This is a genomic window from Streptomyces sp. NPDC001020 (assembly GCF_053599115.1).
On record NZ_JBSFLQ010000009.1, the window covers coordinates 1 to 54238 of the forward strand.

Genomic DNA, 54238 nt, shown 5'->3' on the forward strand with positions numbered 1-54238 from the left:
GCGGGCGATCCCGACAACGCGGCGTGGGGGTCCCCCCTGCTCGAAGAGCTTGGGGGAGTGCCGTGCCAGGCGTCGCGGGGCAGGCGGGACTTTCGTAACACGCCCTAGCCCAGTGCCGACTTCACCGCGTCCGCCAGTCGTCCGGCCACCGACCGCGCCTGATCGATGTCGGCGGCCTCGACCATGACCCGCACCAGGGGTTCCGTTCCCGACGGCCGCAGCAGTACCCGGCCGGTCGACCCCAGTTCACGCTCCGCCTCGCCGACGGCGGACACCAGCTCCACGGACGTGCCCACCCGGGACTTGTCCACGTCCGGGACGTTCACCAGCACCTGCGGCAGTCGCTCCATCACGGACGCGAGGTCCCTGAGCGTACGGCCGGTCTCGGCGATCCGTGCCGCCAGCATCAGGCCGGTCAGTGTGCCGTCGCCGGTGGTGGCGTGGTCGAGGATGATGACGTGGCCGGACTGCTCGCCGCCCAGCGCGTAGCCCTTCTCCTTCATCTCCTCCAGCACGTACCGGTCACCGACCGCGGTCTGCACGAGCTTGAGCCCCTCGCGCTCCAGGGCGAGCTTGAAGCCGAGGTTGGACATGACGGTCGCGACGACGGTGTCGGAGCGCAGTGTGGAACGCTCTCGCATCGCCAGCGCGAGCACGGCCAGGATCTGGTCGCCGTCCACCTCGTCGCCGGTGTGGTCCACCGCCAGGCAGCGGTCCGCGTCGCCGTCGTGCGCGATGCCGAGGTCGGCGCCGTGCTCGAGGACGGCGGCGCGCAGCCGGTCCAGGTGGGTGGAGCCGCAGCCGTCGTTGATGTTGAGTCCGTCCGGCTCGGCGCCGATCGTGACGATCTCCGCTCCCGCGCGGGAGAACGCCTCGGGCGAGACACGGGAGGCGGCACCGTGCGCCTCGTCGAGGACGATCTTGAGCCCGTCGAGCCGGTTCGGGAGGGCGCCGAGGAGGTGGGCCACGTACTGGTCGAAGCCCTCGTCGTACGTCCTCACCCGGCCGACTCCGGCTCCCGTGGGCCGGTCCCAGGGGGCACCGGTGCGGTGTTCCTCGTAGACGGCCTCGATCCGGCCCTCCAGCTCGTCGGCGAGCTTGTGACCACCACGGGCGAAGAACTTGATGCCGTTGTCGGGCATGGCGTTGTGGCTGGCGGAGAGCATCACGCCCAGATCGGCGCCGAGCGCACCCGTCAGGTGGGCGACAGCGGGGGTGGGCAGCACGCCGACGCGGAGGACGTCCACGCCCGCGCTGGCGAGACCGGCGACCACGGCGGCTTCCAGGAACTCCCCGGACGCACGAGGATCCCGCCCGACGACCGCCGTCGGCCGGTGGCCCTCGAAAGTGCCCGCCTCGGCCAGTACGTGCGCCGCCGCCACGGAGAGGCCGAGCGCCATCTCGGCCGTCAGATCCGCGTTGGCGACACCGCGCACGCCGTCCGTGCCGAAGAGTCGTCCCACTGTGGTGTCCTCCGAACTTGCTGCGAATGTGCGGCTCATGCCAAGGGTGCGGACAGCGACCGGGCACGAACATCGCCCGGGCCCCTGCCTTGAGGCTTATCCCACGGGGCTCTCCCCGGCCTGTCGGGGTGGCTCCATAAGCCTGTGACACGCAACCGTCCCAGGTAAACGTACGCCCCGGCGGCACGGAGTGTGCTGCCGGGGCGATACTCGCGCGCAGCAGGCGGTAGGACGCCTGCTGCGCGCAGCGAACGCGATTAGCGCTTGCTGTACTGCGGAGCCTTGCGGGCCTTCTTCAGACCGGCCTTCTTCCGCTCGACCGCACGGTCGTCGCGGCGGAGGAAGCCGGCCTTCTTCAGCGCGCCGCGGTTGTTGTCGACGTCCGCCTCGTTCAGCGCACGGGCGACACCGAGACGGAGCGCACCGGCCTGACCGGAGACACCGCCACCCGCGATGCGGGCGATGACGTCGTAGCGGCCCTCGAGCTCGAGCACCTTGAAGGGCTCGTTCACTTCCTGCTGGTGCACCTTGTTGGGGAAGTAGTCCTCAAGGGTGCGACCGTTGATCTTCCACTTGCCGGTGCCCGGAACGATCCGGACGCGGGCAATGGCGTTCTTGCGGCGGCCCAGGCCTGCGGCGGGCTGGGGCTCACCGAAGCGCGAGGCCATGGACTCGGAGGTGTACTCACCCTCGAGCGGAACCTCGGTCTCGCTGGTGTAGCTGTCGATGTCAAGCTCTTCGAGCGGCTGCTCGGCAGTGGTCTCGGCCACGATTCTCCTCAGATTCTCTTCAGCTTTAGGGGGTGGCCGGAATTACTGCGCGACCTGGGTGATCTCGAACGGCACCGGCTGCTGGGCAGCGTGCGGGTGCTGGTCGCCCGAGTAGACCTTCAGCTTCGAGAGCATCTGACGACCGAGGGAGTTCTTGGGGAGCATGCCCTTGACGGCCTTCTCGACGGCCTTCTCCGGGTTGTTCGCCAGCAGGTCGTCGTAGCGGACGGAGCGCAGACCACCCGGGTAGCCGGAGTGGCGGTACGCCATCTTCTGGGTCCGCTTGTTGCCGGACAGGTGCACCTTGTCCGCGTTGATGATGATGACGAAGTCACCGGTGTCAACGTGGGGCGCGTAGATCGGCTTGTGCTTGCCGCGCAGGATGCTGGCGGCAGTCGTGGCGAGACGACCCAGGACGACGTCCTGAGCGTCAATGACGTGCCACTGGCGCGTCACATCGCCGGGCTTGGGGCTGTACGTACGCACGGTTCGTAGCCTTCGCTTCTTCAGTGAGGTTCCTGACAAGGTCACCGAAAACGATCACGACAGCCCTGACCGCACCACGGTGACGCAAACCGCGTGCTGATCGCTGGTCATCGGCCCGGCGGACCGGTGTAAGGGCCTCTCACGTGAGAATGAGCAAGCCAATACACACAACGAACAGCCAGGATAACGGGGCCGCCCATGCGGGTCAAAACACGGCCGCCGCCGCATGCCCGGCCGCGGCCGGGCCGTATCACCCGCCCCGAGCCGGGGTGCCGGACCGCGACGCGACGGAAAAGACAGGCTCTAAGATGCGCCGCATGAGTTACGGGCAGGGGGAGCCCCAATGGGATCCCTGGAAAACGAGTTCCCAGCAAGCGCAGCGAGACACCGGGAGTACCCCGGACTGGGCCGCCCTCGCCGAGGCCTCCGAGGCGCGCACCAAGCGCCGTCGGCTCCTGCTGATCCTCGGCTGTGCCCTGGCCACGATCGCGGTGGGCACCGCGGTGGCCGTGGCGATCATTTCCACGAACGGCAGCTCCCAGGCCTCCGGCAAGCCCACCCCTGATCTGCCCGGCGCCACCCACATACCCAGCGAGAGCGCGGACACCGCTCCCTCGTTCGCACCGACCTCGGCCCCTCCCCCGCTGGACCCGGCGGACTTCATCGCCAGTTCGAAGAAGGACACGGCGCCGATCAGCGCGGACACGCTCTTCCCCGGCACCCGGCTGACCGTGGGCTCGAACGTCTACAAGAAGGGCCCCACGGCCTCCACGACGAACTGCGCCTCCGCCGCGCAGGGCACGCTTCCCGCACTGCTCACCAAGAACGGCTGCACCCGCGTCATTCGCGCCACCTACACAACGAACGGCGTCGCGGTGACGGTCGGCGTGGCCCTCTTCGACACCACGGCCCAGGCGACCAAGGTCAAGCAGGAGGTCGACTCCAAGGGCATCGTCACCTCGCTCGCCGGCGACGGCGTGCCCGCGTTCTGCCGTACGACGGTCTGCCGCAACACCAGCAACTCCGTCGGCCGCTACGCGTACTTCACACTCGCCGGCTTCACCAACGGCAAGAACGTGACGACCAAGGACGCGAAGGTGTTCGCGGCCGGCGACGACGTGGCCGAGTTCGCGTTCCGCCAGATCCACCGCCGCGGTGAGGCACAGGCCTCCGCAGCCACCGGCCAGTGACCTGCCACAGGAAGGTCCGCGCCCTTTCCGGGAAACGCCGGGACGTCGTGCGGCTGATCATGGAATCGGTGTGACGTCATGCGTTTGCGGGGGCGGGTCGGGCTGATCGGGGCCGCACTCGGCGCGGCACTCACGGCGCCTCTGGCGGTGTGGGCCTGGCCCGACGAGGCCGAGCAGGAGGCCGGTGCGGTCCCGACCGATCTACGCGAACGGGACCCGCAGGCGACCCCGGCCGCACGCCGGGTGTAAGCGATGCTGGCCGGCCTGGAGAACGACGCGCGACACGGCCGCCCGAGCCGCACGGTGATCGGCCAGCACGTGGAACTGCACAACGAGCGGTACAACCCGGGGTACGCGACCCCAGACGGCGAGGGCGAGATCCACGGTGTCGTCGACGTACCCGCACCGTGGGCGGCAGCTCGGCCAGACCCCGTGCAACCGCAAGCAGTGGCAGGCGCTGGAGTACCCGGAGTTCCGCACCATGGAGCGGGAAGTGGCCAAGAAGTACGGCGCGGACATCATCGACACGACGCCCGCGTTCTGCACCGCGGATGTGTGCCCGGCGGTCATCGGCGACCAGGTCGTCTACTTCGACAACAGCCACATCACGTCGTCGTACTCGAAGACCCTGAAGCCCTTCCTCCAGCCGGCCCTGCAGGAGATCCTGGACAAGGCGTAGCCGTCTCCCGGGCCCGGGGCTCTACAACCGCCGCGCAGCCCCCTTTCAGTGCACCGCGCCCCGCACCCGCCGCGCCTGCCGCTGGCGGTCGGCGAGCTGGTCGTCCGCCGGGTACGCGACCTCCTCCAGCGTCAGCCCCAGCGGGCGGACGACATGGACGGCGCTGTCGCGGACGCCGGCGTCGAGGACCTTCCGCGGCCACTCCACTCCACGGTGGCCGTCACCCACGAACAGCAGGGCGCCGACCATGGAGCGCACCTGGTTGTGGCAGAAGGCGTCGGCGCGGACCTCGATCTCGATGATGCCGTCCGCCCCCCGGCGTACCCCGAAGTCGAAGATCTCGCGGATCGTCGTCGCCCCCTCGCGTTTCTTCGCGTACGCCGCGAAGTCGTGCTCCCCGATCAGGGACTTGGCGGCGGCGTCCATGGCGACGACGTCCAGCGGCCAGTCGTGCCACAGGACGTGGTTGCGCAGCAGTGGATCCGCACCGCCGGGGTTGTCCGTGACGCGATAGGTGTAGCGCCGCCAGATCGCGGCGAACCGGGCGTTGAAGCCGCTGGGTGCCTCCCTGAGCGCCCACACCCGCACATCCCTGGGCAGCCGCCCGGCGAGCCGTTTGAGCAGCTTTCCGCTCTGCTCGGCCCAGACCTCCCGGGGCAGATCGACATGGGCGACCTGTCCGCGGGCGTGCACACCGGCGTCGGTGCGCCCGGCGACGGTCAGTTCGTACCCCGCGTGATGAGACCGGGTGACGGTACGCAGCGCGTCCTCGATCTCCGCCTGCACGGTCCGCCGGCCGCCGGCCTGCTTGGCCCAGCCGTGGAAGTCGGTGCCGTCGTAGGACAGGTCGAGGCGGATACGGACGTGTCCCGGCTGTACTTCGTCACTCACTCCTGGATCCTCTCAGGTACGCGAAAGCGGGCCCGCCCCAAGGGGCGGACCCGCTCACTGCGAGGGCTTGCCTCAGGCGTCCTTCGACTCCTCGGCGGCGTCCTCGACCTTGGTCTCCTCGACCTTGGCCTCGTCGGCCTCCTTGACCGCACGCTTGGTGGCGGCCTCGGCCTCACCCACGGCCTTCTGCTGCACCGTCAGCGCCTCGACCAGCTCGATCACGGCCATGGGCGCGTTGTCGCCACGGCGGTTACCGATCTTGGTGATGCGGGTGTAGCCACCCGGACGGTTCTCGTAGCGCGGGCCGATCTCGGTGAAGAGCGTGTGGACGATGCTCTTGTCCGTGATGACCTGGAGCACCTGACGGCGGTTGTGAAGGTCGCCCTTCTTCGCCTTGGTGACCAGACGCTCGGCGTAGGGACGCAGCTTGCGCGCCTTCGCCTCGGTGGTGGTGATACGACCGTGCTCGAACAGCGCCTTCGCGAGGTTCGCGAGGATCAGCTTCTCGTGCGCGGCGCTGCCGCCCATGCGGGCACCCTTGGTGGGCTTCGGCATTCTGTCTCTCCTTGGTATCTGCCCCGGCCGTGTCAGGTACCGGGGTCAGTATCTGAGCAGGCGGTTGCCTGTCAGAGATCCAGACCCCCCGAAGGGGGCCTGGAAGGGCGTGGGACCAGTCACAACCGGCCCGCAGCCGCAGTACTGGACTCCTCGCGGAGTGCTCAGTACTGCTCGGTCTCGACGAACCCGGCGTCCGCGTCGTCGTCGGCGCCGAAGGCGTCGGCAGCGGCGGTCGGGTCGAATCCGGGCGGGCTGTCCTTCAGGGCCAGGCCCATGCCGGCCAGCTTCGCCTTGACCTCGTCGATGGACTTCGCACCGAAGTTGCGGATGTCCAGCAGGTCGGCCTCGGAGCGGGCGACGAGCTCACCCACGGAGTGGATGCCCTCACGCTTGAGGCAGTTGTAGGAGCGAACCGTGAGCTCCAGCTCCTCGATCGGCAGCGCGAGGTCGGCGGCAAGGGCGGCGTCCGTCGGGGACGGGCCCATGTCGATGCCCTCGGCGTCGATGTTGAGCTCGCGAGCCAGACCGAACAGCTCCACCAGAGTCTTACCGGCGGACGCCATGGCGTCACGGGGACGCATGGCCTGCTTGGTCTCGACGTCGACGATCAGCTTGTCGAAGTCGGTGCGCTGCTCGACACGGGTCGCCTCGACCTTGTAGGTGACCTTGAGTACCGGGCTGTAGATGGAGTCGACCGGGATCCGGCCGATCTCCTGGCCCGCCTGCTTGTTCTGCACGGCGGAGACGTAGCCGCGACCGCGCTCGACGGTCAGCTCCATCTCCAGCTTGCCCTTGCCGTTGAGCGTGGCGAGGACCAGGTCGGGGTTGTGCACCTCGACACCGGCCGGGGGCGCGATGTCGGCGGCGGTGACCAGGCCCGGACCCTGCTTGCGCAGGTACATCACGACCGGCTCGTCGTGCTCGGAGGAGACGACCAGCTGCTTGATGTTGAGGATCAGGTCGGTGACGTCCTCCTTGACGCCCGGCACGGTGGTGAACTCGTGCAGAACGCCGTCGATGCGGATGGACGTGACCGCCGCACCCGGGATCGAGGAGAGGAGCGTACGACGCAGGGAGTTGCCGAGGGTGTAGCCGAAGCCCGGCTCCAGCGGCTCGATCACGAACCGGGAGCGGAACTCGTCGACGACCTCTTCGGTCAACGAGGGTCGCTGAGCGATCAGCATGTGTGGATCAGATCCTTCAGTCGTGGGCGCCCGCTATATGACGCCCGACAGGGCCCGTACCTCAATGGCACGGGATACTGCAAGGGTACGGGCGGCACGGCCCGAAGAGGACCGTACCGCCCGGAAAACCGCGGCCGTGAAGCGGCGAAGGCGTCAGACGCGACGACGCTTCGGCGGGCGGCAGCCGTTGTGCGGGGTCGGGGTGACGTCCTGGATGGAGCCGACCTCGAGGCCCGTGGCCTGCAGGGAGCGGATCGCGGTCTCACGACCGGAACCCGGGCCCTTCACGAACACGTCGACCTTGCGCATGCCGTGCTCCTGGGCGCGGCGGGCAGCCGACTCGGCGGCCATCTGCGCGGCGAACGGCGTGGACTTCCGGGAGCCCTTGAAGCCGACGTGGCCGGCCGAGGCCCAGGAGATCACGTTGCCGGACGGGTCCGTGATCGAGACGATCGTGTTGTTGAACGTGCTCTTGATGTGCGCGTGGCCGTGAGCGACGTTCTTCTTTTCCTTGCGGCGCACCTTCTTGGCAGCGCCCTGACGACCCTTGGGGGGCATCTACTAACTCCTACGGGAGGTGGTCGGTCCTACAGCGAAGACCGTGGACAGGTGTCCGCTGCGGACTACTTCTTGCCCGGCTTCTTCTTGCCGGCGATGGCGCGACGCGGGCCCTTGCGGGTGCGGGCGTTGGTGCTGGTGCGCTGACCGCGGACGGGCAGACCGCGGCGGTGCCGCAGACCCTGGTAGCAGCCGATCTCGACCTTGCGGCGGATGTCGGCCTGGATCTCGCGACGGAGGTCACCCTCGGTCTTGATGTTGTTGTCGACGTACTCGCGGATCGCGACGAGCTGCTCCTCGGAGAGGTCGCGAACGCGGGTGTTCGGGTCAACGCCGGTCGCAGCCAGCGTCGCCTGCGAGAGGGTCCGGCCGATGCCGAACACGTAGGTGAGGGCGACCTCCACGCGCTTTTCGCGCGGGATGTCAACACCGGAAACGCGTGCCATTCAATGGCTCCTGGTGATCTTCGGAGGTCTTCCACAGAACCGGTTCCCAGCCGCCGTATGAGGTACGAACTGGGTCCCCGGCCTCCGAACCGGGGGTGTCAGGCCTGATGTTTCAGGTCTGGGCCCTGCGTATGAACATGTTGCTCGCGTCGCGCGAAGCTCTGCGGATGCAGAGAGTGGGTCGTGCGTCAGCCCTGGCGCTGCTTGTGGCGCGGGTTGTCGCAGATGACCATGACCCGGCCGTGACGGCGGATCACCCTGCACTTGTCGCAGATCTTCTTGACGCTCGGCTTGACCTTCATGGGTGAGGTTCTCCGGGTCAGTGCCACCACCCCGCGGAGGCGGGGCAAGGGCAAGATCTACTTGTAGCGGTAGACGATCCGGCCACGCGTCAGGTCGTACGGAGACAGCTCCACCACGACCCGGTCGTCAGGGAGGATGCGGATGTAGTGCATGCGCATCTTGCCGCTGATGTGTGCCAGGACCTGGTGGCCGTTCTGGAGCTCGACCTTGAACATGGCGTTCGGCAGAGACTCGACGACAGTGCCCTCGATCTCGATGGCACCTTGCTTCTTGGCCACGCTTCGCCCTTCGAATCGACTACCTTGATCGACTCCGCACCCCGCACGCAGACATGCAGATGCACGAGAGCCGACGAGTCAGTCTACGTCAGCGTCCCAGGAAACACGAATCGAGGCAGTCTGCCCCACAACCGAGATCATCATGCGAGGGGGTCGGGGGCGGCCGTGATGCCGTACTCCGCGAGCTTGGCCTTGCCGCCGTCCACAGCCGTCAGCACCAGCGGGCCCTGCTCGGTGAGGGCGACGGAGTGCTCCCAGTGGGACGACCACGTACCGTCCGTCGTGATCACCGTCCAGTCGTCCGACAGGACCTCGGTCTTCGGCGTCCCCAGCGACACCATCGGCTCGATGGCCAGGCAGAAGCCGGGCACCAGCTTCGGGCCCTTGCCGCGCCGCCGCTCGACGTAGTTCAGCAGGTGCGGGTCCATGTGCATCTCCGTGCCGATGCCGTGCCCGCCGTAGTCCTCGATGATCCCGTAGCGCCCGCCGCCCGGCTTCGGCTGCCGGCGGATGTACGTCTCGATGGCGCGGGAGACGTCGACGAGCCGGTTGCCCAGCTTCATCGCGGCGATCCCGGCCCACATCGACTCCTCGGTCACCCGGGAGAGCTCGACGAGTTCCGGCGCATGGCCCGATCCCACGAACGCGGTGAAGGCGGCGTCCCCGTGCCAGCCGTCCACGATCGCGCCCGCGTCGATGGAGATGACGTCGCCGTCCTTGAGTACGACCTCGTCGGACGGGATGCCGTGCACCACGACCTCGTTGACCGAGGTGCAGATGGTCGCGGGGAAGCCGCCGTACCCCAGGAAGTTCGACTTCGCGCCGTGCTCCGCGAGAACCTTGCGCGCGGCCTCGTCCAGGTCCTTCGTCGTGGCGCCCGGCACGGCCGCCTCGCGTGTGGCCGCGTGCACGGCTGCGACGACCAACCCCGCCTCACGCATCTTGGCGATCTGCTCGGGGGTCTTGATCTGCACCATGGCGGCTACGGCCTTTCTGGACCGGAGAGAGACGGACACCATCAAAGATACGGGGACGGCCCGCCCAGCCCGTCCGGTGATGGAGGACGAGGCCGGTCAGGCCGACCGGGGGGTGGGGGCTCAGCCCTTGGTGGGAGTCGCCGCACCTACGGCGTCCCACACATCGGCCGCGGCCCCCACAAGGGAACCGCGGCCGTGGAGCGGCAGTGGCGGGAAGGAGCGACTACTTGTCGTCGGCCTTCTGGAGCGCCTGCATCGCGCGGGCGGTCACCTCGTCCACCTTGCCGAGCGCCGAGATCGTGACCACCAGGCCCTGGGCCTTGTAGTAGTCGATGATCGGCTCGGTCTGCGTGTGGTAGACCTCCAGGCGCTTGCGGACGGTCTCCTCCGAGTCGTCGTCCCGCTGGTACAGCTCACCGCCGCAGGCGTCGCAGACGCCCTCCTGCTTCGCGGGCTTGTAGGAGACGTGGAAGACGTGCGCCGAGTCGTTACGGCACACGCGACGGCCCGCGATGCGCTTGACGACCTCCTCCTCGGGGACCTCCAGGTCGAGGACGCCGTCCAGCTTCATACTCTCGGACTTGAGCATCTCGTCCAGCGCCACGGCCTGCTGCACGTTCCGCGGGAAGCCGTCCAGCAGGAAGCCGCCCTGTGCGTCCGGCTGCTCCATGCGGTCCTTGGCCATCGCAATGGTGACCTCGTCCGGCACCAGGTTGCCCGCGTCCATGTAGGACTTCGCGAGTTTGCCCAGGTCCGTCTGCTGGCTGATGTTGGCGCGGAACAGGTCGCCCGTGGAGATGTGCGGGATCGACAGGTTCTTGGCGAGGAACGCGGCCTGCGTTCCCTTGCCTGCACCGGGCGGCCCGACGAGGACGATACGCATCAGCGGAGGAACCCTTCGTAATTGCGCTGCTGGAGCTGGCTCTCGATCTGCTTCACCGTCTCAAGACCGACACCCACGATGATCAGGATGCTGGTACCACCGAACGGGAAGTTCTGATTCGCATTGAAGCCCACCAACGCCATTGTCGGCACGAGAGCGATCAGACCCAGATACAGCGAACCCGGCCAGGTGATCCGGTTGAGTACGTAGCTCAGGTACTCAGCGGTCGGTCGGCCAGCCCGGATGCCCGGGATGAAGCCACCATACTTCTTCATGTTGTCCGCGACTTCTTCGGGGTTGAAGGAGATCGCCACGTAGAAGAACGCGAAGAACACGATGAGCAGGAAGTAGGCGGTGATGTAGATCGGGTGGTCGCCCTTGGTGAGGTTCTGGTTGATCCACGTCTTCCAACCGGAGTTGCCTCCGGCGAACTGCGCGATCAGAGCCGGGATGTACAGCAGCGACGACGCGAAGATCACGGGGATCACGCCCGCCTGGTTGACCTTCAGCGGGATGTACGTGGAGGTACCGCCGTAGGCGCGACGGCCGATCATGCGCTTCGCGTACTGGACCGGGATGCGCCGCTGGGCCTGCTCTACGAAGACCACCAGGGCGACCATGACCAGGCCGACCGCGATGACGGTGCCGAACTCGATCCAGCCACCGGCCAGGCTGCCCTGCTGCTTGATGGCCCACAGGGCGGACGGGAAGGTCGCCGCGATGGAGATGAACATCAGGATGGACATGCCGTTGCCGATACCGCGGTCGGTGACCAGTTCGCCGAGCCACATGACGACGGCCGTACCGGCGGTCATCGTGATGACCATCGTGATGGTGGTGAAGATCGACTGGTTCGGGACGATCTGGTTCGCCACCGGGCAGCCGGAGAACAGGGCGCCGCTGCGGGCGGTGGCCACCAGGCCGGTGCCCTGGAGGATCGCGAGCGCCACCGTCAGGTAACGGGTGTACTGCGTGATCTTCGCAGTACCCGCCTGGCCCTCCTTCTTCAGGGCTTCCAGACGCGGGATGACCACGGTCAACAGCTGGAGGATGATGCTCGCCGTGATGTACGGCATGATGCCCAGCGCAAAGATGGTGATCTGCAGCAGCGCGCCGCCGCTGAACATGTTTACCAGGCCGAAGATTCCCTGCTGGCCCTTGGCCACGTCCATACAGGTCTGGACGTTCTTGTAGTCGACACCCGGAATCGGGATGTGTGTACCGACCCGGTACACCACGATGATGCCGAGCGTGAAGAGCAGCTTCTTGCGCAGGTCGGGCGTCTTGAACGCCCGGGCGAACGCGGTGAGCACGGTGCCTCCTGCGACCCCCGCGCAACTGCGTCAAGGGTGACGTCTTGAGTTTCCGACTGAACAACGACAGGTGTAACGGCCAACCGCCGCCCTGAGTGCCCGTACCGCGACACCCTGCGAAAGTTGACAGTGCAGGCCACCTTACCGGCGAGACCGCTTCCCTAGGAACGACCAACCGGGGATACCCCAATTGTGGGGTATCCCCGGTCGGGATCGTTCAGGTCATCGAGACGCCCGAAAGGGTCAGACGAGCTCGGTGACCGTACCGCCGGCGGCGGTGATCTTCTCCTTGGCGGAGCCGGAGACGGCGTCGACCGTCACCTGCAGCGCCACGGAGATCTCGCCCTGGCCCAGGACCTTGACGAGGCTGTTCTTGCGAACGGCGCCCTTGGCCACCAGGTCCTCGACCGTGACCTCGCCACCCTGCGGGTAGAGCGCGGCCAGCTTGTCGAGGTTCACGACCTGGAACTCGGTCTTGAACGGGTTCTTGAAGCCCTTCAGCTTCGGGAGGCGCATGTGCAGCGGCATCTGGCCACCCTCGAAGCGCTCCGGAACCTGGTAGCGGGCCTTGGTGCCCTTGGTACCACGACCGGCCGTCTTACCCTTCGACGCCTCACCACGACCCACACGGGTCTTGGCGGTCTTGGCGCCCGGGGCGGGACGGAGGTTGTGGATCTTGAGCGGGTTCTGCTCCGCCATGATCAGTCGACCTCCTCGACCGTCACGAGGTGGCGGACGGTGTGCACCATGCCGCGGAACTCGGGGCGGTCCTCCTTGACGACCTGCGTGTTGATGCCCTTGAGGCCAAGGGAGCGCAGGGTGTCACGGTGGTTCTGCTTGCTGCCGATGTAGGACTTGACCTGCGTGATCTTGAGCTGTGCCATCACGCACCCGCCCCGGCACGCGCACGCAGCAGGGCCGCGGGGGCGACGTCCTCGAGCGGCAGACCACGGCGGGCCGCGATCTCCTCGGGACGCTGCAGGCCCTTCAGGGCCTCCACGGTCGCGTGCACGATGTTGATCGCGTTGTCGGAGCCGAGCGACTTCGACAGCACGTCGTGGATACCGGCGCACTCGAGCACGGCACGCACCGGACCACCGGCGATAACACCGGTACCCGGCGACGCCGGCTTGAGCAGCACGACGCCGGCAGCCTTCTCACCCTGGATCGGGTGCGGGATGGTGCCCTGGATCCGGGGGACCTTGAAGAAGTGCTTCTTGGCCTCCTCAACACCCTTGGCGATGGCGGCCGGCACCTCCTTGGCCTTGCCGTAACCGACACCCACGGTGCCGTCACCGTCGCCCACCACGACCAGCGCGGTGAAGCTGAAGCGACGACCACCCTTCACAACCTTGGCGACGCGGTTGATCGCGACGACGCGCTCAACGTAAGCGGTCTTCTCGGCGGCAGCTGCGCCGCCGTCACGGCCCTTCCGGTCCCGCCGCTCGCCGCCACCGGCACCGCCACCGCGGCGCTGGGGTCCAGCCATTGGAATTACCTCTCTCTTTTTCCGCTAGCTACGGCAGGCTCAGAACTTGAGCCCGGCTTCGCGGGCGGCGTCCGCCAGGGCGGCAATGCGCCCGGCGTACTGGTTGCCACCACGGTCGAACACGACAGCCTCGACGCCGGCGGCCTTGGCACGCTCGGCGACCAGGGCGCCGACCTGCTTGGCCTGCGCGGACTTGTCGCCCTCGCCACCACGGATCGAGGTGTCCAGGGTGGACGCCGACGCCAGGGTGTGGCCCTTCAGGTCGTCGATCACCTGCGCCACGATGTGGCGGTTCGAGCGGGTCACGACGAGACGGGGACGCTCCGCCGTACCGTTGATCCGCTTGCGGATCCGGATGTGACGGCGCTTGATAGAGGCGCGCTTGTAGGCGTCGCCCTTGAGAATCTTCTGCCCGTATGCCATGGCTTACTTACCCGCCTTTCCGACCTTGCGGCGGATGACTTCGCCCTCGTACTTGACGCCCTTGGCCTTGTACGGGTCGGGCTTGCGCAGCTTGCGGATGTTGGCCGCAACCTCGCCGACCTTCTGCTTGTCGATGCCCTCGACCGAGAAGCGGGTCGGGGCCTCCACCTTGAAGGTGATGCCCTCGGGGGCCTCGACGGTGATCGGGTGGCTGTAGCCGAGCGCGAACTCGAGGTTCGAGCCCTTGGCGGTCACGCGGTAACCGACACCACTGATCTCGAGCTTCTTCACGTAACCCTGGGTCACGCCGGTGATCATGTTCGCCACCAGCGTGCGGGACAGGCCGTGCAGGGCCTTGTTCTGACGCTCGTCGTTGGGGCGGGTCACCTGAAGGGTGCCGTCCTCGTTCTTGACGATCTCGATCGGCGAGGCGACGGTGTGGGTCAGCGTGCCCTTGGGGCCCTTGACCGAAACCGTGCTGCCGTCGATGGTGACGTCCACGCCGGCGGGAACCGCGATGGGGAGCTTGCCGATGCGCGACATAGCTGTTTCCTCCGTTCCCTTCCGTTACCAGACGTAGGCGAGAACTTCTCCGCCTACGCCCTTCTTGCCGGCCTGCTTGTCGGTGAGGAGCCCGTGAGACGTGGAGATGATCGCCACGCCGAGGCCGCCGAGCACCTTCGGCAGGTTGGTGGACTTCGCGTAAACCCGCAGACCGGGCTTGGAAATCCGCTTGATGCCCGCGATGGAGCGCTCACGGTTCGGCCCGAACTTCAGCTCGAGGACGAGGTTCTTGCCAACCTCGGCGTCCTCGACGCGCCAGCCCGTGATGAAGCCCTCCTGCTGGAGGATCTCCGCGATGTGCGACTTGATCTTCGATGCCGGCATCGTCACGGAGTCGTGGTATGCCGAGTTCGCGTTCCGCAGACGCGTAAGCATGTCTGCGATCGGATCAGTCATGGTCATGAATTGGCCTTCGGCCTCTCTCGCCGGGGTTTCCTGGTGCGCCATCCCTCTCCCCGATCCGAGACGGGACGGGTGCGGCGCGGTGGACCTACGGCGTAGTAAGTCGTACGGGCACGGCAGGCGCCCAACCCCACAAGCCTAAGGCATGGGTGCTGGGCGTCCCGCCGCCCCCAGATGCTTACCGAGAGCCTTGGGAATCCCGAATTAGGGGATTACCAGGAGCTCTTGGTCACGCCCGGCAGCTCGCCACGGTGAGCCATCTCACGAAGGCACACGCGGCACAGGCCGAACTTGCGGTACACGGAGTGCGGACGGCCGCAGCGCTGGCAGCGCGTGTAGCCACGCACACCGAACTTGGGCTTGCGAGCAGCCTTAGCGATCAGAGCCTTCTTCGCCATCTCGCTCACGCCTCCTTGAACGGGAAGCCGAGGTGACGAAGGAGCGCGCGGCCCTCAGCGTCGTTGGTCGCCGTGGTGACCACGGTGATGTCCATACCCCGGACGCGGTCGATCTTGTCCTGGTCGATCTCGTGGAACATGACCTGCTCCGTGAGACCGAAGGTGTAGTTGCCACGGCCGTCGAACTGCTTGGGGGACAGACCACGGAAGTCGCGGATGCGCGGAAGCGCGAGCGACAGGGTGCGGTCCAGGAACTCCCACATGCGGTCGCCACGGAGCGTGACGTGGGCACCGATCGGCTGACCCTCACGCAGCTTGAACTGCGCGATGGACTTGCGGGCCTTGGTGACGGCCGGCTTCTGACCGGTGATCGTGGTGAGGTCGCGGATGGCGCCCTCGATCAGCTTGGAGTCGCGGGCGGCGTCGCCCACACCCATGTTGACCACGATCTTGACGAGGCCCGGGGTCTGCATGACGTTCTCGTACTTGAACTCGTCACGCAGCTTGCCCGCGATCTCCTCGCGGTACTTCGTCTTCAGACGCGGAGTGGTGGTAGCCATCAGATGTCCTCACCCGTCCGCTTGGCAACGCGGATCTTGTTGCCGTTCTCGTCGAAGCGGTAGCCGACACGCGTGACGACCTTGTTGCCGTCCTTCTCCACGACCAGCTGAACGTTGGACACGTGGATCGGGGCCTCGGTGGTCACGATGCCGCCGGCCTGGGAACCGCTGGCGGTCGGGCCGGCCTTGGTGTGCTTCTTGACCCGGTTGACACCCTCGACCAGGACGCGCTCCTCGCGCGGGTAAGCGGCAACGACCTTGCCCTGCTTGCCCTTGTCCTTGCCGGTGATGACCTGAACCAGGTCGCCCTTCTTGATCTTCATGCTTACAGCACCTCCGGCGCGAGCGAGATGATCTTCATGAACTTCTTCTCGCGCAGCTCACGGCCGACCGGGCCGAAGATACGGGTGCCGCGAGGGTCGCCGTCGTTCTTCAGAATGACGGCGGCGTTCTCGTCGAAGCGGATGTACGAGCCGTCCGGACGGCGGCGCTCCTTGACGGTGCGAACGATGACCGCCTTGACGACGTCACCCTTCTTCACGTTGCCACCGGGGATCGCGTCCTTGACGGTGGCGACGATGACGTCACCGATGCCCGCGTAGCGGCGACCGGAGCCACCGAGCACACGGATGCAAAGGATTTCCTTCGCACCAGTGTTGTCGGCGACGCGCAGTCGCGACTCCTGCTGGATCACGTCTATCTCCTGATCGTCTGCCGGTTCCCGCAGGGTCCTTGCGGACTGACCTGCGAGCCTGGCGGAACTGTCCTGCGGGGAATCCGCAGGAATTACTTGCGCCTCTACAGGCGGGTTCCCAGCCGGGGGCCGGCACCTCGCGGTGCTGCCCCCGGCGGGGGGTCAGCGGGGGCGAACCCCCGCTTCCTTACTTCGCCTTCTCGAGGATCTCGACGACGCGCCAGCGCTTGGTCGCGGACAGCGGCCGGGTCTCCATCAGGAGGACGCGGTCGCCGACACCCGCGGCGTTCTGCTCGTCGTGCGCCTTGAGCTTGTTCGTACGGCGGATGACCTTGCCGTACAGCGCGTGCTTGACACGGTCCTCGACGGCGACGACGACGGTCTTGTCCATCTTGTCGCTGACGACGAGACCCTCGCGGGTCTTGCGGAAGCCGCGCGCCTCAGTGTTCTCAGTCATGTTCTCGCTCATCAGGCGTTCTCCACCGTTTCGATGCCCAGCTCACGCTCGCGCATCAGGGTGTAGATCCGCGCGATGTCCTTGCGGACCGCCTTCAGACGGCCGTGGTTCTCGAGCTGGCCCGTCGCCGCCTGGAAGCGGAGGTTGAACAGCTCTTCCTTGGCCTCGCGGAGCTTGCCCAGAAGCTCCTCGTTGCCCAGCTCGCGCAGCTCGGACGCCTTGGTACCGGCCGACATCACGCTTCACCTGCCTCGCGCTTGACGATCCGGCACTTCATCGGCAGCTTGTGGGCAGCACGAGTCAGCGCCTCACGGGCGATCTTCTCGTTCGGGTAGGACAGCTCGAACATCACCCGACCGGGCTTGACGTTCGCGATCCACCACTCCGGCGAACCCTTACCGGAACCCATGCGGGTCTCGGCGGGCTTCTTGGTCAGCGGGCGGTCCGGGTAGATGTTGATCCAGACCTTGCCGCCACGCTTGATGTGACGGGTCATGGCGATACGAGCCGCTTCGATCTGGCGGTTCGTGACGTACGCCGGGGTCAGCGCCTGGATGCCGTACTCGCCGAACGCAACCTGCGTTCCACCCTTGGACATACCATCGCGCTTCGGGTGGTGCTGCTTGCGGTGCTTGACCCTACGGGGGATCAGCATTTCGGTCAGGCCTCCGTTCCGGTGCTCTCAGCCGGAGCAGCGGCAGGAGCCTCGGCCTTGGGGGCCTCGGCAGCCTGCTGAGCCTGCTGCGGCTTGCGACCGCGCCGCTCGCCACCACGGCCACCACGGGCCGGGCGGTCGGCGCCACCACGGGCCGGGCGGTTGCCCGCACGGGCGGCGGCGTTCTCGGCGCGGACCTCGGCGATGTTCTTGACATCGCCCTTGTAGATCCAGACCTTCACACCGATGCGGCCGAAGGTCGTCTTGGCCTCGAAGAAGCCGTAGTCCACGTTCGCGCGGAGCGTGTGCAGGGGCACACGGCCCTCGCGGTAGAACTCCGAGCGGGACATCTCGGCGCCGCCGAGACGGCCACCACACTGGATCTTGATGCCCTTGGCGCCCGCCTTCATCGCCGACTGCATGCTCTTACGCATGGCGCGACGGAAGGAGACACGGGAGGACAGCTGCTCGGCAACGGCCTGGGCCACGAGCTGAGCGTCGGTCTCGGGGTTCTTGACCTCGAGGATGTTCAGCTGGACCTGCTTGCCCGTGAGCTTCTCGAGGTCGCCGCGGATGCGGTCGGCCTCGGCGCCACGGCGGCCGATGACGATGCCAGGACGCGCGGTGTGGATGTCCACACGGACGCGGTCACGGGTGCGCTCGATCTCAACCTTCGAGATGCCGGCGCGCTCCATGCCGGACGTCATCATCCGACGGATGGCGACGTCTTCCTTGACGTAGTCCTTGTACAGCTTGTCGGCGTACCAACGCGACTTGAAGTCGGTCGTGACACCGAGCCGGAACCCATGCGGGTTTACCTTCTGGCCCATTACCGGGTTCCTTCCTTGCTGCTGACGACCACGGTGATGTGGCTGGTCCGCTTGCGGATCCGGTAGGCACGGCCCTGGGCACGCGGCCGGAACCGCTTCAGGGTCGGACCCTCGTCGACGTACGCCTCGGAGATGTAGAGGCTGTCGGCGTCGGTGTGGTCGTAGTTGTGCGCGGCGTTGGCAATGGCGCTGTCCAGCACCTTGCCCACCGGCACGCTCGCGGCCTGCGGGGCGAAACGCAGGACCGCCTGAGCCTCCGTGGCATCCATGCCACGGATGAGGTCCACCACACGGCGGGCCTTCATGGGCGTGACGCGGATGTACCGCGCCTGGGCCCTGGCTTCCATGGTTGTCCCTTCGATGTTTGTCATGGTCATTCCACCCCGCTATTAGCGGCGCTTCGACTTCCGGTCGTCCTTGACGTGACCCCGGAAGGTGCGGGTCGGCGAGAACTCACCGAGCTTGTGGCCGACCATCGACTCGGTGACAAACACCGGGATGTGGGTCTTGCCGTTGTGCACCGCGATCGTGTGGCCGAGCATGGCCGGGACGATCATCGAGCGGCGGGACCAGGTCTTGATGACGTTCTTGGTGCCGGCTTCGTTCTGGACATCCACCTTCTTGATCAGGTGGTCGTCGACGAAGGGCCCCTTCTTCAAGCTACGAGGCATCTCAACCCGTCCTTAGCGCTTCTTGTTCGTCTTGCGGCGGCGGACGATGTACTTGTTGCTCGCCTTCTTGGCGGAACGAGTACGGCCTTCCTTCTTGCCCCACGGGGACACCGGGTGGCGGCCACCGGAGGTACGGCCCTCACCACCACCGTGCGGGTGGTCCACGGGGTTCATGACCACACCACGCACGGTCGGGCGGACGCCCAGCCAGCGCTTACGGCCGGCCTTGCCCCAGTTGATGTTGGACTGCTCGGCGTTGCCGACCTCGCCAACGGTGGCGCGGCAGCGGACGTCGACCAGACGGATTTCGCCGGACGGCATGCGCAGGTGGGCGTAGGCGCCCTCCTTCGCGAGCAGCTGCACGGAGGCACCGGCGGAGCGGGCGAACTTGGCACCGCCACCGGGACGGAGCTCGATCGCGTGGATCGTGGTACCGACCGGGATGTTGCGGAGGGCCAGGTTGTTGCCCGGCTTGATGTCAGCCCCGGGACCGTTCTCGACGCGGTCACCCTGCTGCAGGTTGCGCGGGGCGAGGATGTAGCGCTTCTCGCCGTCGGCGTAGTGCAGCAGCGCGATGCGCGCGGTGCGGTTGGGGTCGTACTCGATGTGCGCGACCTTCGCCGGCACGCCGTCCTTGTCGTGACGACGGAAGTCGATCACGCGGTAGGCGCGCTTGTGTCCGCCACCCTGGTGGCGAACGGTCACACGACCGGTGTTGTTACGGCCGCCCTTGCTGTGCAGGGGGCGGACCAGCGACTTCTCCGGCGTGGACCGCGTGACCTCGACGAAGTCGGCGACGCTGGCGCCACGACGGCCCGGCGTAGTCGGCTTGTACTTGCGGATTCCCATTTCTCAGTCCTCGTCCGATATCGGACGATCCGGACCGCCGTCAGGCGGTCGGACCGCCGAAGATGTCGATACGGTCGCCCTCGGCGAGGGTCACGATCGCGCGCTTGCTGCCGGCACGCTGACCGAAACCGGTCTTCGTGCGCTTGCGCTTGCCCTGGCGGTTGATCGTGTTGACCCCGGTGACCTTGACCGAGAAGACCGCCTGGACGGCCTGCTTGATCTGGGTCTTGTTGGCGTTCGGGTCGACGATGAACGTGTACTTGTTCTCGTCGAGGAGCGCGTAGCTCTTCTCCGACACGACCGGCTTCAGCAGGACGTCACGGGGGTCCGTGTACGACTTGCTGACCGGGGTGACGACGGTGTTCTTACCCTCGGCGGCGTGGCGACGCGCCTTGGCGACGCGCGCGGCCTTGGCGGCCTTGGCGGCCTTCGAGGCGATGCTCGGGTGACGGGTAGCCATCAGGCCTCGCTCCCTTCAGTGTCGTTGGCCTTCGGGCCGGACACGAAGGACTCGAGAGCGGCCTGAGTGAAGACCACGTCGTCCGAGACGATCACGTCGTACGTGTTCAGCTGGCCCGGCTCCAGGATGTGCACCTGGGGCAGGTTGCGAGCGGACAGCAGGGCCTTGTCGTTCTCGCGCTCGATGACCAGGAGCACGTTCTTGCGCTCGCTGATCTTGCCGAGGAGAGCCTTGGCGGCCTTGGTGGAGATGTCCGACTCGACCACGTCGGAGACGACGTGGATGCGGTTGTTGCGGGCCCGGTCGGTGAGGGCGTGGCGCAGGGCCGCGGCCTTCATCTTCTTCGGGGTCCGCTGCGAGTAGTCGCGCGGCACGGGACCGTGCACGACGCCACCACCGGCGAACTGCGGCGCGCGGGTCGAACCCTGGCGGGCGCGACCGGTGCCCTTCTGGCGGTACGGCTTGCGGCCACCACCACGAACTTCACCGCGGGTCTTGGTCTTGTGCGTGCCCTGACGGGCAGCGGCCAGCTGCGCGACGACGACCTGGTGGATCAGCGGGATGCTGACCTTCTCAACGTCGAAGATCTCCGCGGGGAGCTCGACGGTACCGGCCTTCTCGCCCGCCGGCGAAAGGATGTCAACAGTGCTCATCGGTTACCTCAGGCCCCCTTGGCCGCGGTGCGGACCAGGACGAGGCCGCCGTTCGGACCGGGAACCGCGCCCTTGATGAGCAGCAGACCCTTCTCCGCGTCAACGGCGTGGACGGTCAGGTTCTGGGTGGTGACCCGCTCGTTGCCCATGCGGCCGGCCATGCGGACGCCCTTGAACACACGGCCCGGGGTGGCGCAGCCACCGATGGAACCGGGGGAGCGGTGCTTGCGCTGGGTGCCGTGACTGGCGCCGAGGCCCTTGAAGTTGTGACGCTTCATGACACCGGCGAAGCCCTTGCCCTTGCTCTTGCCGGTGACGTCGACCTTCGCGCCGGCCTCGAACACCTCAGCGGTGATCTCCTGGCCGAGGGTGTACTCGCTGGCGTCCGCGGTGCGGATCTCAACGAGGTGACGACGCGGGGTGACGTCGGCCTTGGCGAAGTGACCCTTGAGGGGCTTGTTCACCTTGCGCGGGTCGATGTCGCCGAAGGCGATCTGGACCGACTCGTAGCCGTCGACATCGTTCGTACGGACCTGGGTCACGACGTTGGGCGCGGCCTTGACGACGGTCACGGGGACGACACGGTTGTTCTCGTCCCACACCTGCGTCATGCCGAGCTTCTCGCCCAGGATGCCCTTGATCTGCTTCATCTCTCAGATCACCGGCCTCAGAGCTTGATCTCGATGTCGACACCGGCCGGGAGGTCGAGTCGCATCAGGGAGTCAACGGTCTTGGGCGTCGGGTCGAGAATGTCGATCAGGCGCTTGTGCGTGCGCATCTCGAAGTGCTCGCGCGAGTCCTTGTACTTGTGCGGCGACTTGATGACGCAGTACACGTTCTTCTCAGTGGGCAGGGGCACCGGGCCCGCGACCGACGCACCAGTACGGGTCACCGTCTCGACGATCTTCTTCGCCGAGGAGTCGATGACCTCGTGGTCGTAGGCCTTGAGCCGGATGCGGATCTTCTGTCCCGCCATGGCTACCTCGTAGTCCTGTCTCTCATACGCTCCGGAACCCGGTGGTTTTGCAACTCCCGCTCCGACCCACGCGGTCGGGCGTGTCGCGCTCCCGCTGACATGAATGTCCCTTGTCCGAACATCCCTGCTGGGGGAACACGGCCCTTCCGGAACCGTGGAACCAGGGGCGGAAAAACCCACCGGGTGCCTGGCCGGTGCCGCGCCCACGCTTCCCGAAAGATTCCCGTACGTCCGCCCCAGCGCTGCCGTGAGGCAGTTAGGGCGACGAGTACTGTGGGACTCGCTTTCGGTCCTCCCGGCGGGAGGCGCGCAGCATCAACACTCGACCGAGCAACTCGGACAGTCTGCCATAGAGAACGGCAGGCTGGCCAATCGAGCCGAAGAGATTACCCGGAGCGTGACGTACGTCAAACCGGAAGCGCCGAATGGGGTGGGTACGCCGCCCGGGAGTGGACTCGATCATCAGGTTAGAGTCGGGCGGCGAAGGCATGATCGCGCACTCGGGGGGACGACGTGGCAGAAGCCGGAGCGAAGGACGCCCATCAGACTTCGGACACCGTCGAGACCGTTGACGCCGTCGGCACCGACCAGAAGGCGAAGCTGCTGCGGGACGCGGACCGCATGGACAACTGGTCGAAGGCCTGGCTCCTGCTGGCGGTGTTGGCGTGGGCCTGGTTCGCGTACTTGATGCTCGCCTCCTACGGCCCCGAGATCACCTCCGGGGACTCCACTCGGCAGCTCTGTGACGGCCCGCTGGTCGACCCGTTCCCGCGGAGCGACGAGTGCCGCGCCGACGAACTGCGCCAGTGGCCGGCGCTCCTCGGCGTACTGGCCCTGACGGTCGTGCTGACGGTCATCGCGGCGGCGACGACCGTCTACACACAACTGCTGACGCGCCTGGCGGAGGCGTCCGGCTCCGGGAGGACCCCGGAGACCGGACGCGACTGAGCCTGACGGATGGACGGCGCTCAGGCCGTCAGATGACGCCCTGGGCGAGCATGGCGTCGGCGACACGCTCGAAGCCGGCGATGTTCGCGCCGGTCACGTAGTCGGGCCCCGCAGCGCTCGGCGGTCTCGTGGGAGCGGACGCGCACCGCGAGAGGGAGACAGTGGTCTCAGCCGCCCAGGACCCCTGCCGTCCCGGGGGCGCCGTTGGCGCCGGGCGCATGGGGACAGCGCCAGATGCAGTATCCGCACGGCGGCGGATCTCCAGCCACTGGGCCCGTCGGCCCCTGACCTGCCGACGGCGCCTCGCCCTCACCCCGGGCGCGGACCCGCCTGGTGGGCTCGGCAGCATCCGGCGGGCTGGGATACCCCAAGGACACCGCCGCGCGAAGGAATCCGGCCATGGCAGCCTCGCTGTTGCGAGCCCTGACCGCGTATTGCGCCCTGGCGCGTTTGTGAAGTCTGCGCACGGCCCTGCGCGGCGGATACGGCACCTGTCGGCCCAGATAATTCGACCGGCTCTGCTCGAACTGCTCATCGGCGTCATCCAGAGACCTCTCGAACCCCCTCAGGAGCCACTGCAGGTCGGCCAGCTCGCGCGTACGGGCCTGACTGTCACCCGCGACCGCCTGGGACATGTCATCGACTTTCCCGCCCGCGAACAAAAGATCCTTGCGCAGCTTGCCGATCACCTGATTGAACCGGATGACATCGGGGCGGATCTCGTCGAGCAATCCCTCCTCGAACTGCGCCTCATAGAAGAGCCGGTCCCTCTGGCGGGAAGTCCGCTCATGGGGGGCTCCGGCTTGCAGTTGGTCAAGTGCCTGCACGCAGTCCTTGAGCGCGGCCGCGGCCGCTCCGCGGACACGTCCGCAGTACTCGCTCATGCCCATCACCGGCCCGCTGTAGTCCCTGCGGGCCGTGGCGGCGCGCGACAGGAACGCAACGCAGACGGCGCTCAGGGCAGCACCCGCCGTGGTGATCCCAGCCACGACGATCTCGCTCTGCACGCTTCCTCTCTTCCCGCAGCTGAGCACGGTCACCGACTCGCCTCATCGTAGACGGCTCAATACCCGTGGGACAGAGAGCAGTTGATACGCCGAAGAGAGCAGAAGCGAGAGAACTGGAGAGAAGAGAGGAGAAGGCGAAGACACACGTAGTGGAACGCAACTTGACGGACACGCCGTGTGCATATGGCGCCCCGTCCCGATGACCAAGTCCCACGCGGTCCGGGTCCCAGGGTGAGAAGTACCGCCCGGTGGGGTCCCGGCCCCGGTCGCCCGGCCATCCGCGCAGGGGCGGGCCGGGCGACCGTCGTGGCCGCGGTGTCAGATGACGCCCTGGGCGAGCATGGCGTCGGCGACACGCTCGAAGCCGGCGATGTTCGCGCCGGTCACGTAGTCGCCGGGGGCGCCGTAGCGCTCGGCGGTCTCGTGGCAGGTGGTGTGGATGTCCCGCATGATGCCGGCCAGCTCCTCCTCGACGCGCGCTGCCGTCCACGACGTACGGGAGTGGTTCTGCGCCATCTCCAGGCCGCTGACCGCGACCCCGCCCGCGTTGGCCGCCTTGCCGGGCCCGAAGGCGACCCCGGCGCGCTGGAAGAGGTGGACGGCCTCCGGCGTCGTCGGCATGTTCGCGCCCTCGGACACCGCCTTCACGCCGTTGCGGATGAGCATCTCGGCGTCCCTCTCGTCCAGCTCGTTCTGCGTCGCCGACGGCAGTGCGACATCGGCCGGCACGTCCCAGACGCGCCCGCCGGGCACGTACCGGGCGGAGGCGCCACGGCGCTGCGCGTACTCGCTGATCCGGCCGCGCTCGACCTCCTTGATCTGCTTCAGCAGCTCGACGTCGATGCCCTTGTCGTCGACCACGTATCCGCCGGAGTCCGAGCAGGTCAGCGGGTTCGCGCCGAGGGCGAGCAGCTTCTCGACGGTGTAGATCGCGACGTTCCCGGAGCCGGAGACGACCACTGTCTGCCCCTCCAGGTCCTCACCCCGCTCACGCAGCATCGCCTCGGCGAACAGCACGTTCCCGTACCCGGTTGCCTCCGGGCGGATCAGGGAGCCGCCCCAGTGGGCGCCCTTGCCGGTCAGCACACCGGCCTCCCAGCGGTTGGTGATCCGCCGGTACTGGCCGAACAGGTAGCCGATCTCGCGGGTGCCGACGCCGATGTCACCGGCCGGGACGTCGGTGTGCTCGCCGATGTGCCGCTGCAACTCGGTCATGAACGACTGGCAGAACCGCATGACCTCCGCGTCGCTGCGGCCGTGCGGGTCGAAGTCGCTGCCGCCCTTGCCGCCGCCGATACCGAGTCCGGTGAGCGCGTTCTTGAAGACCTGCTCGAACCCGAGGAACTTCACGATCCCGAGGTTCACCGACGGGTGGAAGCGCAGGCCGCCCTTGTACGGGCCCAGCGCACTGTTGAACTCGACCCGGAAGCCCCGGTTGACCTGCACTCGCCCCCGGTCGTCCTGCCACGGCACCCGGAAGATGATCTGCCGCTCCGGCTCGCACAGCCGCTCCACCAGCCCCGCCTCCGCGTACTCCGGCCGGGCGGTCAGCACGGGCGCGAGTGTCTCCAGCACCTCGTGGGCGGCCTGGTGGAACTCGGGCTGGGCCGGGTTACGGTGCTCGATCTCGGTGAGCAGGGTGGCGAGCTGGGCGTTGGTGTCGAGTCGGGTCGTCACATCGTCCCTTTCTGGCACGGCTTTGACCGGCGTGGGGGCCGGTTACCGACATGGAAGCCGGTGATGAACGCTCGGCGCCGTTGCCGCGCGCAGGAACTCGGCCGTCCCGGGAGTGGCATCCGGGAAACGGCCGACGCTTCACTGTTACTCCTCTGTAAAGCCGTTGGCCAGTGTCTCCGCCTGGGATGTCCGGAATCTGAGACACGTCGTGTCGATCAGTGAGTCGACAGGTGGCAGGTTCGGGTCAGACGACGGAGGCAAAACCGCAGGTCGGGTCGCGTAACGTGGCCCAAAACCCGCACTTAATGGGTCAGAGATGCAGAAATCCGGCCGCGAGATACAACACAGGAGCCACGAGGATCACCCAGCGGACGATTCCCCCGACGGTCAGCACCCGGTCGGCTTGAGCGGTAGGGCGCAGGTGACTGTGCAGGGCCATGGCGGTCAGCGTGTCGGCGGCTTGGGCTCCGGTGCCGACGCGGCCGGTGAGGCGGCTCAGCCAGGGCGGCGCGAACAATCCGGCGACCTTGGGTTCCGCCGCGGGACCGATGAACCCGAGCTGTCCGTCGCGCCGCATCTCCACATGGCCGATCCTCGACCACGGCAGGAACCGCGTGGCCCACATGCGGCGGATGTACACGCCGTCCCGGTCCGCGGTGATGCGCCACAGCGCAAGCCAGCAGCAGGGGAAGGCGAGGACCAGCCACGCCCACAGTGCCCGCAACAAGAGACCCGGCTGCGGATGGGCCAGGCTCGCGCCGGCGGGTGCGTAGTCGAGCGCGACGAGCACGACGGCCAAGGCCGCACCCGTCGCCTTTCCTCGCCATCCGGCACCCCACACCAGCGGCGCCTCCGGTGCCGTCATCGTCTCGGCGAGCCTCTCGACCCGTGCGCGGCGTTCCTGGCGCGCCTGCCGCCGCCGCTGCGCTCGGATCGTTCCCGTTCCCACCTTGTGCGCCGTCAACGCTCGGACACGTGCGGGACGAAACGCGCCCAGGTGTCCGCGGCGAAGGTGAGCCGGGGGCCTTCGGTGTTCTTGGAGTCGCGGACGTGGACTGTGCCGGGGACAGAGGCGATCTCGACGCATGAGTCGCCTTCGTTGCCGCTGCTGTAGCTGCTCTTGAACCACGCCAGCTCGGTGGCGTCCTCGGTGGAGGCCTTGCGGATCATGTCTCTCCCAGCAGTTGCTCGATGAAGACCAGCGACTCGCGTGGGGAGAGAGCCTGAGCCCGGATGGTGCTGTACCGCAGTTCAAGGATGCGCAGGTGTTTGAGTTCGGAGGTCGGTCGTCCATTGAACGCGCCGTCGGAGCGCGCCACTGCCATACCGTCCGCGAACTTCAGCACCTCGATCCTTCCGTCCAGCCCAGGATGCGCCTCGCAGTGCAGCGGCATCACCTGGATGGTGACGTTGTGCAACTTCCCCACTTCCAGCAGCCGTTCAAGCTGCTGGCGCCAGACCATTGTGCCTCCGATGGGGCGCCCCAACGCCGCCTCCTCCTGGACGAAGCTCAGCGCCGGGGCAGGTGAACGCTCGAAGATCGACTGTCGCGCCACTCGGGCAGCCACCAAGCGTTCCACCTCTTCCGGGGCGTACGGAGGCTGCCGAGCCGTGAACAACGCCCTCGCGTGTTCTGGAGTCTGCAACAGGCCGTTGAGGCTATGACTCTCGTACACACCCATCTCCACTGCCTGGGCCTCCAGCTTCGCCAGCTCCCGAAGCCGCTTCGGGTACCGAACCCTCTTCACGTCCTCCCATGTCGCCGCGATGAGCCCACCGGCCCCCAACACCTCGTCGGCCCTGTCCAGGTACTCCTGACGAGGGATCCGCTTGCCGCCCTCGACCTTGTAGACCAGGTCTTCCCCGTACCCGACCGCCACCCCGAACTCCGCGGCCCGCAGTCCCGCCGCCTCGCGTCGCAGCTTCAACTGCCGTCCCACGGTGGCGATGACGGCCACACCCCACTCGTCGTCCGGGTCCACCTCCCAGCCCGGCTCGTCCGCCTCGCTCCTGAGCCGTACCGCCTCGCCGTCCACCGACATGCGCGCCCCTCCGTAGTCCCGCGTCGTACCGCGACGCCCTACCCGTAGGAACGGTGCCGACAGCCCGGACAGCACCGGACAATCAGCCGACAGTCACCGTACGCACCCGCTCAGTCACCCCTCACGGTAGACGCAGCCAGCCACGCTGAGTGATGTGAATCAGGAAACCGCCGAGGGCACAGCCCAACCCGCCGCCCAGTTCCGCAACTTCACGGTGCTGCTGTCGTCCACGAGGCGCGGGGCCCGCCTCGCGCGTCTGCTCGCGGAAGCGCAGCTACGCAGTTGGGGTCTGCCCACGGAGACCGCGAGCCACGTGGTGGCCGAGCTGGCGGCCAACGCGGCGACGCACGGCCGCGTACCGGGTCGGGACTTCCGCCTGACGCTGTACGTCGTCGGCGGCACCCTCCGTATCGAGGTCACCGACACACAGGGTGACCGCCTTCCCGAGCCCCAACAGCCTTCCGTGGACGTCGAGTCGGGGCGCGGCCTGCTCATCGTGGACGCGCTCGCGGACCGCTGGGGCGTGAGCGAGGACCGGTTCCCACGCAAGACCGTATGGGCCGAACTGGGCTCCCCCGAGCCGGCATGAACGCCCCAGGCGGTCACTTTCCCTGTCTGTTGCCGGAGGTGTCGCACAGCGCGCGGTTGACAAGGCCACTGGCGGCTTTCTGTTGCCGGAGCGTTTTGTCAAGGTCGTTGAAGCTGGTGGACATGGAGACGGTGACGGTGCGGCTGCCGTCGTCGGTGGCGCCGTTCAGGGTGATGTAGCCGGCTTCGCCTCCTTCGTGGCTCCAGTAGCTGCCGCCGCAGGTCAGGGGGCGGTTGACCAATCCGAGGCCGTAGCGTCCGCCGGGCCAGAACGTCTCGAACCGCTTGCCGACCGGGACGGTGTTCTGCATCTCGGCCAAGCGCGCCCCGGACAGCAGCTTGCCGCCCAGCAGTCCCTGGAAGAAACGGTTGACGTCCGCCGTGGTGGAAACGTAGCCGCCGAGGTCGGGGACGATCTGTTGGGTGACGTCGATCCGTTTGCCGGAGGCGAAGACCTGATAGCCGTCGGCGTGCGGGCGACGAAGGGTGGGCTTGGCGCCCGACAGATAGGTGTGGTTCATGCCGAGCGGTTTCAGGATCCGGCTCTCGACCTCCTCCCGCCATGGGCGGCCGGCGGACTTTTCGGCGATCATGCCGAGGACGACGTAGCCGGTGTTGGAGTAGCTCCAGCCGGTGCCGGGCCGGAAGTCCGGGTGGTGCTTCATCGCCCGAGCGACGATCTGTTCGGGGGTGTAGGTGTCGTAGCGGTGCTGGTAGTACTCCTTCGGGGTGTCGAAGCCGGGAAGGTCGTCGTGGAGGCCGCTGGTGTTCTGCAGGAGCTGGCGCACGGTGATCTTCCGTCCATCGTTGCCGTTGCCGTCGATCACACCGGGCAGCCAGCGGTCCACCGTGTCCTCCAGTGACAGCTTGCCGTCGTCGACCAACTGCAGGATCACAGTGGCCATGAGTGCCTTGCCGGTGCTGGCTATCCGGAAGTAGCCGTCGCGGGGCACCGGGCGGTTCGCACCCGCCACGGCAACGCCGTTGGTGGCGACCAGATCTCGGCCGGAGGCAGTGGTCACCCGAGCCTGGACGCCGGTGATCCCCAGCGCCTGGAGGGCAGCGGTGTCCCGGCGCAGGTCGTCTTGCTGGTATCCGGGCGCTGACGTCGCGGCCGCGCCGTCCGAGGCCTGGACGGCTACGGCCACACCCGCTGTGCCGAGTGCGGCCGCCGCGACGGCCAGCCACCCTCGGCCGATCCGGCGGTGACGTTGCTGGGACGGGCGGTGCTGCGGCGCGGAGGCCGGGGTTGTGGATCTCATGAATCCCACGCTAGGTAAGCGTCGAGTTGCATGTCGCTACCACGGACTGCCGAGGGAAACCTACAGGTGGCTGTAGTGCCGCAGGGGCCGCCCGGCACATACAGTGGCGCGGCTGAGGGCCGCTCCCGGCCCGTACGACAGACGAAGGCGAACCAGTGCAAGACGTGATCGGCGCGGCCCGCGCATGGTCGGTCCAGACGCGGCGCAGCGGACGCTACCTGCTCGGCACCCTGCTGACCGCTACGGTGACGCTCGTGGCGGCGCCACTGCTGTGCGTACCGTCGCTCGCCGCTCCCTGGGCGGAGCGCCATCGCCGGCGCGCCGGGGCGCTGGTGGGCCGACCGGTGGAGCCGAGCCCGCGCGCCCGCCGCCGCGACCTCGCGTGGCTCGCGACTCAGGTGGCCACCGGCCTGCCCGCGGGGGCATTCACCCTGCTGTGCCTGGGTAACCTGCTCCTCACCCTCGTCGTCACCGTGGGGTGGTGGGCCTTTCCCACGTCGGATCCGCCACGGCTGCTGCTGCTCGGTGTCCGTGTCAACAGCTGGACCTCCGCACTGACGATCAACCTGGCGCAGTTCCTGCTCCTTGCGGCGCTGGCGACCATCGCCCTGCCGCCGCTCGCCCGGGTGCACGCGCGGTGCTGCCTGGCAGTCCTGGCACCGTCTCCCGCGGAACAACAACTGGCCGCGCGCGTCACCGAACTCACCCGGACGCGCGCAGACGTCCTACAGGCGCACGGCGCGGAACTCCGCCGGATCGAACGCGATCTGCACGACGGCACCCAGGCTCGTCTGGTGGCCATCGCCATGCGGCTTGCCGTGGCCGGGGAGAGCCAGGACCCCGACGCGGCCGCTGTGCTCGTACGGCAGGCCCAGGCCGAGACCGAGGAGGCTATGACCGAGCTGCGGTCCGTCATCCGGACCATCTACCCCCCGGTCCTGGCCGACCAGGGCCTCGTCGGCGCGCTCGGCACCCTGACCACCAGGGCCGGCGTGCCGACCCGCATCGCCGTCGGCGAACTCGGTGAGGTCCCTGCCGCGGTCGAAGTGGTCGCCTACTTCGCCGTCACCGAGACGCTGGCGAACATCGCCCGGCACAGCCGAGCCACCAAGGCCGCCGTCCGCGTCACCCGCAACGGCGCGATGCTGTCCGCAGAGATCACCGACGACGGGACCGGCGGGGCGGACCCATCTCGAGGCAGCGGCCTGAACGGAATTCGTCGCCGCGCCGCCGCCCTGGACGGCACCATGGAGATCAGCAGCCCGCCGGGCGGGCCGACCACCATCACCGTGGAGCTGCCGTGCGCGTAGTCATCGCCGAGGACAACGTCCTGCTGTCCTCCGGACTCGAACTCCTGCTGAGCTCGCAGGGCTTCGAGGTCGCCGCGATCACGGATGACGCCCCCGGTTTCCTCGCCGCCGTCGAGACCCACCGTCCGGACGTCACCATCGTCGACGTGCGACTGCCCCCGACCTTCCGCGACGAGGGTATCCACGCCGCCCTCCGAGCCCGCCGCGAACGCCCCGGACTTCCCGTCCTGGTCCTGTCCCAGTACGTCGAGCGGGAATACGCCGGCCGCCTCCTCTCCGACACCTGCGGCGGCATCGGCTATCTGCTCAAGGACCGGGTGAGCCGTATCGCAGAGTTCACCGACGCACTGCGTCGCGTGGCCGCCGGCGGTACCGCCATGGACCCCGAGGTCATCACCCAACTCCTCGCCGCCCACGGCGATCCCGTCGACGCCCTCACCCCCCGCGAACGCGAGGTCCTGGCTCTGATGGCCGAAGGGCACGACAACGCCACCATCGCCCAGCGGCTTTTCATCACCGAAGGCGCCGTCCACAAACACATCGGCAGCGTCTTCCTCAAACTCGGCCTGTCGGCCGGCGACAGCGGCCACCGCCGGGTCCGCGCCGTACTGGCCTACCTCCGCCACCACGGCGGCACCGAACCCAGCCCCTGTTGAGTGATCAGGCCCGAGGACCGATCACCACCATTACAGCGAAGAGGCCCGTACGACCGAAGTCGTACGGGCCTCTCCTAGGTCAGGCAGTGACCCTCAAGCAAGCGGAACTTACTTGACGATCTTGGTGACCTGGCCGGCGCCCACGGTGCGGCCACCCTCACGGATGGCGAACTTCAGGCCCTCTTCCATGGCGACGGGCTGGATGAGCTCCACCTTCATCTCGGTGTTGTCACCCGGCATGACCATCTCGGTGCCCTCGGGGAGGGTCACAACGCCGGTCACGTCCGTCGTACGGAAGTAGAACTGCGGACGGTAGTTGTTGAAGAACGGCGTGTGGCGGCCACCCTCGTCCTTGGAGAGGATGTAGGCCTGCGCCTCGAACTCGGTGTGCGGGGTGACCGAGCCCGGCTTGATGATGACCTGGCCGCGCTCGACGTCCTCGCGCTTGATGCCGCGGAGCAGCAGACCGACGTTCTCACCGGCCTGGCCCTCGTCGAGCAGCTTGCGGAACATCTCGATACCGGTGACCGTGGTGGTGGTCTTCTCGGTCTTGATGCCGATGATGTCGACGGTCTCGTTGACCTTGAGGACACCACGCTCGATACGACCGGTGACGACCGTGCCACGACCGGTGATCGTGAAGACGTCCTCGATCGGCATCAGGAACGGCTTGTCGACGTCGCGCTCCGGCTCCGGAATCGCGGTGTCGACGGCGCTCATGAGCTCCAGGACCGACTGGGTCCACTTCTCGTCGCCCTCGAGCGCCTTGAGCGCCGAGACCTTGACGACCGGGACGTCGTCGCCCGGGAACTCGTACTCGGAGAGGAGCTCACGGACCTCGAGCTCGACGAGCTCCAGGATCTCCTCGTCGTCCACCATGTCGGCCTTGTTCAGGGCGACAACGATGTACGGAACGCCGACCTGGCGGGCCAGGAGCACGTGCTCCTTGGTCTGCGGCATCGGGCCGTCGGTGGCGGCGACCACCAGGATCGCGCCGTCCATCTGCGCGGCACCGGTGATCATGTTCTTGATGTAGTCCGCGTGACCCGGGCAGTCGACGTGGGCGTAGTGACGCGCCTCGGTCTGGTACTCGACGTGCGCGATGGAGATGGTGATACCGCGCTGACGCTCCTCGGGCGCCTTGTCGATGTTGTCGAACGCGGTGGCCTCGTTCAGGTCCGGGTACGCGTCGTGCAGCACCTTGGTAATGGCGGCCGTGAGGGTCGTCTTACCGTGGTCGATGTGACCGATGGTGCCGATGTTGACGTGCGGCTTAGTCCGCTCGAACTTCGCCTTCGCCACTGGGTTCCTCCTGTGGAGTGGTTCTGTACGCCTTACTCATCGGCGCCAGGTGATCTTTGCTGGGGTGCCGCCCGCCGGGGTTCCTTCACGGGGAAGTCTCCCCGGCGGTCGGTGTCAAGCCTAAAGCGTGTGAACGGGGTGCGTTACTCGCCCTTGGCCTTCGCGATGATCTCCTCGGCGACGTTCCGCGGAACCTCGGCGTAGGAGTCGAACTGCATCGAGTAGCTTGCGCGACCCGACGTCTTGCTGCGGAGGTCTCCGACGTAGCCGAACATCTCCGAGAGGGGCACGAGGCCCTTCACGACGCGGGCACCGGCCCGCTCCTCCATGGCCTGGATCTGGCCACGGCGGGAGTTGATGTCGCCGATGACCTCACCCATGTAGTCCTCGGGCGTGGTGACCTCAACGGCCATCATCGGCTCGAGCAGCACGGGCGAAGCCTTGCGCGCGGCCTCCTTGAAGGCCTGCGAACCGGCGATCTTGAAGGCGAGCTCGGAGGAGTCGACCTCGTGGTAGCCACCGTCGATGAGGATGACGCGAACGCCGGTCATCTCGTAGCCGGCCAGGATGCCGAACTGCATGGCCTCCTGCGCACCGGCGTCGACCGAAGGGATGTACTCCTTCGGGATACGACCACCGGTCACCTTGTTCACGAACTCGTACGAGGTGTCGCCACCCTCGATGGGCTCGATCGCGATCTGCACCTTGGCGAACTGACCGGTACCACCGGTCTGCTTCTTGTGGGTGTAGTCCACGCGCTCGACGGCCTTGCGGATCGTCTCACGGTACGCGACCTGCGGCTTGCCGACGTTGGCCTCGACCTTGAACTCACGCTTCATGCGGTCGACCAGCACCTCGAGGTGCAGCTCGCCCATACCGCCGATGACGGTCTGGCCGGTCTCCTCGTTGGTGTGCACCTGGAAGGAGGGGTCCTCCTCGGCCAGACGCTGGATCGCGACGCCCAGCTTCTCCTGGTCGCCCTTCGACTTGGGCTCGATGGCGACCTCGATGACCGGCGCCGGGAAGTCCATGGACTCCAGGATGACCGGGTTCTTGTCGTCGGACAGCGTCTCACCGGTGGTGGTCTGCTTCAGGCCCATGACGGCGACGATGTCACCGGCGCCCACCGACTCGATCTCCTCACGCTTGTTCGCGTGCATGCGGTAGATCTTGCCGATGCGCTCCTTCTTGCCCTTGACGGAGTTCAGCACCGAAGTGCCGGACACCAGGCGGCCCGAGTAGACCCGGACGAAGGTGAGCTTGCCGAGGTGCGGGTCGCTCATGATCTTGAACGCAAGGGCGGCCAGCGGCTCGTCCTCGGACGGCTTGCGCTTGACCACGACCTCGGGGTCCTTCACGTCGTGGCCCTCGATGGCCTCGACGTCAAGCGGGGTCGGGAGGTAGCGCACGACCGCGTCGAGCAGGGGCTGAACGCCCTTGTTCTTGAACGCGGTACCGCAGAACACCGGGGTGACCGTGGTCTCGCTGGCCTTGCCGGAGCGGATGGTGATGCGACGGATCGCGGCGTACAGCTGCTCCTCGGTGGGCTCTTCGCCCTCCAGGTACAGCTCCATGATCTCTTCGTCGTTCTCCGCGACGGCCTCGACCAGCTTGCCGCGCCATTCCTCGGCAGCCTCGGTGTGCGTGGCCGGGATGTCGACGATCTCGTACATCTCGCCCTTGGCGGCCTCGACGGGGTAGACCAGGGCCTTCATCGTCACCAGGTCGACAACGCCCCGGAAGTCCGCCTCAGCGCCGATCGGCAGCTGCATGACCAGCGGCTGCGCGCCCAGACGGTCGGAGATCATTCCGACACAGCGGTGGAACTCGGCACCGGTGCGGTCGAGCTTGTTGACGAAGCAGATGCGCGGAACGCCGTAGCGGTCGGCCTGACGCCACACCGTCTCGGACTGGGGCTCAACGCCGGCGACACCGTCGAACACCGTCACGGCACCGTCGAGCACACGCAGGGAGCGCTCCACCTCGACGGTGAAGTCGACGTGACCCGGGGTGTCGATGATGTTGATGGTGTGGTCGACGCCGTCCAGCGGCCAGTGACAGGTGGTGGCAGCAGAGGTGATCGTGATGCCACGCTCCTGCTCCTGCTCCATCCAGTCCATGGTGGCAGCGCCGTCGTGGACCTCACCGATCTTGTAGGAACGACCGGTGTAGAACAGGATCCGCTCGGTGGTGGTCGTCTTGCCCGCGTCGATGTGGGCCATGATGCCGATGTTGCGCACCTTGGCCAGGTCAAGTGAAGTGGTAGCCATAAGGCTTCAGTCTTCTCTCGGTTCTCGATGGGGTAGCGACTACCAGCGGTAGTGCGCGAAGGCCTTGTTGGACTCGGCCATCTTGTGGGTGTCCTCGCGCTTCTTCACAGCGGCGCCGAGGCCGTTGGAGGCGTCGAGGAGCTCGTTCAGCAGACGCTCGGTCATGGTCTTCTCGCGACGGGCGCGGGAGTAACCGACGAGCCAGCGAAGCGCGAGGGTGTTGGCGCGACCGGGCTTGACCTCGATCGGAACCTGGTAGGTCGCACCACCGACACGGCGGGACTTGACCTCGAGGGTCGGCTTGATGTTCTCCAGCGCGCGCTTCAGCGTGATGATCGGGTCGTTGCCCGTCTTCTCACGCAGACCCTCCATGGCGCCGTAGACGATGCGCTCGGCGGTGGAGCGCTTGCCGTTCAGCAGCACCTTGTTGATCAGGGAGGTCACCAGAGGAGAGCCGTAGACCGGGTCGATGATGACCGGGCGCTTCGGGGCGGGGCCCTTACGAGGCATTCTTACTTCTCCTTCTTGGCGCCGTAACGGCTGCGAGCCTGCTTGCGGTTCTTGACACCCTGGGTGTCGAGCGAACCGCGGATGATCTTGTAGCGAACACCCGGCAGGTCCTTCACACGGCCGCCGCGCACGAGCACGATGGAGTGCTCCTGCAGGTTGTGTCCCTCACCCGGAATGTAAGCGGTGACCTCGATGCCGCTGGTCAGACGCACACGCGCGACCTTGCGGAGGGCCGAGTTCGGCTTCTTCGGGGTGGTCGTGAACACACGCGTGCAGACACCACGACGCTGGGGCGAACCCTCGAGTGCGGGCGTCTTGTTCTTTTCGACCTTGTCCTGCCGGCCCTTACGGACCAGCTGCTGGATCGTAGGCACTACTTCTCCGGTTTCTGTGTGCCGATAGGTACAGCTAACCTGGAACGTCACCGACCCACGCGGTCGGGTGTGTCGAATCCAGCGGGCTCCCGCTGCAGGCAGAGAGAGGCGCAGATCACGGTGGCCGGTTTAAGGCCCGCTCTGCGGTTGAAGGCACGCAGGCAAGCCAGGGCACACCCCAGGCACAAGGTCTGAGCGTACCTAGCATGCCGACTCCGGTCAAAACAAAAGCAGCGGAACCGACACGCCGGACGTTCCGGGGCGCCGGACACGGGGGCTCGAACGAGGTTGACCGCGCAACCTCGACGTCCTGCGGCACGTAGCGGTCACACCCACAACGACCATCCCTTAGTCCGCTAGTCCCCGGACCTCTGTGAGTAAAAGACGTAGGCGGGAACCAGCCGCCTTAGTACGCTCCGGATCATTTCTGTGACCCCGGGGGGGCTGTGAGCGGCAAGAGCAAGAGCAGAGCGGTCATGTCGGTGAGACGTCGCAGACGCATCGGCCTGATCTGGGTGGCCGTCACCACGCTGCTGGTGGGTGTGGCAGCGACCATCGGCGCGCTGGGCGGCAACACCGAGCGGGTTACCCGGATGTGGGTCAGCGCCACTATCGGCGAGGACGGCAGCGCCCGCATCACCGAGGTGATCGACTACGACTTCGGGGCCGGCTTGGAGCCCCGGCACGGCATCTACCGGGACGTCCCAGGCCTGCCATTCGGCGATGAGGAGGCCAAGGTCCACGTCAGCGTGGACTCCGCCCCCGTCCCGTACGACCTCACCGGCACCGACGACTGGGGCCCCGATGCCAATCGCATCCGCATAGGGGACCCCGGCGGCGAGGTCAGCGGTGTCCACCGCTACCGCATCCAGTACACGCTGCCGGAGGCCGTACGCCACGGGAAGCTGGCCTGGGACGCGGTCGGCACGGGCTGGAAGGTGGAGCTCGACAACGTCGAGATCCACGTCCTCACCCCGTACGACCTCACCGGAACGCGCTGCGTGCACGGCACCACGGGCTCCCAGCAGCGCTGCGACGTCACGGAGCCCGAGCCGGGCCATCTTGCCGTCCACCTCGGCAGTCTCGGACCGGGCAGGGGCGCCACGCTGTATGCCTCCCGCGCCGGCGACGCGGGCGACGCCAAGGCGCCCGCGCCCGCGCCGCCCTCCGGCCCTGCAACGGCCAGCGACGTCGTCGACGCCTGGGTGCCCGGAGCGCTGGCGGCGGCGATCGCCCTGGCCACGGGACTGGCGACGCTGTGGCTGCTCCGCCTCGCCGGACGTGAACGGATCGCGGCCGACGGTCAGGAGAAGCGCGTGGACGTCGAAAAGCTCAAGCGGTACGTCACCCCGGTGTCCTCCCCTCCAGAGGGCCTCACTCCCGCGCAGGGCGGCGTCCTGCTCACCGAACGTCCCCTGCCCCAGCATCAGGTGGCATGGCTGATGACGGCCGCTCTCGACGGCTATCTAGACATCGACGACAACCAGCACCACCCGACCCTGACCCGCCGCACACCCGCGGACGGCACGAAGGGCGACCCCGTCGTCAAGGACGTGCTCGACCACGTGTTCCCCGGCCGCGACAGTGTGACCCTGGGCGCCTATGACCCATGGTTCAGAACCGGGTGGATCAGCATCGGCGGCCACCTGGAAGTGTGGCGTCGCGACTGCGGACTGTGGGACCCGGCCCGCGTCAGCCAGTCGCTCTGGACACGGCTCTTCGGCGGCGTCGCCGCGCTGCCGGCGACGATCGCCGTGATCGTCGGCAGCGTTTTCAGCGACAACGGTGCGGGCTCGGCATGGCTGGTGGTCCTGCTGGCCGGCGCGGTCGTCGCGGGCGCCGGTCTGGCCGCGGCGATCCGCGGTTGGGAGCTCGAGGTCCGCACCGCCCGCGGCACGGCGCTGTGGCTGCAGGTGCAGTCGTTTCGGCGGTACCTGACCGAGTCCGCCCCGCACCAGGTGGACGAGGCCGCCGACGCCGGACACCTGGACCGGTACACGGCGTGGGCGATGGCCCTCGGAGAGATCGACCGCTGGAACCAGGCCGTGACCGGATGGACGGCGACCTTGGCCGCCCCCCGGTCCGCGCGGCATCCCCAGCGGATGTCGCTGTTCGAACCGGCGCTGGCCGTCAGCCTGATCGCCGCCACGGCGGCCTCCGAAAGGGCCCCGTCCTCCAGCGGCTCCACCGGCTCTGGCGGCGGCTCCGGCGGTGGGGTCGGCGGCGGCGTGGGAGGGGGTGGCGGCGGCTCCTGGTGACCGCCGGACCCGCTGCCTCCTGGCCGGCGACCACGCGGGCCCGGGCCGACTCAGCGGGCCGTGACAGGCGCCACCAAGCCCGCGGTTGGCCCGGATCTGCCGTGCGCTCCGGATCGTGAGGTTCGACGGCTCCGCCGGAGAGCTTGACCGCTCGCTGAACACGCCGAAGGGCGGTCACCCGCAACGGGGTGACCGCCCTTCGACTCAAGCGACTCGCTTACTGGTTGTACGGACCGTAGTCGTAGTCCTCCAGCGGCACGGCCTGGCCGGAGCCGGCGCCGAACGGCGAGTAGTCGATGTCGTCGTAGCCGACGGCCGAGTACATCGCGGCCTTGGCCTCCTCGGTCGGCTCGACCCGGATGTTGCGGTAGCGGGACAGACCCGTACCGGCCGGGATGAGCTTACCGATGATGACGTTCTCCTTGAGGCCGATCAGGGAGTCGGACTTGGCGTTGATCGCCGCGTCCGTGAGGACCCTGGTCGTCTCCTGGAAGGACGCGGCGGACAGCCACGACTCGGTCGCCAGCGACGCCTTGGTGATACCCATCAGCTGCGGACGACCGGAGGCCGGGTGACCACCCTCCTGGACCACACGACGGTTCTCGGTCTCGAACTTCGAGCGCTCGACCAGCTCGCCGGGCAGCAGCTCGGCATCGCCGGACTCGATGATCGTCACGCGGCGGAGCATCTGCCGGATGATGATCTCGATGTGCTTGTCGTGGATCGACACACCCTGCGAGTTGTAGACCTTCTGGACCTCGCCGACCAGGTGGACCTGGACGGCACGCTGACCCAGGATGCGCAGCACGTCGTGCGGGTTGGTGGCACCCACGGTGAGCTTCTGGCCCACCTCGACGTGCTCGCCCTCGCTGACCAGGAGCCGGGCGCGCTTCGAGATCGGGTAAGCGCTCTCGTCGCTGCCGTCGTCCGGAGTGATGACGATCTTCTTGGTCTTCTCGGTCTCCTCGATCCGGACGCGTCCGGACGCCTCGGAGATCGGGGCGACACCCTTCGGGGTACGGGCCTCGAAGAGCTCGACGACACGCGGCAGACCCTGGGTGATGTCGTCACCGGCCACACCACCGGTGTGGAAGGTACGCATCGTCAGCTGGGTACCGGGCTCACCGATGGACTGGGCGGCGATGATGCCGACCGCCTCACCGATGTCGACCAGCTTGCCGGTGGCGAGCGAACGGCCGTAGCACATCGCACAGGTGCCGACGTGCGACTCGCAGGTCAGGATCGAGCGGGTCTTGACCTCCTCGATGCCGTGGTGCACCAGCTGGTCGATGAGCACGTCGCCCAGGTCGACGTTGGCCGGCGCGATCACCTTGCCGTCGATGACGACGTCCTCGGCGAGCATGCGGGCGTAGACGCTGGTCTCGACGTCGTCCGCCTTGCGCAGCACGCCGTCGGCGCCGCGCGAGGCGATCCGCAGCTTCAGACCGCGCTCGGTGCCGCAGTCCTCCTCGCGGATGATGACGTCCTGCGACACGTCCACCAGACGACGGGTGAGGTAACCCGAGTCGGCAGTACGCAGGGCGGTGTCCGCCAGACCCTTACGGGCACCGTGCGTGGAGATGAAGTACTCCAGCACGGACAGACCCTCACGGAACGAGGCCTTGATCGGACGCGGGATGGTCTCGTTCTTGGCGTTCGACACCAGACCACGCATACCGGCAATCTGACGCATCTGCATCATGTTGCCTCGTGCACCCGAGTTCACCATCATGAAGATCGGGTTGGTCTTCGGGAAGTTGTCGTTCATCGCCTCGGCGACCTCGTTGGTCGCCTTGGTCCAGATGTTGATCAGTTCCTGAGTGCGCTCGTCCTTGGTGATCAGACCGCGCTCGTACTGCTTCTGGACCTTCTCGTCCTGAGCCTCGTAGCCCTTGACGATCTCCTTCTTCGCCTCGGGGACGACGACGTCGGAGATGGCGACGGTGACGCCGGAACGGGTGGCCCAGTAGAAGCCGGCCGCCTTCAGGTTGTCGAGCGTCGCCGCAACGATGACCTTGGGGTAGCGCTCGGCGAGGTCGTTGACGATCTCGGAGAGCTGCTTCTTGCCGACCTCGTAGTCGACGAACGGGTAGTCCTCGGGCAGCAGCTCGTTGAAGAGCGCGCGGCCCAGCGTGGTGCGCAGCCGGAAGCTGTCACCCTGCTGCCACTCCGGCTCGCCCTCTTCCTGAGCCGGCGGGGTCCAGTCGCGCGGCGGGATGGTGCCCACCGGGAAGCGGACGTCCACCTTCGACTGAAGCGACAGCTCGCCGGCGTCGAACGCCATGATGGCCTCGGCCACGGACGCGAAGGAACGGCCCTCGCCCTTGACGTCACGCATCTCGCCGTCGGTGGTGAGGAAGAACAGACCGAGGACCATGTCCTGGGTCGGCATCGTCACCGGACGGCCGTCGGCGGGCTTGAGGATGTTGTTCGAGGACAGCATCAGGATGCGGGCCTCGGCCTGCGCCTCCGCGGACAGCGGCAGGTGCACGGCCATCTGGTCACCGTCGAAGTCCGCGTTGAACGCGGTGCACACGAGCGGGTGGATCTGGATGGCCTTGCCCTCGACGAGCTGCGGCTCGAAGGCCTGGATGCCGAGGCGGTGCAGGGTGGGAGCACGGTTGAGCAGCACCGGGTGCTCGGCGATGACCTCTTCGAGGACGTCGTACACGACGGTGCGGCCGCGCTCCACCATGCGCTTGGCGCTCTTGATGTTCTGCGCGTGGTTCAGGTCGACCAGGCGCTTCATCACGAACGGCTTGAAGAGCTCCAGCGCCATGGCCTTGGGCAGACCACACTGGTGCAGCTTCAGCTGCGGACCGACGACGATGACGGAACGCGCCGAGTAGTCGACTCGCTTACCGAGCAGGTTCTGACGGAAGCGACCCTGCTTGCCCTTGAGCATGTCGGACAGCGACTTCAGCGGACGGTTGCCGGGGCCCGTGACCGGGCGACCACGACGGCCGTTGTCGAAGAGCGCGTCGACGGCCTCCTGGAGCATGCGCTTCTCGTTGTTCACGATGATCTCGGGCGCACCGAGGTCGAGAAGGCGCTTCAGTCGGTTGTTGCGGTTGATGACGCGGCGGTACAGGTCGTTCAGGTCGGAGGTCGCGAAGCGGCCACCGTCCAGCTGCACCATCGGACGCAGGTCCGGCGGGATGACCGGGACGCAGTCCAGGACCATGCCCTTGGGGCTGTTGGACGTCTGCAGGAACGCGGAGACGACCTTCAGGCGCTTGAGGGCGCGGGTCTTCTTCTGGCCCTTGCCGGTGCGGATGATCTCGCGGAGCCTCTCGGCCTCCTCCTCGAGGTCGAAGGACTCCAGGCGCTTCTGCAGCGCCGCGGCACCCATCGAGCCGTCGAAGTACGTGCCGAAGCGGTCGCGCAGCTCGCGGTAGAGCAGCTCGTCGCCCTCGAGGTCCTGGACCTTGAGGTTCTTGAACCGGGTCCACACCTCGTCGAGGCGGTCGATCTCGCGCTGCGCACGGTCGCGCAGCTGCTTCATCTCGCGCTCGGCACCCTCGCGCACCTTGCGGCGCACATCGGCCTTGGCGCCCTCGGCCTCGAGCTCGGCCAGGTCGGTCTCGAGCTTCTTGGCGCGGGCCTCCAGGTCGGAGTCGCGACGGTTCTCGATCTGCTGCCGCTCGACGGAGACGTGCGCCTCCAGGGAGGGCAGGTCGCGCGTGCGGCGCTCCTCGTCGACGTACGTGATCATGTACGCCGCGAAGTAGATGACCTTCTCCAGGTCCTTCGGGGCGAGGTCGAGCAGGTAGCCGAGGCGCGACGGAACGCCCTTGAAGTACCAGATGTGCGTGACGGGCGCGGCCAGTTCGATGTGGCCCATCCGCTCACGGCGCACCTTGGCGCGCGTGACCTCAACGCCACAGCGCTCGCAGATGATGCCCTTGAAGCGGACGCGCTTGTACTTGCCGCAGTAGCACTCCCAGTCCCGGGTGGGGCCGAAGATCTTCTCGCAGAAGAGGCCGTCCTTCTCGGGCTTGAGGGTGCGGTAGTTGATGGTCTCGGGCTTCTTGACCTCACCGTGGCTCCACTGGCGAATATCGTCAGCGGTGGCCAGGCCGATCCGGAGCTCGTCGAAGAAGTTGACGTCGAGCACTATGCGTCAATCCCTCTCAGGGTCGTAAGTCTTTGGGTCTGATACGGGGGTCCTGGGGCCGGCGGACCTTGATCGCTCAAGGCCCGCCGGACTCCCGTCAGACCTCTTCGACGCTGCTCGGCTCGCGCCGGGACAGGTCGATGCCGAGCTCCTCCGCAGCGCGGAAGACGTCCTCGTCGGTGTCACGCATTTCGATGGACATACCGTCGCTGGACAGCACCTCCACGTTCAGGCACAGGGACTGCATCTCCTTGATCAGCACCTTGAAGGACTCAGGGATGCCGGGCTCGGGGATGTTCTCGCCCTTGACGATGGCCTCGTAGACCTTCACGCGGCCGGTGACGTCGTCGGACTTGATGGTCAGCAGCTCCTGGAGGGCGTAAGCGGCGCCGTAGGCCTCGAGGGCCCACACCTCCATCTCACCGAAGCGCTGGCCACCGAACTGGGCCTTACCACCCAGCGGCTGCTGGGTGATCATCGAGTACGGGCCGGTCGAGCGGGCGTGCAGCTTGTCGTCGACCAGGTGGTGCAGCTTCAGGATGTACATGTACCCGACCGAGATCGGGTCCGGGAACGGCTCACCGGAGCGGCCGTCGTACAGCCTCGCCTTGCCGGACGGGAGCACCATGCGCTCGCCGTCGCGGTTCGGGATGGTGTGCTGCAGCAGACCCGCGAGCTCGTCCTCGCGCGCACCGTCGAACACCGGGGTGGCGACGTTGGTGCGCGGGGCGACCTGGTCGGCACCGATGTTCTGCAGGCGCTGCGCCCACTCGTCGGCGAGACCGGAGACGTCCCAGCCGCGGCTGGCGAGCCAGCCGAGGTGGATCTCCAGGACCTGTCCCGGGTTCATTCGGGACGGCACACCGAGCGGGTTGAGGATGATGTCGACCGGGGTGCCGTCCTCCAGGAACGGCATGTCCTCGATCGGCAGGATCTTGGAGATGACACCCTTGTTGCCGTGGCGGCCGGCGAGCTTGTCACCGTCCGTGATCTTGCGCTTCTGCGCGACGTAGACGCGGACCAGCTGGTTCACGCCCGGCGGCAGCTCGTCGCCCTCCTCGCGGTCGAAGACGCGCACGCCGATGACCTTGCCGGTCTCGCCGTGCGGCACCTTCAGCGAGGTGTCACGGACCTCACGGGCCTTCTCACCGAAGATCGCGCGCAGCAGACGCTCCTCGGGCGTCAGCTCGGTCTCACCCTTCGGGGTGACCTTGCCGACGAGGATGTCACCGGCGATGACCTCGGCACCGATGCGGATGATGCCGCGCTCGTCGAGGTCGGCGAGGACCTCCTCGGAGACGTTCGGGATGTCCCGGGTGATCTCCTCGGGGCCGAGCTTGGTGTCACGGGCGTCGACCTCGTGCTCCTCGATGTGGATCGAGGAGAGGACGTCGTCCTGCACGAGGCGCTGCGACAGGATGATCGCGTCCTCGTAGTTGTGACCCTCCCACGGCATGAACGCCACGAGCAGGTTCTTGCCGAGCGCCATCTCACCGTGCTCGGTGGCCGGACCGTCGGCGAGGACCTGGCCCTCGATGACGTGGTCGCCCTCGTTGACGATGACCTTCTGGTTGACCGAGGTGCCCTGGTTGGAGCGGGCGAACTTGGCCAGGCGGTACGTGATGTACGTGCCGTCGTCGTTGGCGGTGGTGATGTAGTCCGCGGAGACCTCCTGGACCACACCGGCCTTCTCGGCCTTGACGACGTCGCCGGCGTCGACGGCGGAGCGGTACTCCATGCCGGTACCGACGAGCGGGGCCTCCGACTTGATCAGCGGAACGGCCTGGCGCATCATGTTCGCGCCCATGAGGGCACGGTTGGCGTCGTCGTGCTCGAGGAACGGGATCATGGCGGTCGCGACCGACACCATCTGGCGCGGCGAGACGTCCATGTAGTCGACGTCCTCGGGGCTGACGTAGTCGACCTCACCGCCACGGCGGCGGACCAGCACGCGGGCCTCGGCGAAGCGGAACTCGTCGGTCAGCGGCGCGTTGGCCTGCGCGATGACGAAGCGGTCCTCCTCGTCGGCGGTCAGGTAGTCGACCTCGTCGGTGACCGTGCCGTCGACGACCTTGCGGTACGGCGTCTCGATGAAGCCGAACGCGTTGACCCGGCCGTAGGAGGCGAGCGAGCCGATCAGACCGATGTTCGGGCCTTCCGGCGTCTCGATCGGGCACATACGGCCGTAGTGCGACGGGTGAACGTCACGGACCTCGAAGCCGGCCCGCTCACGGGAGAGACCACCCGGGCCGAGGGCGTTGAGACGACGCTTGTGCGTCAGGCCCGACAGCGGGTTGTTCTGGTCCATGAACTGGGACAGCTGGCTGGTGCCGAAGAACTCCTTGATGGAGGCGACGACCGGCCGGATGTTGATCAGGGTCTGCGGCGTGATCGCCTCGACGTCCTGGGTGGTCATGCGCTCGCGCACGACGCGCTCCATACGGGCGAGACCCGTACGGACCTGGTTCTGGATCAGCTCACCGACGCTGCGGATACGACGGTTGCCGAAGTGGTCGATGTCGTCGGTCTCGACCATGATCGAGCGGCCGGACTCGCCGAGCGTCTCGGTCTCCCCGGCGTGCAGCTTCACCAGGTACTTGATGGTGGCGATGACGTCGTCGGTGGTGAGCACACCGGCGTCCAGCGGCTCGTCCGCACCGAGCTTCTTGTTCACCTTGTAGCGGCCGACCTTCGCCAGGTCGTAGCGCTTCGGGTTGAAGTAGAGGTTCTCCAACAGCGTCTGCGCGGCCTCACGGGTGGGCGGCTCGCCCGGACGCAGCTTCCGGTAGATGTCGAGCAGCGCGTCGTCCTGGCCCTGGGTGTGGTCCTTCTCCAGGGTGGCGCGCATGGACTCGTACTCGCCGAACTCCTCAAGGATCTGCTCGGTCGTCCAGCCGAGCGCCTTCAGGAGGACGGTCACGGACTGCTTGCGCTTGCGGTCGATACGGACACCGACCATGTCGCGCTTGTCGATCTCCATCTCCAGCCAGGCACCCCGGGACGGGATGATCTTGGCGGAGAAGATGTCCTTGTCGGACGTCTTGTCGATGGAGGAGTCGAAGTAGACGCCGGGGGAACGGACCAGCTGCGACACGACGACACGCTCGGTGCCGTTGATGACGAAAGTGCCCTTGTTCGTCATGAGCGGGAAGTCGCCCATGAAGACGGTCTGGGACTTGATCTCGCCGGTCTCGTTGTTGGTGAACTCGGCCGTGACGAAGAGCGGAGCCGCGTACGTGAAGTCGCGGTCCTTGCACTCGTCGATCGAGTTCTTCGGCGGCTCGAAACGGTGGTCACGGAAGGTCAGCGACATCGACCCGGAGAAGTCCTCGATCGGGGAGATCTCCTCGAAGATCTCCTCGAGGCCGGACTTGGTGGGAACGTCCTGACCGGACTCCAGAGCCGCCTCGACGCGAGCCTTCCACGCGTCGTTACCGAGCAGCCAGTCGAAGCTCTCGGTTTGCAACGCAAGAAGGTTCGGAACCTCGAGGGGCTCCTTGATCTTTGCAAAGGAGATGCGCAGCGGGGCGGTGCTGGCGCCGTTGTTCGTATTCGCGGTCGAGGCGGTGCGCGAGGCGGCCAAGAGGGGGTCCTTCCGAGGGCTCGGACTCACTACGCGCGTACCGGTCCCCCACCAGGCACGGAGGTGGAAAGCCCCAGGTCAGGGACTCTTCTACGTCGATGCTCAAGTGAGGGGCGTGCTCCTGGTGACGGACAGGAAGCAGCTAATAGGCAGCGCAAAGGGTCAGTGTAGCCACTCGGCACACTGAAGTCCAGTGCGGGTTTGCAGGCACTCGGTGGAGTCCCTCGTTGTTCCTCAATACCTGCGGCAAGCCACGCCCTCGATGCACATCGATACTGCCCTCTTCGTCGTCGATCCATGCCTCGGATTCGGATCGTTGTGACGACGCGTCCTGAGAATTGCGCGCTGCGTGCGGTTCGTCAAGGCCCCTCTTGCCCAAACCGAGTGCTGCCATCGTCACTTGCAGCCTGTCCCCAGAGGCCTCGGAGGCACGACGAAGATCACCATACCCCCCGCGGCGACGGGCGCAAGGCAGCCGTCGCCGGACCTTCCGGAACGACGAAGAGCGATCACCCGGATGGGTGATCGCTCTTCGATGCGTCCGCGTTACAGCCCTACGAATGAGTCGTGTCTGGCCCCGCAAGGGGGACGCGGCCCGTGTTCGAACAGGCTGTCACAGGCGTTAGCCGGGCCGTACGGAGCGAAGCCCCGCACGGCCCATGAGTCCACTGTGGACCCGGAGAGGTCTTACTTGACCTCGACCGAGGCGCCGGCGCCCTCGAGGGCCTCCTTGGCCTTGTCCGCGGCGTCCTTGGCGACCTTCTCGAGGACGGGCTTCGGGGCGCCGTCCACCAGGTCCTTGGCCTCCTTCAGGCCGAGGGAGGTCAGCTCACGCACGACCTTGATGACCTGGATCTTCTTGTCGCCGGCGCCGGTGAGGATGACGTCGAACTCGTCCTTCTCCTCGACGGCCTCAGCGGCAGCGCCACCGGCGGCACCGCCGGCGATCATGACCGGCGCGGCAGCGGCGGCGGTGACGTCGAACTTCTCCTCGAAGGCCTTCACGAACTCGGAGAGCTCGATGAGGGTCATCTCCTCGAACTGGGCAAGCAGCTCGTCCTGGGTGAGCTTCGCCATGATGGCGGTCCTTCCACTAAATCGGCAGGTGCCGGATGTACTGGGTAAGGCGGGCGTACGTCGGGCCCGCATCGACCCTCACCTCACGCGGTGAGGATCAAAAAGCGAGCCGAATTACTCGGCACCGCCCTGCTCGTCCTGCTTGGCACGAAGCGCGTCCACGGTGCGGACGAGCTTCGACGGGAGCGCCTGGAAGACAGAGGCAGCCTGGGACTGCTTGCCCTTGAACGCACCGGCCAGCTTGGAGAGCAGAACCTCGCGGGACTCGAGGTCCGCAAGCTTCTTGATCTCGTCGGCGGACAGCGCCTTGCCTTCAAGGACACCGCCCTTGATGACGAGATTCGGGTTGTCCTTGGCGAAGTCACGCAGACCCTTCGCCGACTCCACCGGGTCACCGGTGACGAAGGCAACGGCCGTCGGACCAGCGAAGAGCTGGTCGTCCAGCGTGATCCCGGCCTCGTTGGCCGCAATCTTGGTCAGCGTGTTCTTCACCACGGCGTACTGGGCGTTCTCACCGAGCGACCGGCGCAGCGTCTTGAGCTGCGCCACGGTGAGACCGCGGTACTCGGTCAGCACGGCGGCGTTGGAGCTGCGGAACTTGTCCGTCAGCTCGGCAACCGCAGCAGCCTTGTCGGGCCTCGCCATAGAGCCTCGGCCTCCTTCCGGGTGATTCGGACCGCGCGGACCCGAAGGAGGACTGGGGAAAACGAAACGCCCCGGCGCAGGCGCACGGGGCGGACTCGACCGGTCTCACGCACGGCCAACGCGCGCTCTCCGGGAGTTCTTCCACTGTCACCTGCGCGGGTCGTCCGCAATTCAGCGGATCCTTCGGCCACCGCACCCTCGTTCGAGTGCACGGTAACGACCAGCGGTCTTTGGCTTCTGTAGGAGAGTACGGGAACGGGTCGCCGTCAAGCAAATCCGCTCCCCGGGCTCAGCTCTGGCCCGCGTCCTTCATCATCTCGGCGAGGTCGACCGTGTCGTCGGCGGGCGGGGCGGTCACCGTCACCGGCTTGCTGATGTCGAGGAAGGTGATGGTCGTGTCGAGGCGGCCCTTGTCGGCGTCGCTGCGCATCCGGAACTGCTTGGTGTGATCGGTACTGTCGATCCACGTGTTACGAGCCCGGTGTGCCCATCAGGTCCTTGAAGTCGGCGGTGTCCGCCGCCGGTGGCCTGTGCGCCGAGATCTTCACGCCGTAGTCGCGGTAGTACACCGTCGAGGACATCCGCCCACTGGACAGTTCGCCCCGCTCGGACCTCTTGACCAGCAGCCCCTGGTCGTCGACCCATATGTCGACGGTCTCCGAGGTGACTCCGGCCTGTTCCAGCCGCTTCTTGAGGTCAGCCGCGTCCTCGCCGGTCAGGGCCGTCGCGGTGACCGTGCCCGAGTAGTGCGTGGTTCGCCGGCCGCGCACCGTCTCCTCGCCGACCCGCCGCGCGTCCCCGGAGGCGAGCAGCAACCTGACCGGCTGGAGCGGGGCGGTGTGGCGCAGCTGGTCGGTCAGATATGTCCCCGAGCCGCCCGGAAGGGCCGCCAGGTCGCCGTAGGCGTATCTGATCCAGTGCCTGCCGTGCAGACGGCGGGCGAACTCGGCGCCGACCTTCGCGTAGTAGGCATCGGGCAGGAGCCGGGCCTCCATCGAGGTGCTCTCCAGCTCGCGCATGGTCTCGGCGAGCCGGCCGCCGGTGTAGGTGATGCGAAGTGTGCCGACCGAGCCACCCGACCAGCCGAGGGCGCCGTCCGTCTTCAGGGAGAGGATGCCACTCATGGCGGTGGTGGACTCGATCCGCGCGGAACCGGCGGCGGTGGTGGCCTTCTCGACGGCGCGCAGAGCACTCACCGTCCGGGTGTCGGCCGGGCCCGTACGAGCGCCGGACGGCTCCGCGGAGTCCTTGTCGGAGGCGCCCTCGCCCATGGAGGTACAGGCCGCCACGGTGAAGAGCGCGACGACCGCCGCGATCGGGAGGATCCCACGCCTCACGATCCTGGCCCTCATCCGTCCCCCCTTGTGCGCGTAGCGATCTTCACGCTATCTCGGACACGGGGAAAACGGCAGACGCCTCCGCGAAACGGCATGTGCCGGGGTCTCGAGCACGCGAATCCCTCGGGGAACGCCGACGGGCCCCGCACCTCGAAAGGTGCGGGGCCCGTCGTCAGCTACGCGTGCCCGCGGCTGCCGTCAGGTTCAGACGGCGGCCGGGTCCTCCTCGACGAGGAGGTTGCGGGTGCGGTTCGGGTCGACCGGGATGCCGGGGCCCATCGTGGTGGTGATGGCGGCCTTCTTGATGTAGCGACCCTTGGCAGCGGACGGCTTCAGACGGAGGATCTCCTCCAGGGCCGCGCCGTAGTTCTCCACCAGCTTGGTGTCGTCGAAGGACGCCTTGCCGATGATGAAGTGCAGGTTCGAGTGCTTGTCGACGCGGAACTCGATCTTGCCACCCTTGATCTCGGTGACAGCCTTCGCCACGTCCGGGGTCACGGTGCCGGTCTTGGGGTTCGGCATCAGACCACGGGGACCGAGCACGCGGCCGAGGCGGCCGACCTTGCCCATGAGGTCCGGGGTGGCGACGACGGCGTCGAAGTCCAGACGGCCCTTCGACACCTCGTCGATCAGCTCGTCGGCGCCGACGATGTCGGCGCCCGCGGCACGAGCGGCCTCGGCACGGTCACCGGTCGCGAAGACCAGGACCCGGGCGGTCTTACCGGTGCCGTGCGGGAGGTTCACGGTGCCACGGACCATCTGGTCGGCCTTGCGCGGGTCGACACCCAGACGGAAGGCGACCTCGACGGTGCCGTCGAACTTGGTCGTGGAGGTCTCCTTGGCGAGACGGACGGCCTCGAGCGGGGCGTACAGCTTCTCCCGGTCGATCTTGGCGTCCGCAGCGCGGAGAGCCTTGCTGCGCTTGCTCACAACTGCTCCTGTGTGTTCTGTAAGGAGTCGTGGTACGGACCGAGCAGGCCCTGCCACGTGCGGCCTTCAGCCGCAGGGTTCTACGAAGGTGGGGTTCAGCCCTCGACCGTGACGCCCATGGAACGCGCGGTACCGGCGATGATCTTCGCGGCGGCGTCCAGGTCGTTGGCGTTGAGGTCGGGCATCTTCGTCGTGGCGATCTCGCGGACCTGCGCCTCGGTGATCTTGGCGACCTTGGTCTTGTGCGGCTCGCCGGAGCCCTTCTCCACGCCCGCGGCCTTGAGGATCATCTTCGCGGCCGGCGGGGTCTTGGTGATGAAGGTGAAGGAACGGTCCTCGTAGACCGTGATCTCCACCGGGATGACCCAACCACGCTGCGACTCGGTCGCGGCGTTGTAGGCCTTGCAGAACTCCATGATGTTGACGCCGTGCTGGCCCAGCGCCGGGCCGACCGGCGGAGCCGGGTTGGCGGCGCCGGCCTGGATCTGGAGCTTGATGAGCCCCGTGACCTTCTTCTTCTTGGGAGGCATTCCGGGTCCTCTCCCGTTTCGTTTTCGTTTTCCTGGCCCGCGAGCATCGGATACCCACAGGCAACCGCACAACCCTAACGGGAATCCCTGCGCGGCTAAAAACCGAGCAGGTCAGACAGGCTTCAGCAGCCTGCCCGACCTGGCCGGTAGCTCTCGTACCAGAAGGTTCCGGTGCTTCCGGATCAGTTCTTCTGGATCTGGTCGAAGCTCAGCTCGACCGGCGTCTCGCGACCGAAGATCTCCACGAGGCCCTTGACCTTCTTGGAGTCGGCGTTGATCTCGTTGATGGTCGCCTGCAGCGTCGCGAACGGGCCGTCGGTGACGGTGACCGAGTCACCGACCTCGAAGTCCAGCACCTGGACCTCGACCTTGCGCTGCGGCGCCGGCTTGCCCTCGGCCTCGGCGGCCTCGCGAGCGGCCTTCTCCTCGGCCTCCGGGGCGAGCATCTTGACGATCTCGTCCAGGGTCAGCGGGTAGGGGTCGTAGGCGTTGCCCACGAAGCCCGTGACGCCGGGGGTGTTGCGCACGACACCCCAGGACTCGTTGGTCAGGTCCATGCGCACCAGGACGTAGCCGGGGAGCTTGTTCTGGCGGATGGTCTTGCGGTCGCCGTTCTTGATCTGGACGACCTCTTCCTGCGGCACCTCGGCCTGGAAGATGTAGTCCTCGACGTTCAGCGAGACGGCGCGCTGCTCGAGGTTGGTCTTCACGCGGTTCTCGTAACCGGCGTAGGTGTGGATCACGTACCACTCGCCGGGCAGGGAGCGCAGCTCCTGGCGGAGCTTCTCGACCGGGTCGAGTTCGGGCTCAGCCTCGCCCTCGACGACCTCTTCCTCGTCCACGACGTGCATGGCGGCCTCCTCGGCCGACTCGCCCGCGGCGGCTTCGGCAGCCTCGGCCTCGTCGACCTCGTCCGCGCCCTCGACGATGTCGAGCTCGTCGTCCACGGACTCGACGGCCTCCCCGCGGGGCTCCGTGGCGTCGTTCAGGTTCGGGTCAGACACGGTGGCTGCTTCTTCCTGGATACATAGGGGTGGAACATGCGAAACGGACGCCCCGGGAATCGCGGCGTCCTTCGCTCTTGGCTCAGCCGAAGACGTACTTGGCGCCGTGGTTGAGTCCATAGTCAATCAGAGTCACCAGCGCGATCATGATCGCGACGAAGAAGATCACCACGGTGGTGTAGGACGTCAGCTGGTTCCGCGTCGGCCAGACGACCTTGCGCAGCTCCGCGATGATCTGACGGTAGAAGAGAGCAAGGCGCTTGAGCGGGCCTTTCTTGGCTCGCTTGCCACCCTTGCGGGTCTTCTTCGAATCCTGCACCTCGTCCTGGGCGTCAGGCATGTCGATGGAGCCCACGGCGTCCGTCACTCGTCCTCACCTGATTCCCGGGTCGTGGCCGTGCCGCGCCCGGTGGAGCCGCACGGCGAGTGCAATACGTACGTACTGTGCGCACACTTCCTGGTCGGGGAGTGTGTAGCAGGGCCGGAGGGACTTGAACCCCCAACCGCTGGTTTTGGAGACCAGTGCTCTACCAATTGAGCTACGACCCTTTGCTGCGTACCCCAACGTACCGCATCCGGGCGGGTGCTCGGTGTGCACCCACTCGATCGCGGCCGCCGAAGGCCAACGAGGTGAGAGTGTACGTGCTCAGCGGCCGGTCGTCGAACAGAAAGTGTCCGCAGGTGCTTTGTCGGCCGAAGATCGACGACGGATCGCCCGAAGATCGACTGCACAACCACCCGACTCCGGATATTTGTTCACGTACCGTCGCAGGCACCCTGCCGCCCCGTCGCGCAGGCCGCGTCGAGGCCGCACCCGCTTCGGCCGGCACGGTCGACGGCAGGGCTGGACCGCCGGAAGCCCGGCGGCACCGGCCCGGTCCGCACCGGCCGCAACCATGTGGCCGGGCAAGCCGGTTCACACCTTCGAAGGGCTCGCGGGCCGGTGGCTCCGGCCGACAAGTCAAACCGGGGTGCCGCGGGAGTTTCCGGTCTGGAACGATGTGTTCCATGAGCGCTGCAACCCCACCCACCGAGCGCCGGGTCTCCGCCCGGATCGGCGCGATCTCCGAGTCCGCCACCCTTGCCGTGGACGCCAAGGCCAAGGCCCTCAAGGCCGCCGGGCGTCCAGTGATCGGCTTCGGCGCCGGTGAGCCCGACTTCCCGACGCCGGACTACATCGTCGAGGCCGCCGTCGAGGCCTGCAAGAACCCGAAGTACCACCGCTACACGCCGGCCGGTGGTCTGCCGGAGCTGAAGAGCGCGATCGCCGCGAAGACGCTGCGTGACTCCGGCTACGAGGTGGACGCCTCCCAGGTGCTGGTCACCAACGGTGGCAAGCAGGCCATCTACGAGGCCTTCGCCGCGATCCTGGACCCGGGCGACGAGGTGATCGTCCCGGCGCCGTACTGGACCACGTACCCGGAGTCGATCCGGCTGGCCGGCGGTGTCCCGGTGGAGGTCGTCGCGGACGAGACGACCGGTTACCGCGTCTCCGTCGAGCAGCTCGAGGCGGCCCGCACGGAGAAGACGAAGGTCCTCCTCTTCGTCTCCCCCTCGAACCCGACCGGCGCGGTCTACAGCCAGGCCGAGACCGAGGCGATCGGCCGCTGGGCGGTCGAGCACGGCCTGTGGGTGCTGACGGACGAGATCTACGAGCACCTGGTCTACGGAGACGCGACGTCCGTCTCGCTGCCCGCGCTCCTGCCCGAACTGCGCGACAAGTGCATCGTGGTCAACGGTGTCGCCAAGACGTACGCGATGACGGGCTGGCGCGTGGGCTGGCTCATCGGCCCGAAGGACGTCGTCAAGGCCGCCACGAACCTGCAGTCGCACGCCACGTCCAACGTGTCGAACGTCGCACAGGTGGCAGCGCTGGCAGCCGTTTCGGGCGACCTGGAGGCGGTCGCGAAGATGCGCGAGGCCTTCGACCGGCGGCGCAGGACCATCGTGCGGATGCTGAACGAGATCGACGGCGTGGTCTGCCCCGAGCCCGAGGGCGCCTTCTACGCGTACCCCTCGGTCAAGGCCCTGATCGGCAAGGAGATCCGCGGCAAGCGTCCGCAGAACTCGGTGGAGCTGGCCGCACTGATCCTGGAGGAGGCCGAGGTCGCGGTCGTCCCGGGCGAGGCCTTCGGCACCCCCGGCTATCTGCGGCTGTCCTACGCCCTCGGTGACGAGGACCTGGTCGAGGGCGTGAGCAGGATCCAGAAGCTGCTCGCGGAGGCGCGGGACTGACGTTCCGCTCCGGTTTCTCCGGGGGCCTGCCACCCACCACAGCGGTGAGGTGGCAGGCCCCCGTTTGTTTGTGCGAGCAAGACCACGGAAGGGGAAAGCGCTATCGGCGGGGCGGGAACGTACGGCACCATCCTGGAATGGAGCGTGTACGTGATGTCTCTGAGCTGCCGAAGGCCCATCTCCACCTGCACTTCACCGGGTCGATGCGGCCCACCACCCTGCTGGAACTGGCCGACAAGTACGGCGTACGGCTGCCTGACGCGCTGACCGAGGCGCTGGTCAGCGGAGATCCGCCGAAGCTGCGGGCGACGGACGAGCGGGGCTGGTTCCGCTTCCAGCGGCTGTACGACGCGGCACGGTCGTGCCTCAGAGAGCCGGAGGACATCCAGCGGCTGGTGCGGGAGGCCGCGGAGGAGGACCTCAAGGACGGCTCGGGCTGGCTGGAGATCCAGGTGGACCCGACCTCGTACGCGCCGCGCCTGGGCGGCCTGATCCCGGCGCTGGAGATCATTCTGG

Annotated in this window: 64 protein-coding genes and 1 tRNA gene (1 of these 65 cut by a window edge); 10 read left to right on the forward strand and 55 right to left on the reverse strand. The window is 67.3% G+C overall.

Going from position 1 to position 54238, the window contains the following annotated elements; all coding sequences use genetic code 11:
• Positions 1-104: 104 nt before the first annotated feature.
• The 3 genes from glmM to rplM all read right to left on the reverse strand — a co-directional run bounded on the left by glmM (position 105) and on the right by rplM (position 2719).
• Complete coding sequence (gene glmM, locus ACWDEX_RS10475; protein ID WP_450462877.1) at positions 105-1463, reverse strand: phosphoglucosamine mutase; 1359 nt, start codon at positions 1461-1463, stop codon at positions 105-107.
• 257 nt (positions 1464-1720) lie between these two features.
• Entirely contained in the window at positions 1721-2233 is a 513-nt protein-coding gene (gene rpsI, locus ACWDEX_RS10480; RefSeq protein ID WP_450462878.1) for a 30S ribosomal protein S9, read from the reverse strand.
• Positions 2234-2275: 42 nt separating this feature from the next.
• Positions 2276-2719: a 50S ribosomal protein L13 gene (rplM, locus tag ACWDEX_RS10485; protein WP_071364944.1), complete on the reverse strand. Its 444-nt coding sequence runs from the start codon at positions 2717-2719 to the stop codon at positions 2276-2278.
• Between the two features lie 317 nt (positions 2720-3036).
• On the opposite strand from rplM, the gene ACWDEX_RS10490 reads away from it, so the two are divergent.
• The 3 genes from ACWDEX_RS10490 to ACWDEX_RS10500 all read left to right on the forward strand — a co-directional run bounded on the left by ACWDEX_RS10490 (position 3037) and on the right by ACWDEX_RS10500 (position 4588).
• The gene (locus ACWDEX_RS10490) at positions 3037-3909 is read left to right on the forward strand and encodes a hypothetical protein (RefSeq protein ID WP_450462879.1); all 873 of its coding nucleotides are present in this window, start codon (positions 3037-3039) and stop codon (positions 3907-3909) included.
• A gap of 78 nt (positions 3910-3987) precedes the next feature.
• Positions 3988-4158 (forward strand): hypothetical protein, encoded by a 171-nt coding sequence (locus ACWDEX_RS10495; protein WP_450462880.1) that lies wholly within the window; start codon positions 3988-3990, stop codon positions 4156-4158.
• A 136-nt stretch (positions 4159-4294) separates the two neighbouring features.
• Entirely contained in the window at positions 4295-4588 is a 294-nt protein-coding gene (locus ACWDEX_RS10500; RefSeq protein WP_450462881.1) for an SGNH hydrolase domain-containing protein, read from the forward strand.
• Positions 4589-4633: 45 nt separating this feature from the next.
• On the opposite strand, the gene truA is transcribed toward ACWDEX_RS10500, so the two are convergent.
• From truA to rpsJ, 31 genes are all read right to left on the reverse strand, one after another.
• Complete coding sequence (truA, locus tag ACWDEX_RS10505; RefSeq protein WP_450462882.1) at positions 4634-5479, reverse strand: tRNA pseudouridine(38-40) synthase TruA; 846 nt, start codon at positions 5477-5479, stop codon at positions 4634-4636.
• Between the two features lie 72 nt (positions 5480-5551).
• A complete protein-coding gene (gene rplQ, locus ACWDEX_RS10510) occupies positions 5552-6034 on the reverse strand; it encodes a 50S ribosomal protein L17 (protein WP_252424629.1) in 483 nt (160 codons plus the stop codon).
• 164 nt (positions 6035-6198) lie between these two features.
• Positions 6199-7221: a DNA-directed RNA polymerase subunit alpha gene (locus ACWDEX_RS10515; protein ID WP_024755423.1), complete on the reverse strand. Its 1023-nt coding sequence runs from the start codon at positions 7219-7221 to the stop codon at positions 6199-6201.
• 153 nt (positions 7222-7374) lie between these two features.
• Entirely contained in the window at positions 7375-7779 is a 405-nt protein-coding gene (rpsK, locus tag ACWDEX_RS10520; RefSeq protein ID WP_003956432.1) for a 30S ribosomal protein S11, read from the reverse strand.
• Between the two features lie 65 nt (positions 7780-7844).
• Entirely contained in the window at positions 7845-8225 is a 381-nt protein-coding gene (gene rpsM / locus ACWDEX_RS10525; RefSeq protein ID WP_071364953.1) for a 30S ribosomal protein S13, read from the reverse strand.
• A 188-nt stretch (positions 8226-8413) separates the two neighbouring features.
• Positions 8414-8527, reverse strand: a complete 114-nt coding sequence (rpmJ, locus tag ACWDEX_RS10530) for a 50S ribosomal protein L36 (protein ID WP_003974245.1) — start codon at positions 8525-8527, stop codon at positions 8414-8416.
• A gap of 57 nt (positions 8528-8584) precedes the next feature.
• Positions 8585-8806, reverse strand: a complete 222-nt coding sequence (infA, locus tag ACWDEX_RS10535) for a translation initiation factor IF-1 (RefSeq protein ID WP_003948620.1) — start codon at positions 8804-8806, stop codon at positions 8585-8587.
• A gap of 140 nt (positions 8807-8946) precedes the next feature.
• The gene (gene map / locus ACWDEX_RS10540; protein ID WP_450462883.1) at positions 8947-9783 is read right to left on the reverse strand and encodes a type I methionyl aminopeptidase; all 837 of its coding nucleotides are present in this window, start codon (positions 9781-9783) and stop codon (positions 8947-8949) included.
• A 223-nt stretch (positions 9784-10006) separates the two neighbouring features.
• Positions 10007-10666: an adenylate kinase gene (locus tag ACWDEX_RS10545; RefSeq protein WP_450462884.1), complete on the reverse strand. Its 660-nt coding sequence runs from the start codon at positions 10664-10666 to the stop codon at positions 10007-10009.
• Positions 10666-11979 carry a preprotein translocase subunit SecY gene (secY, locus tag ACWDEX_RS10550; protein ID WP_450462885.1) on the reverse strand — a complete coding sequence of 438 codons (1314 nt, stop codon included), beginning with the start codon at positions 11977-11979 and terminating at the stop codon, positions 10666-10668. Before secY ends, ACWDEX_RS10545 begins: the two co-directional genes overlap by 1 nt.
• A gap of 243 nt (positions 11980-12222) precedes the next feature.
• Entirely contained in the window at positions 12223-12678 is a 456-nt protein-coding gene (gene rplO, locus ACWDEX_RS10555; RefSeq protein WP_071364957.1) for a 50S ribosomal protein L15, read from the reverse strand.
• 2 nt (positions 12679-12680) lie between these two features.
• A complete protein-coding gene (gene rpmD, locus ACWDEX_RS10560; RefSeq protein WP_003974250.1) occupies positions 12681-12863 on the reverse strand; it encodes a 50S ribosomal protein L30 in 183 nt (60 codons plus the stop codon).
• The gene (gene rpsE / locus ACWDEX_RS10565; protein WP_009190144.1) at positions 12863-13468 is read right to left on the reverse strand and encodes a 30S ribosomal protein S5; all 606 of its coding nucleotides are present in this window, start codon (positions 13466-13468) and stop codon (positions 12863-12865) included. Before rpsE ends, rpmD begins: the two co-directional genes overlap by 1 nt.
• A gap of 39 nt (positions 13469-13507) precedes the next feature.
• Positions 13508-13891 (reverse strand): 50S ribosomal protein L18, encoded by a 384-nt coding sequence (gene rplR, locus ACWDEX_RS10570; RefSeq protein WP_450462886.1) that lies wholly within the window; start codon positions 13889-13891, stop codon positions 13508-13510.
• Positions 13892-13894: 3 nt separating this feature from the next.
• Positions 13895-14434 (reverse strand): 50S ribosomal protein L6, encoded by a 540-nt coding sequence (rplF, locus tag ACWDEX_RS10575; RefSeq protein ID WP_450462887.1) that lies wholly within the window; start codon positions 14432-14434, stop codon positions 13895-13897.
• Positions 14435-14458: 24 nt separating this feature from the next.
• Positions 14459-14857, reverse strand: coding sequence for a 30S ribosomal protein S8 (gene rpsH, locus ACWDEX_RS10580; RefSeq protein WP_030046382.1), 399 nt, complete (start codon positions 14855-14857; stop codon positions 14459-14461).
• A gap of 212 nt (positions 14858-15069) precedes the next feature.
• A complete protein-coding gene (locus ACWDEX_RS10585; protein ID WP_003948630.1) occupies positions 15070-15255 on the reverse strand; it encodes a type Z 30S ribosomal protein S14 in 186 nt (61 codons plus the stop codon).
• Between the two features lie 5 nt (positions 15256-15260).
• A complete protein-coding gene (gene rplE / locus ACWDEX_RS10590) occupies positions 15261-15818 on the reverse strand; it encodes a 50S ribosomal protein L5 (RefSeq protein ID WP_450463084.1) in 558 nt (185 codons plus the stop codon).
• Positions 15815-16138 (reverse strand): 50S ribosomal protein L24, encoded by a 324-nt coding sequence (gene rplX / locus ACWDEX_RS10595; protein WP_450462888.1) that lies wholly within the window; start codon positions 16136-16138, stop codon positions 15815-15817. Before rplX ends, rplE begins: the two co-directional genes overlap by 4 nt.
• Positions 16139-16140: 2 nt before the next feature.
• Positions 16141-16509, reverse strand: a complete 369-nt coding sequence (gene rplN, locus ACWDEX_RS10600) for a 50S ribosomal protein L14 (protein WP_003998823.1) — start codon at positions 16507-16509, stop codon at positions 16141-16143.
• A gap of 187 nt (positions 16510-16696) precedes the next feature.
• Positions 16697-16978, reverse strand: a complete 282-nt coding sequence (gene rpsQ, locus ACWDEX_RS10605; RefSeq protein ID WP_071364963.1) for a 30S ribosomal protein S17 — start codon at positions 16976-16978, stop codon at positions 16697-16699.
• On the reverse strand, positions 16978-17202 hold the full coding sequence (gene rpmC / locus ACWDEX_RS10610) for a 50S ribosomal protein L29 (RefSeq protein ID WP_018564811.1): 225 nt from the start codon (positions 17200-17202) through the stop codon (positions 16978-16980). Before rpmC ends, rpsQ begins: the two co-directional genes overlap by 1 nt.
• The gene (rplP, locus tag ACWDEX_RS10615; protein WP_046418010.1) at positions 17202-17621 is read right to left on the reverse strand and encodes a 50S ribosomal protein L16; all 420 of its coding nucleotides are present in this window, start codon (positions 17619-17621) and stop codon (positions 17202-17204) included. Before rplP ends, rpmC begins: the two co-directional genes overlap by 1 nt.
• Positions 17622-17626: 5 nt before the next feature.
• Positions 17627-18451, reverse strand: a complete 825-nt coding sequence (gene rpsC / locus ACWDEX_RS10620; RefSeq protein WP_450462889.1) for a 30S ribosomal protein S3 — start codon at positions 18449-18451, stop codon at positions 17627-17629.
• Positions 18451-18798 (reverse strand): 50S ribosomal protein L22, encoded by a 348-nt coding sequence (gene rplV, locus ACWDEX_RS10625; protein WP_019329637.1) that lies wholly within the window; start codon positions 18796-18798, stop codon positions 18451-18453. The genes rpsC and rplV overlap by 1 nt, the downstream gene beginning before the upstream one ends.
• A 42-nt stretch (positions 18799-18840) precedes the next feature.
• A complete protein-coding gene (gene rpsS / locus ACWDEX_RS10630; protein ID WP_003948639.1) occupies positions 18841-19122 on the reverse strand; it encodes a 30S ribosomal protein S19 in 282 nt (93 codons plus the stop codon).
• Between the two features lie 12 nt (positions 19123-19134).
• On the reverse strand, positions 19135-19971 hold the full coding sequence (rplB, locus tag ACWDEX_RS10635; RefSeq protein ID WP_450462890.1) for a 50S ribosomal protein L2: 837 nt from the start codon (positions 19969-19971) through the stop codon (positions 19135-19137).
• 40 nt (positions 19972-20011) lie between these two features.
• On the reverse strand, positions 20012-20431 hold the full coding sequence (gene rplW / locus ACWDEX_RS10640) for a 50S ribosomal protein L23 (protein ID WP_450462891.1): 420 nt from the start codon (positions 20429-20431) through the stop codon (positions 20012-20014).
• Positions 20431-21084, reverse strand: a complete 654-nt coding sequence (gene rplD / locus ACWDEX_RS10645) for a 50S ribosomal protein L4 (protein WP_450462892.1) — start codon at positions 21082-21084, stop codon at positions 20431-20433. Before rplD ends, rplW begins: the two co-directional genes overlap by 1 nt.
• 8 nt (positions 21085-21092) lie before the next feature.
• A complete protein-coding gene (gene rplC, locus ACWDEX_RS10650; RefSeq protein WP_450462893.1) occupies positions 21093-21734 on the reverse strand; it encodes a 50S ribosomal protein L3 in 642 nt (213 codons plus the stop codon).
• 17 nt (positions 21735-21751) lie between these two features.
• Positions 21752-22060: a 30S ribosomal protein S10 gene (rpsJ, locus tag ACWDEX_RS10655; RefSeq protein ID WP_003948644.1), complete on the reverse strand. Its 309-nt coding sequence runs from the start codon at positions 22058-22060 to the stop codon at positions 21752-21754.
• Positions 22061-22573: 513 nt separating this feature from the next.
• On the opposite strand from rpsJ, the gene ACWDEX_RS10660 reads away from it, so the two are divergent.
• Positions 22574-23008: a hypothetical protein gene (locus ACWDEX_RS10660; RefSeq protein WP_450462894.1), complete on the forward strand. Its 435-nt coding sequence runs from the start codon at positions 22574-22576 to the stop codon at positions 23006-23008.
• Between the two features lie 167 nt (positions 23009-23175).
• Here the strand turns inward: ACWDEX_RS10660 and ACWDEX_RS10665 are convergent, their stop codons facing one another.
• The 5 genes from ACWDEX_RS10665 to ACWDEX_RS10685 all read right to left on the reverse strand — a co-directional run bounded on the left by ACWDEX_RS10665 (position 23176) and on the right by ACWDEX_RS10685 (position 27734).
• Positions 23176-24015, reverse strand: a complete 840-nt coding sequence (locus ACWDEX_RS10665) for a hypothetical protein (RefSeq protein WP_450462895.1) — start codon at positions 24013-24015, stop codon at positions 23176-23178.
• 318 nt (positions 24016-24333) lie between these two features.
• Complete coding sequence (gdhA, locus tag ACWDEX_RS10670; protein WP_450462896.1) at positions 24334-25692, reverse strand: NADP-specific glutamate dehydrogenase; 1359 nt, start codon at positions 25690-25692, stop codon at positions 24334-24336.
• 310 nt (positions 25693-26002) lie between these two features.
• Positions 26003-26641 carry a hypothetical protein gene (locus tag ACWDEX_RS10675; protein WP_450462897.1) on the reverse strand — a complete coding sequence of 213 codons (639 nt, stop codon included), beginning with the start codon at positions 26639-26641 and terminating at the stop codon, positions 26003-26005.
• Positions 26642-26652: 11 nt separating this feature from the next.
• Positions 26653-26862, reverse strand: a complete 210-nt coding sequence (locus tag ACWDEX_RS10680) for a DUF397 domain-containing protein (RefSeq protein ID WP_450462898.1) — start codon at positions 26860-26862, stop codon at positions 26653-26655.
• Entirely contained in the window at positions 26859-27734 is an 876-nt protein-coding gene (locus ACWDEX_RS10685) for a helix-turn-helix domain-containing protein (RefSeq protein WP_450462899.1), read from the reverse strand. Before ACWDEX_RS10685 ends, ACWDEX_RS10680 begins: the two co-directional genes overlap by 4 nt.
• Before the next feature lie 154 nt (positions 27735-27888).
• Between ACWDEX_RS10685 and ACWDEX_RS10690 the strand changes: the two genes are divergently transcribed.
• Complete coding sequence (locus ACWDEX_RS10690) at positions 27889-28323, forward strand: ATP-binding protein (protein ID WP_450462900.1); 435 nt, start codon at positions 27889-27891, stop codon at positions 28321-28323.
• A gap of 13 nt (positions 28324-28336) precedes the next feature.
• Here the strand turns inward: ACWDEX_RS10690 and ACWDEX_RS10695 are convergent, their stop codons facing one another.
• The gene (locus ACWDEX_RS10695) at positions 28337-29584 is read right to left on the reverse strand and encodes a serine hydrolase domain-containing protein (RefSeq protein WP_450462901.1); all 1248 of its coding nucleotides are present in this window, start codon (positions 29582-29584) and stop codon (positions 28337-28339) included.
• Between the two features lie 155 nt (positions 29585-29739).
• Here ACWDEX_RS10695 and ACWDEX_RS10700 point away from each other — a divergent pair, with 155 nt between their 5' ends.
• Together ACWDEX_RS10700 and ACWDEX_RS10705 are read left to right on the forward strand one after the other, a co-directional pair.
• Positions 29740-30894, forward strand: coding sequence for a sensor histidine kinase (locus tag ACWDEX_RS10700; protein ID WP_450462902.1), 1155 nt, complete (start codon positions 29740-29742; stop codon positions 30892-30894).
• Positions 30885-31550, forward strand: a complete 666-nt coding sequence (locus ACWDEX_RS10705) for a response regulator (RefSeq protein ID WP_450462903.1) — start codon at positions 30885-30887, stop codon at positions 31548-31550. Before ACWDEX_RS10700 ends, ACWDEX_RS10705 begins: the two co-directional genes overlap by 10 nt.
• A gap of 108 nt (positions 31551-31658) precedes the next feature.
• Here ACWDEX_RS10705 and tuf read toward each other — a convergent pair whose 3' ends face one another.
• The 4 genes from tuf to rpsL form a co-directional block, all read right to left on the reverse strand.
• On the reverse strand, positions 31659-32852 hold the full coding sequence (gene tuf, locus ACWDEX_RS10710) for an elongation factor Tu (protein WP_450462904.1): 1194 nt from the start codon (positions 32850-32852) through the stop codon (positions 31659-31661).
• 143 nt (positions 32853-32995) lie between these two features.
• Complete coding sequence (fusA, locus tag ACWDEX_RS10715) at positions 32996-35122, reverse strand: elongation factor G (RefSeq protein WP_450462905.1); 2127 nt, start codon at positions 35120-35122, stop codon at positions 32996-32998.
• A gap of 39 nt (positions 35123-35161) precedes the next feature.
• Complete coding sequence (gene rpsG / locus ACWDEX_RS10720; RefSeq protein ID WP_003992340.1) at positions 35162-35632, reverse strand: 30S ribosomal protein S7; 471 nt, start codon at positions 35630-35632, stop codon at positions 35162-35164.
• 2 nt (positions 35633-35634) lie between these two features.
• Entirely contained in the window at positions 35635-36006 is a 372-nt protein-coding gene (gene rpsL, locus ACWDEX_RS10725) for a 30S ribosomal protein S12 (RefSeq protein ID WP_003948652.1), read from the reverse strand.
• A 476-nt stretch (positions 36007-36482) separates the two neighbouring features.
• Here rpsL and ACWDEX_RS10730 point away from each other — a divergent pair, with 476 nt between their 5' ends.
• Positions 36483-38264, forward strand: a complete 1782-nt coding sequence (locus tag ACWDEX_RS10730; protein WP_450462906.1) for a DUF2207 domain-containing protein — start codon at positions 36483-36485, stop codon at positions 38262-38264.
• Positions 38265-38481: 217 nt separating this feature from the next.
• Here ACWDEX_RS10730 and ACWDEX_RS10735 read toward each other — a convergent pair whose 3' ends face one another.
• From ACWDEX_RS10735 to ACWDEX_RS10785, 11 genes are all read right to left on the reverse strand, one after another.
• The gene (locus ACWDEX_RS10735; protein ID WP_450462907.1) at positions 38482-42381 is read right to left on the reverse strand and encodes a DNA-directed RNA polymerase subunit beta'; all 3900 of its coding nucleotides are present in this window, start codon (positions 42379-42381) and stop codon (positions 38482-38484) included.
• A 97-nt stretch (positions 42382-42478) separates the two neighbouring features.
• Positions 42479-45964, reverse strand: coding sequence for a DNA-directed RNA polymerase subunit beta (gene rpoB / locus ACWDEX_RS10740; protein ID WP_450462908.1), 3486 nt, complete (start codon positions 45962-45964; stop codon positions 42479-42481).
• Positions 45965-46651: 687 nt separating this feature from the next.
• Positions 46652-47041 carry a 50S ribosomal protein L7/L12 gene (gene rplL, locus ACWDEX_RS10745; RefSeq protein WP_450462909.1) on the reverse strand — a complete coding sequence of 130 codons (390 nt, stop codon included), beginning with the start codon at positions 47039-47041 and terminating at the stop codon, positions 46652-46654.
• A 114-nt stretch (positions 47042-47155) separates the two neighbouring features.
• Positions 47156-47686, reverse strand: coding sequence for a 50S ribosomal protein L10 (gene rplJ / locus ACWDEX_RS10750; RefSeq protein ID WP_365431727.1), 531 nt, complete (start codon positions 47684-47686; stop codon positions 47156-47158).
• Positions 47687-47975: 289 nt separating this feature from the next.
• Positions 47976-48116 (reverse strand): hypothetical protein, encoded by a 141-nt coding sequence (locus ACWDEX_RS10755; protein WP_450462910.1) that lies wholly within the window; start codon positions 48114-48116, stop codon positions 47976-47978.
• A 40-nt stretch (positions 48117-48156) separates the two neighbouring features.
• Entirely contained in the window at positions 48157-49038 is an 882-nt protein-coding gene (locus ACWDEX_RS10760) for a hypothetical protein (RefSeq protein WP_450462911.1), read from the reverse strand.
• Positions 49039-49227: 189 nt separating this feature from the next.
• Positions 49228-49953 (reverse strand): 50S ribosomal protein L1, encoded by a 726-nt coding sequence (gene rplA / locus ACWDEX_RS10765; protein WP_450462912.1) that lies wholly within the window; start codon positions 49951-49953, stop codon positions 49228-49230.
• A 95-nt stretch (positions 49954-50048) separates the two neighbouring features.
• Positions 50049-50483, reverse strand: coding sequence for a 50S ribosomal protein L11 (rplK, locus tag ACWDEX_RS10770; protein ID WP_053846805.1), 435 nt, complete (start codon positions 50481-50483; stop codon positions 50049-50051).
• 182 nt (positions 50484-50665) lie between these two features.
• On the reverse strand, positions 50666-51487 hold the full coding sequence (gene nusG, locus ACWDEX_RS10775) for a transcription termination/antitermination protein NusG (RefSeq protein WP_450462913.1): 822 nt from the start codon (positions 51485-51487) through the stop codon (positions 50666-50668).
• A gap of 82 nt (positions 51488-51569) precedes the next feature.
• Positions 51570-51854, reverse strand: a complete 285-nt coding sequence (secE, locus tag ACWDEX_RS10780) for a preprotein translocase subunit SecE (RefSeq protein WP_450462914.1) — start codon at positions 51852-51854, stop codon at positions 51570-51572.
• A gap of 109 nt (positions 51855-51963) precedes the next feature.
• Positions 51964-52036 (reverse strand) — tRNA-Trp (locus ACWDEX_RS10785).
• 459 nt (positions 52037-52495) lie between these two features.
• On the opposite strand from ACWDEX_RS10785, the gene ACWDEX_RS10790 reads away from it, so the two are divergent.
• Positions 52496-53722: a pyridoxal phosphate-dependent aminotransferase gene (locus ACWDEX_RS10790; protein ID WP_450462915.1), complete on the forward strand. Its 1227-nt coding sequence runs from the start codon at positions 52496-52498 to the stop codon at positions 53720-53722.
• A 137-nt stretch (positions 53723-53859) separates the two neighbouring features.
• Positions 53860-54238, forward strand: partial view of an adenosine deaminase gene (locus ACWDEX_RS10795; protein ID WP_450462916.1) — the 5' end (the start) only. It continues 662 nt past the right edge of the window; the window shows 379 of its 1041 coding nt (coding positions 1-379); it begins with the start codon at positions 53860-53862; its stop codon lies off the right edge, out of view.

Excerpts from the sequence above, each read along its gene's own strand:
- ACWDEX_RS10490 (WP_450462879.1), top strand. The coding sequence starts at position 3,037 with ATGAGTTACGGGCAGGGGGAGCCCCAATGGGATCCCTGGAAAACGAGT.
- ACWDEX_RS10495 (WP_450462880.1), top strand. The coding sequence starts at position 3,988 with ATGCGTTTGCGGGGGCGGGTCGGGCTGATCGGGGCCGCACTCGGCGCG.
- rplQ (WP_252424629.1), bottom strand. The coding sequence starts at position 6,034 with ATGCCGAAGCCCACCAAGGGTGCCCGCATGGGCGGCAGCGCCGCGCAC.
- ACWDEX_RS10515 (WP_024755423.1), bottom strand. The coding sequence starts at position 7,221 with ATGCTGATCGCTCAGCGACCCTCGTTGACCGAAGAGGTCGTCGACGAG.
- rpsK (WP_003956432.1), bottom strand. The coding sequence starts at position 7,779 with ATGCCCCCCAAGGGTCGTCAGGGCGCTGCCAAGAAGGTGCGCCGCAAG.
- rpsM (WP_071364953.1), bottom strand. The coding sequence starts at position 8,225 with ATGGCACGCGTTTCCGGTGTTGACATCCCGCGCGAAAAGCGCGTGGAG.
- rpmJ (WP_003974245.1), bottom strand. The coding sequence starts at position 8,527 with ATGAAGGTCAAGCCGAGCGTCAAGAAGATCTGCGACAAGTGCAGGGTG.
- map (WP_450462883.1), bottom strand. The coding sequence starts at position 9,783 with ATGGTGCAGATCAAGACCCCCGAGCAGATCGCCAAGATGCGTGAGGCG.
- ACWDEX_RS10545 (WP_450462884.1), bottom strand. The coding sequence starts at position 10,666 with ATGCGTATCGTCCTCGTCGGGCCGCCCGGTGCAGGCAAGGGAACGCAG.
- rplO (WP_071364957.1), bottom strand. The coding sequence starts at position 12,678 with ATGGCGGAGCAGAACCCGCTCAAGATCCACAACCTCCGTCCCGCCCCG.
- rpmD (WP_003974250.1), bottom strand. The coding sequence starts at position 12,863 with ATGGCACAGCTCAAGATCACGCAGGTCAAGTCCTACATCGGCAGCAAG.
- rpsE (WP_009190144.1), bottom strand. The coding sequence starts at position 13,468 with ATGGCTGGACCCCAGCGCCGCGGTGGCGGTGCCGGTGGCGGCGAGCGG.
- rplR (WP_450462886.1), bottom strand. The coding sequence starts at position 13,891 with ATGGCATACGGGCAGAAGATTCTCAAGGGCGACGCCTACAAGCGCGCC.
- rplF (WP_450462887.1), bottom strand. The coding sequence starts at position 14,434 with ATGTCGCGCATCGGCAAGCTCCCCATCGCGGTTCCCGCCGGCGTGGAC.
- rpsH (WP_030046382.1), bottom strand. The coding sequence starts at position 14,857 with ATGACCATGACTGATCCGATCGCAGACATGCTTACGCGTCTGCGGAAC.
- ACWDEX_RS10585 (WP_003948630.1), bottom strand. The coding sequence starts at position 15,255 with ATGGCGAAGAAGGCTCTGATCGCTAAGGCTGCTCGCAAGCCCAAGTTC.
- rplX (WP_450462888.1), bottom strand. The coding sequence starts at position 16,138 with ATGAAGATCAAGAAGGGCGACCTGGTTCAGGTCATCACCGGCAAGGAC.
- rpsQ (WP_071364963.1), bottom strand. The coding sequence starts at position 16,978 with ATGAGCGAGAACATGACTGAGAACACTGAGGCGCGCGGCTTCCGCAAG.
- rpmC (WP_018564811.1), bottom strand. The coding sequence starts at position 17,202 with ATGTCGGCCGGTACCAAGGCGTCCGAGCTGCGCGAGCTGGGCAACGAG.
- rplP (WP_046418010.1), bottom strand. The coding sequence starts at position 17,621 with ATGCTGATCCCCCGTAGGGTCAAGCACCGCAAGCAGCACCACCCGAAG.
- rpsC (WP_450462889.1), bottom strand. The coding sequence starts at position 18,451 with ATGGGCCAGAAGGTAAACCCGCATGGGTTCCGGCTCGGTGTCACGACC.
- rplV (WP_019329637.1), bottom strand. The coding sequence starts at position 18,798 with ATGGAAGCCAGGGCCCAGGCGCGGTACATCCGCGTCACGCCCATGAAG.
- rpsS (WP_003948639.1), bottom strand. The coding sequence starts at position 19,122 with ATGCCTCGTAGCTTGAAGAAGGGGCCCTTCGTCGACGACCACCTGATC.
- rplB (WP_450462890.1), bottom strand. The coding sequence starts at position 19,971 with ATGGGAATCCGCAAGTACAAGCCGACTACGCCGGGCCGTCGTGGCGCC.
- rplW (WP_450462891.1), bottom strand. The coding sequence starts at position 20,431 with ATGGCTACCCGTCACCCGAGCATCGCCTCGAAGGCCGCCAAGGCCGCC.
- rplD (WP_450462892.1), bottom strand. The coding sequence starts at position 21,084 with ATGAGCACTGTTGACATCCTTTCGCCGGCGGGCGAGAAGGCCGGTACC.
- rplC (WP_450462893.1), bottom strand. The coding sequence starts at position 21,734 with ATGAAGCAGATCAAGGGCATCCTGGGCGAGAAGCTCGGCATGACGCAG.
- rpsJ (WP_003948644.1), bottom strand. The coding sequence starts at position 22,060 with ATGGCGGGACAGAAGATCCGCATCCGGCTCAAGGCCTACGACCACGAG.
- ACWDEX_RS10680 (WP_450462898.1), bottom strand. The coding sequence starts at position 26,862 with ATGATCCGCAAGGCCTCCACCGAGGACGCCACCGAGCTGGCGTGGTTC.
- ACWDEX_RS10685 (WP_450462899.1), bottom strand. The coding sequence starts at position 27,734 with ATGTCGGTGGACGGCGAGGCGGTACGGCTCAGGAGCGAGGCGGACGAG.
- ACWDEX_RS10695 (WP_450462901.1), bottom strand. The coding sequence starts at position 29,584 with ATGAGATCCACAACCCCGGCCTCCGCGCCGCAGCACCGCCCGTCCCAG.
- fusA (WP_450462905.1), bottom strand. The coding sequence starts at position 35,122 with ATGGCTACCACTTCACTTGACCTGGCCAAGGTGCGCAACATCGGCATC.
- rpsG (WP_003992340.1), bottom strand. The coding sequence starts at position 35,632 with ATGCCTCGTAAGGGCCCCGCCCCGAAGCGCCCGGTCATCATCGACCCG.
- ACWDEX_RS10730 (WP_450462906.1), top strand. The coding sequence starts at position 36,483 with ATGTCGGTGAGACGTCGCAGACGCATCGGCCTGATCTGGGTGGCCGTC.
- rplL (WP_450462909.1), bottom strand. The coding sequence starts at position 47,041 with ATGGCGAAGCTCACCCAGGACGAGCTGCTTGCCCAGTTCGAGGAGATG.
- rplJ (WP_365431727.1), bottom strand. The coding sequence starts at position 47,686 with ATGGCGAGGCCCGACAAGGCTGCTGCGGTTGCCGAGCTGACGGACAAG.
- ACWDEX_RS10755 (WP_450462910.1), bottom strand. The coding sequence starts at position 48,116 with ATGCGCAGCGACGCCGACAAGGGCCGCCTCGACACGACCATCACCTTC.
- ACWDEX_RS10760 (WP_450462911.1), bottom strand. The coding sequence starts at position 49,038 with ATGAGGGCCAGGATCGTGAGGCGTGGGATCCTCCCGATCGCGGCGGTC.
- rplK (WP_053846805.1), bottom strand. The coding sequence starts at position 50,483 with ATGCCTCCCAAGAAGAAGAAGGTCACGGGGCTCATCAAGCTCCAGATC.
- ACWDEX_RS10790 (WP_450462915.1), top strand. The coding sequence starts at position 52,496 with ATGAGCGCTGCAACCCCACCCACCGAGCGCCGGGTCTCCGCCCGGATC.